This window comes from Paenibacillus sp. J22R160, from assembly GCF_059692135.1.
The window spans coordinates 1-57671 of the sequence record NZ_JCAUAU010000026.1 but is presented as its reverse complement, the minus strand read 5'-3'; the positions used below and the strand labels follow the sequence as shown (position 1 = coordinate 57671).

Annotated in this window: 60 protein-coding genes (1 of these 60 running past the window's edge); 30 read left to right on the top strand and 30 right to left on the bottom strand. The window is 42.6% G+C overall.

The genetic code is table 11. From position 1 onward, the window contains the following. Window positions 1-269 carry the 5' portion of an SRPBCC family protein gene (locus tag AC58UW_RS29955; RefSeq protein WP_497424223.1) on the bottom strand. The gene continues 157 nt to the left of window position 1, outside the view, so the window shows 269 of its 426 coding nt (coding positions 1-269); the start codon lies at window positions 267-269; its stop codon lies off the left edge, out of view. Window positions 270-457: 188 nt separating this feature from the next. Between AC58UW_RS29955 and larA the strand changes: the two genes are divergently transcribed. The 5 genes from larA to AC58UW_RS29930 all read left to right on the top strand — a co-directional run bounded on the left by larA (window position 458) and on the right by AC58UW_RS29930 (window position 4702). After that, window positions 458-1723, top strand: coding sequence for a nickel-dependent lactate racemase (gene larA, locus AC58UW_RS29950; RefSeq protein ID WP_497424222.1), 1266 nt, complete (start codon window positions 458-460; stop codon window positions 1721-1723). Window positions 1724-1879: 156 nt separating this feature from the next. Continuing rightward, complete coding sequence (locus AC58UW_RS29945) at window positions 1880-2341, top strand: MarR family winged helix-turn-helix transcriptional regulator (protein WP_497424221.1); 462 nt, start codon at window positions 1880-1882, stop codon at window positions 2339-2341. A gap of 43 nt (window positions 2342-2384) precedes the next feature. After that, window positions 2385-2756, top strand: a complete 372-nt coding sequence (locus AC58UW_RS29940) for a VOC family protein (protein ID WP_497424220.1) — start codon at window positions 2385-2387, stop codon at window positions 2754-2756. 173 nt (window positions 2757-2929) lie between these two features. Further along, window positions 2930-3373 carry a GyrI-like domain-containing protein gene (locus tag AC58UW_RS29935; protein WP_497424219.1) on the top strand — a complete coding sequence of 148 codons (444 nt, stop codon included), beginning with the start codon at window positions 2930-2932 and terminating at the stop codon, window positions 3371-3373. Window positions 3374-3394: 21 nt separating this feature from the next. Continuing rightward, the gene (locus AC58UW_RS29930; RefSeq protein ID WP_497424218.1) at window positions 3395-4702 is read left to right on the top strand and encodes an ankyrin repeat domain-containing protein; all 1308 of its coding nucleotides are present in this window, start codon (window positions 3395-3397) and stop codon (window positions 4700-4702) included. Window positions 4703-4775: 73 nt separating this feature from the next. Here AC58UW_RS29930 and AC58UW_RS29925 read toward each other — a convergent pair whose 3' ends face one another. Further along, complete coding sequence (locus AC58UW_RS29925) at window positions 4776-5234, bottom strand: cupin domain-containing protein (protein ID WP_497424217.1); 459 nt, start codon at window positions 5232-5234, stop codon at window positions 4776-4778. 175 nt (window positions 5235-5409) lie between these two features. Here AC58UW_RS29925 and AC58UW_RS29920 point away from each other — a divergent pair, with 175 nt between their 5' ends. From AC58UW_RS29920 to AC58UW_RS29900, 5 genes are all read left to right on the top strand, one after another. Continuing rightward, entirely contained in the window at window positions 5410-6282 is an 873-nt protein-coding gene (locus AC58UW_RS29920) for a LysR family transcriptional regulator (protein ID WP_497424216.1), read from the top strand. 112 nt (window positions 6283-6394) lie between these two features. Then, a complete protein-coding gene (locus AC58UW_RS29915) occupies window positions 6395-6973 on the top strand; it encodes a TetR/AcrR family transcriptional regulator (RefSeq protein ID WP_497424215.1) in 579 nt (192 codons plus the stop codon). Window positions 6974-7052: 79 nt separating this feature from the next. After that, window positions 7053-7871 carry an SDR family NAD(P)-dependent oxidoreductase gene (locus AC58UW_RS29910; RefSeq protein ID WP_497424214.1) on the top strand — a complete coding sequence of 273 codons (819 nt, stop codon included), beginning with the start codon at window positions 7053-7055 and terminating at the stop codon, window positions 7869-7871. Window positions 7872-8039: 168 nt separating this feature from the next. Further along, window positions 8040-8279, top strand: coding sequence for a hypothetical protein (locus AC58UW_RS29905; RefSeq protein WP_497424213.1), 240 nt, complete (start codon window positions 8040-8042; stop codon window positions 8277-8279). A gap of 246 nt (window positions 8280-8525) precedes the next feature. Next, window positions 8526-9959, top strand: coding sequence for a DHA2 family efflux MFS transporter permease subunit (locus tag AC58UW_RS29900; protein WP_497424212.1), 1434 nt, complete (start codon window positions 8526-8528; stop codon window positions 9957-9959). Between the two features lie 349 nt (window positions 9960-10308). Here the strand turns inward: AC58UW_RS29900 and AC58UW_RS29895 are convergent, their stop codons facing one another. Next, window positions 10309-10560: a PadR family transcriptional regulator gene (locus AC58UW_RS29895; protein WP_497424211.1), complete on the bottom strand. Its 252-nt coding sequence runs from the start codon at window positions 10558-10560 to the stop codon at window positions 10309-10311. Between the two features lie 195 nt (window positions 10561-10755). On the opposite strand from AC58UW_RS29895, the gene AC58UW_RS29890 reads away from it, so the two are divergent. From AC58UW_RS29890 to AC58UW_RS29880, 3 genes are all read left to right on the top strand, one after another. Next, on the top strand, window positions 10756-12117 hold the full coding sequence (locus AC58UW_RS29890) for an ABC transporter substrate-binding protein (RefSeq protein ID WP_497424210.1): 1362 nt from the start codon (window positions 10756-10758) through the stop codon (window positions 12115-12117). Window positions 12118-12191: 74 nt separating this feature from the next. Then, on the top strand, window positions 12192-13082 hold the full coding sequence (locus AC58UW_RS29885) for a carbohydrate ABC transporter permease (RefSeq protein WP_497424209.1): 891 nt from the start codon (window positions 12192-12194) through the stop codon (window positions 13080-13082). 14 nt (window positions 13083-13096) lie between these two features. Then, complete coding sequence (locus AC58UW_RS29880) at window positions 13097-13924, top strand: carbohydrate ABC transporter permease (RefSeq protein ID WP_497424208.1); 828 nt, start codon at window positions 13097-13099, stop codon at window positions 13922-13924. A gap of 109 nt (window positions 13925-14033) precedes the next feature. On the opposite strand, the gene AC58UW_RS29875 is transcribed toward AC58UW_RS29880, so the two are convergent. The 3 genes from AC58UW_RS29875 to AC58UW_RS29865 form a co-directional block, all read right to left on the bottom strand. After that, window positions 14034-16019, bottom strand: a complete 1986-nt coding sequence (locus AC58UW_RS29875) for a 5'-nucleotidase C-terminal domain-containing protein (protein WP_497424207.1) — start codon at window positions 16017-16019, stop codon at window positions 14034-14036. Window positions 16020-16264: 245 nt separating this feature from the next. Beyond that, window positions 16265-16426, bottom strand: coding sequence for a hypothetical protein (locus AC58UW_RS29870; protein ID WP_497424206.1), 162 nt, complete (start codon window positions 16424-16426; stop codon window positions 16265-16267). A gap of 482 nt (window positions 16427-16908) precedes the next feature. Beyond that, complete coding sequence (locus AC58UW_RS29865) at window positions 16909-17460, bottom strand: TetR/AcrR family transcriptional regulator (protein ID WP_497424205.1); 552 nt, start codon at window positions 17458-17460, stop codon at window positions 16909-16911. 104 nt (window positions 17461-17564) lie between these two features. Between AC58UW_RS29865 and AC58UW_RS29860 the strand changes: the two genes are divergently transcribed. Beyond that, complete coding sequence (locus AC58UW_RS29860) at window positions 17565-18557, top strand: SDR family NAD(P)-dependent oxidoreductase (RefSeq protein WP_497424204.1); 993 nt, start codon at window positions 17565-17567, stop codon at window positions 18555-18557. A 161-nt stretch (window positions 18558-18718) separates the two neighbouring features. On the opposite strand, the gene AC58UW_RS29855 is transcribed toward AC58UW_RS29860, so the two are convergent. Beyond that, the gene (locus AC58UW_RS29855) at window positions 18719-19051 is read right to left on the bottom strand and encodes a nuclear transport factor 2 family protein (protein WP_497424203.1); all 333 of its coding nucleotides are present in this window, start codon (window positions 19049-19051) and stop codon (window positions 18719-18721) included. Window positions 19052-19225: 174 nt separating this feature from the next. Between AC58UW_RS29855 and AC58UW_RS29850 the strand changes: the two genes are divergently transcribed. The 11 genes from AC58UW_RS29850 to AC58UW_RS29800 all read left to right on the top strand — a co-directional run bounded on the left by AC58UW_RS29850 (window position 19226) and on the right by AC58UW_RS29800 (window position 31709). Continuing rightward, window positions 19226-19699 (top strand): SRPBCC family protein, encoded by a 474-nt coding sequence (locus tag AC58UW_RS29850; RefSeq protein ID WP_497424202.1) that lies wholly within the window; start codon window positions 19226-19228, stop codon window positions 19697-19699. A 146-nt stretch (window positions 19700-19845) separates the two neighbouring features. Continuing rightward, the gene (locus AC58UW_RS29845) at window positions 19846-20271 is read left to right on the top strand and encodes a MarR family winged helix-turn-helix transcriptional regulator (RefSeq protein ID WP_497424201.1); all 426 of its coding nucleotides are present in this window, start codon (window positions 19846-19848) and stop codon (window positions 20269-20271) included. 78 nt (window positions 20272-20349) lie between these two features. Then, window positions 20350-20691, top strand: coding sequence for a DoxX family protein (locus AC58UW_RS29840; protein WP_497424253.1), 342 nt, complete (start codon window positions 20350-20352; stop codon window positions 20689-20691). Between the two features lie 98 nt (window positions 20692-20789). Beyond that, a complete protein-coding gene (locus AC58UW_RS29835) occupies window positions 20790-21755 on the top strand; it encodes a right-handed parallel beta-helix repeat-containing protein (protein WP_497424200.1) in 966 nt (321 codons plus the stop codon). A 154-nt stretch (window positions 21756-21909) separates the two neighbouring features. After that, window positions 21910-23472, top strand: a complete 1563-nt coding sequence (locus AC58UW_RS29830; RefSeq protein ID WP_497424199.1) for a response regulator — start codon at window positions 21910-21912, stop codon at window positions 23470-23472. Next, on the top strand, window positions 23469-25190 hold the full coding sequence (locus AC58UW_RS29825) for a sensor histidine kinase (RefSeq protein WP_497424198.1): 1722 nt from the start codon (window positions 23469-23471) through the stop codon (window positions 25188-25190). Before AC58UW_RS29830 ends, AC58UW_RS29825 begins: the two co-directional genes overlap by 4 nt. Window positions 25191-25306: 116 nt before the next feature. Continuing rightward, window positions 25307-26266, top strand: a complete 960-nt coding sequence (locus AC58UW_RS29820; RefSeq protein WP_497424197.1) for an ABC transporter permease — start codon at window positions 25307-25309, stop codon at window positions 26264-26266. Between the two features lie 28 nt (window positions 26267-26294). Continuing rightward, the gene (locus AC58UW_RS29815) at window positions 26295-27182 is read left to right on the top strand and encodes a carbohydrate ABC transporter permease (protein WP_497424196.1); all 888 of its coding nucleotides are present in this window, start codon (window positions 26295-26297) and stop codon (window positions 27180-27182) included. Window positions 27183-27210: 28 nt separating this feature from the next. Beyond that, window positions 27211-28794: a type 2 periplasmic-binding domain-containing protein gene (locus tag AC58UW_RS29810; protein ID WP_497424195.1), complete on the top strand. Its 1584-nt coding sequence runs from the start codon at window positions 27211-27213 to the stop codon at window positions 28792-28794. Between the two features lie 42 nt (window positions 28795-28836). After that, window positions 28837-30672, top strand: coding sequence for a glycoside hydrolase family 97 protein (locus AC58UW_RS29805; RefSeq protein WP_497424194.1), 1836 nt, complete (start codon window positions 28837-28839; stop codon window positions 30670-30672). A gap of 122 nt (window positions 30673-30794) precedes the next feature. After that, the gene (locus tag AC58UW_RS29800; RefSeq protein ID WP_497424193.1) at window positions 30795-31709 is read left to right on the top strand and encodes an aminoglycoside phosphotransferase family protein; all 915 of its coding nucleotides are present in this window, start codon (window positions 30795-30797) and stop codon (window positions 31707-31709) included. A 66-nt stretch (window positions 31710-31775) separates the two neighbouring features. Here the strand turns inward: AC58UW_RS29800 and AC58UW_RS29795 are convergent, their stop codons facing one another. From AC58UW_RS29795 to AC58UW_RS29785, 3 genes are read right to left on the bottom strand one after another with little or no spacing between them, the layout of a single operon-like run. After that, window positions 31776-32204 carry an SRPBCC family protein gene (locus AC58UW_RS29795; RefSeq protein ID WP_497424192.1) on the bottom strand — a complete coding sequence of 143 codons (429 nt, stop codon included), beginning with the start codon at window positions 32202-32204 and terminating at the stop codon, window positions 31776-31778. After that, window positions 32201-32761, bottom strand: coding sequence for an SRPBCC family protein (locus AC58UW_RS29790; protein ID WP_497424191.1), 561 nt, complete (start codon window positions 32759-32761; stop codon window positions 32201-32203). The genes AC58UW_RS29795 and AC58UW_RS29790 overlap by 4 nt, the downstream gene beginning before the upstream one ends. Further along, entirely contained in the window at window positions 32758-33093 is a 336-nt protein-coding gene (locus AC58UW_RS29785; protein ID WP_497424190.1) for an ArsR/SmtB family transcription factor, read from the bottom strand. The genes AC58UW_RS29790 and AC58UW_RS29785 overlap by 4 nt, the downstream gene beginning before the upstream one ends. Before the next feature lie 159 nt (window positions 33094-33252). On the opposite strand from AC58UW_RS29785, the gene AC58UW_RS29780 reads away from it, so the two are divergent. Further along, entirely contained in the window at window positions 33253-33516 is a 264-nt protein-coding gene (locus tag AC58UW_RS29780) for a hypothetical protein (RefSeq protein WP_497424189.1), read from the top strand. 77 nt (window positions 33517-33593) lie between these two features. On the opposite strand, the gene AC58UW_RS29775 is transcribed toward AC58UW_RS29780, so the two are convergent. The 3 genes from AC58UW_RS29775 to AC58UW_RS29765 form a co-directional block, all read right to left on the bottom strand. Beyond that, on the bottom strand, window positions 33594-33797 hold the full coding sequence (locus tag AC58UW_RS29775; protein WP_497424188.1) for a hypothetical protein: 204 nt from the start codon (window positions 33795-33797) through the stop codon (window positions 33594-33596). Window positions 33798-34089: 292 nt separating this feature from the next. Beyond that, on the bottom strand, window positions 34090-35709 hold the full coding sequence (locus AC58UW_RS29770) for a golvesin C-terminal-like domain-containing protein (protein ID WP_497424187.1): 1620 nt from the start codon (window positions 35707-35709) through the stop codon (window positions 34090-34092). Between the two features lie 77 nt (window positions 35710-35786). Beyond that, window positions 35787-35954: a TetR/AcrR family transcriptional regulator gene (locus AC58UW_RS29765; protein ID WP_497424186.1), complete on the bottom strand. Its 168-nt coding sequence runs from the start codon at window positions 35952-35954 to the stop codon at window positions 35787-35789. Between the two features lie 77 nt (window positions 35955-36031). On the opposite strand from AC58UW_RS29765, the gene AC58UW_RS29760 reads away from it, so the two are divergent. The 3 genes from AC58UW_RS29760 (at window position 36032) to AC58UW_RS29750 (ending at window position 37710) form a co-directional block, all read left to right on the top strand. Then, window positions 36032-36448, top strand: a complete 417-nt coding sequence (locus tag AC58UW_RS29760) for a universal stress protein (protein ID WP_497424185.1) — start codon at window positions 36032-36034, stop codon at window positions 36446-36448. A gap of 42 nt (window positions 36449-36490) precedes the next feature. Next, the gene (locus AC58UW_RS29755) at window positions 36491-37210 is read left to right on the top strand and encodes a hypothetical protein (RefSeq protein WP_497424184.1); all 720 of its coding nucleotides are present in this window, start codon (window positions 36491-36493) and stop codon (window positions 37208-37210) included. A 140-nt stretch (window positions 37211-37350) separates the two neighbouring features. Further along, window positions 37351-37710 (top strand): hypothetical protein, encoded by a 360-nt coding sequence (locus AC58UW_RS29750; RefSeq protein ID WP_497424183.1) that lies wholly within the window; start codon window positions 37351-37353, stop codon window positions 37708-37710. A 1133-nt stretch (window positions 37711-38843) separates the two neighbouring features. On the opposite strand, the gene AC58UW_RS29745 is transcribed toward AC58UW_RS29750, so the two are convergent. The 17 genes from AC58UW_RS29745 to AC58UW_RS29665 form a co-directional block, all read right to left on the bottom strand. Beyond that, window positions 38844-39029, bottom strand: a complete 186-nt coding sequence (locus AC58UW_RS29745) for a phosphotransferase (protein WP_497424182.1) — start codon at window positions 39027-39029, stop codon at window positions 38844-38846. After that, the gene (locus tag AC58UW_RS29740) at window positions 38965-39624 is read right to left on the bottom strand and encodes an aminoglycoside phosphotransferase/kinase family protein (RefSeq protein WP_497424181.1); all 660 of its coding nucleotides are present in this window, start codon (window positions 39622-39624) and stop codon (window positions 38965-38967) included. Before AC58UW_RS29740 ends, AC58UW_RS29745 begins: the two co-directional genes overlap by 65 nt. 238 nt (window positions 39625-39862) lie before the next feature. Continuing rightward, window positions 39863-40306 carry a GNAT family N-acetyltransferase gene (locus tag AC58UW_RS29735; RefSeq protein ID WP_497424180.1) on the bottom strand — a complete coding sequence of 148 codons (444 nt, stop codon included), beginning with the start codon at window positions 40304-40306 and terminating at the stop codon, window positions 39863-39865. A gap of 44 nt (window positions 40307-40350) precedes the next feature. Further along, window positions 40351-41229 carry a class I SAM-dependent methyltransferase gene (locus AC58UW_RS29730; RefSeq protein WP_497424179.1) on the bottom strand — a complete coding sequence of 293 codons (879 nt, stop codon included), beginning with the start codon at window positions 41227-41229 and terminating at the stop codon, window positions 40351-40353. A 347-nt stretch (window positions 41230-41576) separates the two neighbouring features. Beyond that, complete coding sequence (locus AC58UW_RS29725) at window positions 41577-42053, bottom strand: hypothetical protein (RefSeq protein ID WP_497424178.1); 477 nt, start codon at window positions 42051-42053, stop codon at window positions 41577-41579. 140 nt (window positions 42054-42193) lie between these two features. Beyond that, window positions 42194-43042, bottom strand: a complete 849-nt coding sequence (locus tag AC58UW_RS29720; protein ID WP_497424177.1) for a site-specific integrase — start codon at window positions 43040-43042, stop codon at window positions 42194-42196. Between the two features lie 213 nt (window positions 43043-43255). Next, window positions 43256-44131, bottom strand: a complete 876-nt coding sequence (locus AC58UW_RS29715) for a hypothetical protein (RefSeq protein ID WP_497424176.1) — start codon at window positions 44129-44131, stop codon at window positions 43256-43258. After that, window positions 44131-45483, bottom strand: coding sequence for a tyrosine-type recombinase/integrase (locus tag AC58UW_RS29710; RefSeq protein ID WP_497424175.1), 1353 nt, complete (start codon window positions 45481-45483; stop codon window positions 44131-44133). The genes AC58UW_RS29715 and AC58UW_RS29710 overlap by 1 nt, the downstream gene beginning before the upstream one ends. Window positions 45484-46083: 600 nt before the next feature. Continuing rightward, window positions 46084-51057 carry a S8 family serine peptidase gene (locus AC58UW_RS29705; RefSeq protein WP_497424174.1) on the bottom strand — a complete coding sequence of 1658 codons (4974 nt, stop codon included), beginning with the start codon at window positions 51055-51057 and terminating at the stop codon, window positions 46084-46086. Between the two features lie 617 nt (window positions 51058-51674). After that, window positions 51675-52022, bottom strand: a complete 348-nt coding sequence (locus AC58UW_RS29700) for a hypothetical protein (protein WP_497424173.1) — start codon at window positions 52020-52022, stop codon at window positions 51675-51677. A 124-nt stretch (window positions 52023-52146) separates the two neighbouring features. Then, window positions 52147-52659 (bottom strand): AAA family ATPase, encoded by a 513-nt coding sequence (locus AC58UW_RS29695; protein ID WP_497424172.1) that lies wholly within the window; start codon window positions 52657-52659, stop codon window positions 52147-52149. Window positions 52660-52806: 147 nt separating this feature from the next. Next, on the bottom strand, window positions 52807-53583 hold the full coding sequence (locus AC58UW_RS29690; protein WP_497424171.1) for a Cof-type HAD-IIB family hydrolase: 777 nt from the start codon (window positions 53581-53583) through the stop codon (window positions 52807-52809). A 155-nt stretch (window positions 53584-53738) separates the two neighbouring features. Next, window positions 53739-54101 (bottom strand): hypothetical protein, encoded by a 363-nt coding sequence (locus AC58UW_RS29685; protein WP_497424170.1) that lies wholly within the window; start codon window positions 54099-54101, stop codon window positions 53739-53741. A gap of 156 nt (window positions 54102-54257) precedes the next feature. After that, window positions 54258-54479, bottom strand: coding sequence for a DUF7677 family protein (locus tag AC58UW_RS29680; protein WP_497424169.1), 222 nt, complete (start codon window positions 54477-54479; stop codon window positions 54258-54260). A 36-nt stretch (window positions 54480-54515) separates the two neighbouring features. Then, window positions 54516-55163 (bottom strand): RNA polymerase sigma factor region1.1 domain-containing protein, encoded by a 648-nt coding sequence (locus AC58UW_RS29675; RefSeq protein WP_497424168.1) that lies wholly within the window; start codon window positions 55161-55163, stop codon window positions 54516-54518. A gap of 265 nt (window positions 55164-55428) precedes the next feature. Next, on the bottom strand, window positions 55429-56247 hold the full coding sequence (locus AC58UW_RS29670; protein ID WP_497424167.1) for an alpha/beta fold hydrolase: 819 nt from the start codon (window positions 56245-56247) through the stop codon (window positions 55429-55431). 220 nt (window positions 56248-56467) lie between these two features. Beyond that, complete coding sequence (locus AC58UW_RS29665; protein ID WP_497424166.1) at window positions 56468-56878, bottom strand: GNAT family N-acetyltransferase; 411 nt, start codon at window positions 56876-56878, stop codon at window positions 56468-56470. Between the two features lie 388 nt (window positions 56879-57266). Between AC58UW_RS29665 and AC58UW_RS29660 the strand changes: the two genes are divergently transcribed. Then, window positions 57267-57671: IS110 family transposase (locus AC58UW_RS29660; protein ID WP_497424165.1), on the top strand; the 405-nt coding region annotated here is incomplete at its 3' end.

Below are 57671 nucleotides of genomic sequence, written 5' to 3'. Positions count from 1 at the left end.
TCTCCCATGGTGTAGGAAATGAATTCATGCGTTCTCACTTCATCGTAAACGCCACCCAAATCAAATCCAAAACTTCCATCTTTGGCTTCCAATCTTGTAATGAATGTGCCGCCAACTCTTAGATCATTTTCGGCTCTTGGTGCATGCCAGTCATCAGAGGCAAAAGACCATTTTGTAATATGTTCTGGTTGTGTCCAATATTCCCACACTTGTTCAACTGGTGCATGTACCGTTGTTTCAACCGTTACTGTTTGTTTAGCTGTTTCCATTACTATTACCGCCTCACTATTAGTATTTTGTTGAACTATGGTAATTATAGCATTAAATATCGGTGAACCATAGCTGTGTTGTAGTGCCGCGGTAGACTGCCGATTGTCTATGTTAAACTGGAGAAGTCTGTTAATAGTTGTCTATGCTATACTTTAATTATTACAATGTTGATGATGGAGGGATAGTTATGCAAACGACCCTGCTGTACGGAAAAGGAACCTTAGCTGTTGAAGTGCCAGACCATTCGATGATCATCGAGCCTTATCATTTGGATGGCATACAAGAAGATAAACAAGCCGTAATAGCGGCTCTCCGTAACCCGATTGGTTTGCCACCTTTGGCCGATATGGTCAAATCTACAGACAAAGTAGCTATTGTCATTAGCGACATTACTCGTCCAACCCCTAATGAGAAACTGGTGCCGTGGATCATTGAGGAACTAGCTCACGTGCCAAAAGAAAAAATTGTCATCATTAACGGTACGGGAACACATCGCGATCAAACGGAGGAAGAATTTGTTCAAATGTTGGGTAAGTCAGTTGTCGACAGTGTACGGGTGATCAATCACCATTGCCACAACAAGGATGAATTGGTGAAGGTAGGTCATAGCCAATTTGGATGTGATGTCTATTTAAATAACGAGTATGTAGATGCTGATTTCAGAATTGTGACAGGTTTTATAGAGCCTCACTTTTTTGCGGGTTTCTCAGGAGGGCCGAAAGGGATCATGCCAGGCATTGCAGGAATTGATACAATATTGACCTTCCATAACGCCCGAATGATCGGAGACCCTTTGGCAACGTGGGGGAATATGGTCAATAATCCTCTGCAAGATATGACCCGCGAAGTAAATCGCTTGTGCAAGCCACATTTTATGCTCAATGTGACACTAAATAAGTCGAAGGAAATCTCGCAAGTTTTTGCCGGCGAGCTGTTTGAAGCCCATGATCAGGGGTGCGCTTTCACTAAACAGCATGCCATGATCCCTGTTGAGGGGCGGTTTGATGTCGTCATTACTTCGAACTCGGGCTATCCGTTGGACCAGAATCTCTATCAAGCGGTCAAAGGGATGAGTGCGGCTCATAAGATTGTTAAAGAGGGCGGAACCATTATCTGTGCCTCTGAATGCTCGGATGGGATTCCGAACCACGGGAATTATGCGGAAATTTTGCAGTTAAGAAAAACACCACATGAGATTCTTGAAATGATTAATGATGGAAGTTTTCAAAAGTTTGATCAATGGCAAGTACAGAAACAGGCCGTCATTCAGGTCTGGGCAGATGTTTATTTGTATTCCTCTTTGGCGGACGAAGATGTCGAAAAAGCGATGCTAAAAACTACCCATGACATCGAAGCTACATTGGAGCAATTGAAAGAGAAGTATGGCGCCAATATGACAGTAGCCGTTCTGCCTTTAGGACCTTTAACAATTCCATACGTTCGTGGAGAATAAAATAGGTTATAGGCTTGATGATCCTAGTGTTTTGACCTGAAATAGGGTTAATTTACATGGGCGTCAAGCCTAAATGCTTTAAATTAGTTGCAATAGCATCCTATATGGCGTATATTGAAATTAGTTGCAATAGCATCCTATTGAAGGAGGAGTAAATTGAGCGATCACTGGAGGCCAACGAACAAGGACACAACGGAATCACACGGCCAATACATCTCAGCCATTTATCGTCACATGCAGATATTGATCTCATCTGAACTGCAACCTTACCGGATTGGAAGTGGTCAGTACATTTTTCTGATGGCGATCGCTTTCAATCAGCCAATCACGCAGAAGGCTTTAAGCGAGAGGCTGCTCATCGATAAGACGACTACCGCCAAGGCGATTGCCAAGTTGGAGGCAGAAGGATATGTTCGGAGGGAAGCCGATCCCGCGGACAACCGCTATCAGCTGCTCTTTTTGACAGAAGCAGGACGAGAGGTGGTGCCGAAGGTGCAAGAAGCTTTGAACCGCGTCAAAGGAAAAACCCGGAAGGGCATTACGGATGAGGAGTATGACTTGTTGATAGTTCTATTGAAGACTGTCCTTAGTAATTTGAGCGAGCAAGAGGAGATGTAGAAGTAATTGTTTCCGAGTTAGAACAAAACTAAGGAGGTTTTAGATGATGATAGCCATTCCTTTTATCGTACTGGAGAACTGCAAAGACGAAATTAAGTACTATCAAAGCATTTTTGGCGGTGAGATTTCCATTTTGCGCATGCAAGGCGAAGAGGTGCTTAACGCGGATCTGCATGTCGGGAAGGCAACGCTTAAGTTTGCCGATGCTCTAGCCGCGAAACCGGCGATGAAAGGCGATTACGTGAGAGTCTTCCTGAGAATCGAGACGGAGGAATCGTTCCGAGCGATTTACGGCGCCTTCGCGTCCGGCGGGACGATTAACACCGAGGTATACGAGGCTCCGTTTAACGGACTGCTCGCCACGGTTACCGACAGGAACGGCGTATGTTGGGTGCTGTCTTTTTATCGAGAGTAAGCGATCAATAACTATCAAGGCAGCTGGCCAAGGGTCGGCTGCTTTTTCTTCTCCACTGTGCAGGATAATGCCAATGATTGGAGAAGAGATTAGGGGAGTGAAAAAGTAAAAAATATACATTTTAATGGGATATAAAATGCGAACACAAATACGAAAGAAGAAGGGTGATAGTCATGGAACCCATCATTATTAATCAAAGAAAAGTAGTTACATTATTTGGTTTTTCTAAAACTCATGATCAAAACAAAAGTTACGGGGATACGATTTTTGAATTGCTGGATAAAGTTTGGAAAGAAGTGCGAGAGAATGGACTCTCACACAAGGGAACTAATCACGTCGTTTATGAAAATGACAACAAGATTTTTGCAGGTATTGAGTTAATTCTTCCACCTAGTGAGGATTCATTATTGGAAAAAACGGATGTTATTTTAGAAAAATACGCGTATTGCAAACATATCGGACCCTATAGTGAACTAGACAGAACTTATGAAAGCATTCGTTCATTGGTTAGGGCTTCAGGTGAGGATCATGAGCTTCCGTTATTAGAGGTATATGGACATTGGACTGAGGACGAATCCAAACTAGAAACGGAGATTTTCTATAATCTTAAGCCATAGCGAAGGAGGAAAGCTACTTACGTGACTGAAACAACTAATAATTCTCATTCAAAAGATGATAGGGACCCCAGAGCCATCCAACAATTCAAAAAGGCAGTTGATGATAACGACCCAGAAGCTGTAAGACATTTACTGCAAAGCTATCCACCGCTTATTACACGGCTAGACGAACCATGTTTTGCTTTTGATACACCTGCGATTGTGATTGCTGCCTATAGAGGTAACCGTGAGATGATTGATGTGCTGCTGGAATGCGGTGCGGACATCAATGCTAAGAGCACCTGGTGGGCAGGAGGATTTGGTGTTCTGCACCATGACCATCATAATTTATCCCGCTACCTTATTGATCGAGGAGCTCAAGTCGATCCACATGCTGCTGCAGCTTTGGGTATGATGGAAGTCCTACAAAAAATGGTGGAGGAAGATCCGTCTGTTGTCAATCAGCGTGGTCCTGATGGACAGGTTCCTCTGCATTATGCCGTTTCACTTGACGTCATCGATTTCCTGCTGGATCACAACGCTGACATTGATAAGCGGGATATTGACCATAACAGTACACCAGCTCAGTATGCGATTAATAATCCGGACAAATGCAGAATTTTGATTCAACGAGGCGCCAAGACGGATATCTTTATGGCCTGTAAGTTAGGGGACATTGAGCTTGTTCGCAGCCTTCTGAATGAGGATCCCAATGCCCTTGAAGCTCAGGTGGGAAAAGGGGACTTTACCTCCGGTGAATCGAATGGAGGGCACATTTATGAGTACAATATCAGCGCAGGGGCGAGGCCGCTTTTTCTTGCGGCACACCTAGGTCATGATGCCATTACCGAGTTGATGCTGTCGTACAGTTCAGTTGAGCAGAAATTCTTGCTTGCTTGTATGCGGGCGGATGCAGCAGCTGTCCATAACATTTTAAGAGAGAATCGGGACATTGTACACTCCATACATTCGGAATACCAGAGTGTAATTACGGATGCAGCATGGAATCATCAGGCAGAAGCAGTGCGACTCATGTTGGACGTTGGTTTTCAGGCCGATGCGCGGCGTAATGAGCATTCGATGACAGCTCTTCATCGCGCGGCGATACGAGGAGACAGCGAAATTGTCCAAATGCTGATCGAACACGGAGCATCAGTGGGTATCCTGAATGAGTTTGGCGGGACCCCGCTCAATAGCTGTATCTGGGGCTCGATCAATTATAAGGATCCTCTAGGGAATTATGCTGGAGTAGCTAAGAGCCTCATAGAAGCAGGCGTCAAACTTCCAGAGCAGGCATCGGGCAGTGAGGTTGTGAAGTCTATTCTAATTCGGCACGGAGTGCCAGAATGAAAATCATAATAAAAAAGGTTATTCCATTTTATTGGAATAACCTTTTTATTATGAGTATAGATAGCGCCAACTCTTAGCCCAGTGTAAGGCCAATGGCGGCATTGTCGCTCGGAGTACCTAGCCAGTAGCCGTAAGATATGGCCACTTCAACAAAATGTTGCAGTGCCGCCGGCTCTGGAGGACCCGGAGGTACGGAATCAGCGGGGCGCCCGATTTCATTGAAAAATTTCCCCATTTTCACCGTTGATGCGATCAGTAAAATAGTTTGTTCATCCGAGGTGTTCCTCCAGGCGTGTTTCTGGTTTCCCGGAATATCTAGTATATCTCCGACCCGGAATACAGTCCATTTATCTCCAGTCCAGGCTTCAATTTCCCCAGAGAGAACAAAGAAGGTTTCGCGATCCTCATGGCTATGAATAGGTACGAAAACGCCAGGACCAACCACACCTTTCATTAGGCAATAGGTCGCATCGTTCGATAACTCCGTTAAGTGCTGAATGCGAGGTCCAAGTACGTCCAAAACTTCTGACATCTCCATATTCTCCTTTTATATCGATTAAATTTTGACACTGCTTCCAATCCTTCCAACTTCTCTATCTGCTGTAGCTATGTTAGGATTGATAAAATTGATCATAACGCGAACAGGATGGTTACGGAACTTCCTCTTCGTTTTATAGTTATAACATTTCGTTATAGGAGGGCTATGGATGCAAGTGGAATGGTACCAAAGTTTTACGGAGGCAGCAAAATGGAAGAGCCTGTCCAAAGCTGCCGAAAAACTTAGCTTGACTCAGCCGGCTATCAGCAAACATATTCGTCAGTTGGAAACTACCTACGGTGTCGAGCTTTTCCGCCGCTCTCACTCAGGTGTCGATTTGACTGACGCTGGCAGATACTTATTGGATAGGATTATTCCTGTCATACAAAATCTTGAGGCAATCGAAGGAGAAATGCGCCAATTTGCGCATGAACCAAGCTACACGCTCGGCAGTCTTCCAAGCGTAGCGACGCAGCTGCTTCCGGGAAGACTCCACGGCTATCATTCCGCTGGCAGCACGATTACGGTGAAAGTTCGGCAAAGATCAACCGAACTGCGAGAAGAACTTCAGGAAGGAGCCCTAGACGCGGCTTTAATGGATGCAACTCTCGTTGGAGGTCGGCTGTGGAGCCGAGAGCTGTTTAGTGAAAGCTATATTGCCGTGCTCCCAGAAGGCCATACGCTAATTGGGCGTATCGCTCTTAGCCCGATAGAGTTGAAAAACGAACCTTTCGTGTTTATGACGCAATGCGATTCACTCAAACGGTTCATGAAGATTGCGGAGAAATACGGTTTCCATCCCGACATTAAGATAGAAACCGACAACAATGACTTTTTGCTGAACGTTATAGCTGTCGGCGCTGGCATAACGGTGCTGCCCGAATTGTTCCGGGCACAGGCAGAACAGCTAGGTTTGCACACTGTACCCATAACTGAACCTGAATTGCGCCGTACAATCGTGCTAGCTTCACGAACTGCAGATATAGGTTCGAAGCTATATAAGTTATTGGATGCTGCGTACATGGCTATTCCTTTCGAATGATCGAATTTAGGACTGTAACCTTATCCCAATATGAGAACGTTCGGTAAAAATTATTCTTTACCGAACGTTCTCGATGTGATATAACTTTAGTTAGAAAGGAGAGGGACGTGAAATGCCTAGAGTCAAGGAATTTGATGAAGATGTGGTGCTGTTGAAGGCAATGAGGTTATTCTGGGAACAAGGCTATGAGAAAACATCTATTAATGATCTAGTCGAATTCTTGGATATCCATCGCAGAAGCTTGTACGATACGTTCGGTGACAAGCATCGATTGTTTCTTAAAGCCATCGATCGTTACAACAAGTACTTGGAAGGGCAATTTCACTCAGGCATCATCCGCGCCGATAGTGCTAAACAGGCTGTGCGTTTTCTGTTTGACTATATGATTGAAGGAAACGATGACAAGCCTCCGGGCTGTCTGCTTGTCAATATGGCTGTGGAACTTGGTCCATGGGATCAGGAAGTGGATGTTAAAGCCATAGAGAGCTTCGATAGGACGGAGCTGCTGCTCGCGGGATTAGTTCAGCAAGGGCAGGAAAGCGGAGAGTTCGCGACAACCCGTGACGCAAATGAGCTCGCGGAAAATATTCATAACACAATGCTGGGCTTGCGAGTACTCGCTCGAACCTCTGCCAACAAAGAGAAGCTTCACCGCATAGCTGATTCTGCTATGGCGATGCTTGATGTCTAATTCGAGCAGGTTTTTTTTGCACATATTAGAATGAATGTTCTTAATTATTTCAAAAACATAATTAAAAGGAGAATGAAACATGAGTAAAGTATGGTTTATTACAGGAACTTCAACAGGATTTGGCCGTCATTTTGTGGAGCAGCTCCTTCAAGCTGGGGATAGAGTAGTCGCTACAGCGCGTAAACTCGAAGCCATTCAAGATTTTAAATTATTAGCACCGGATCGTGTCCATCTTGTTGCCCTGGACGTAACCAAGGTTGATCAAATTCAAGCCGCCGTTCAAGAAGCCGTTCATGTATTCGGAAGAATCGATATTGTCGTGAATAACGCAGGATACGGACTATTTGGCATGCTCGAGGAATATACAAATGAACAAATTAGGAAACAATTCGACGTTAACGTATTTGGTGTATTGGATGTCATTCGGGCGACACTTCCCGTTTTCAAAAGCCAGGGTTCAGGACACTACATTAATTTCTCGTCTTTCTTCGGAGTAGTGTCCTTCCCGCCGTTCAGTCTTTATGCGGCTTCCAAATTTGCACTTGAAGGCTTCTCTGAAGCATTCGCGATGGAATTCGCAAGCTTTGGAATTAAGACGACGATCGTGGAACCTGCCGTTTTCGCAACCGAGTTTCTCGGGCATTCTTTGGAGCAATCCGAGAAAAAGCCGGAGTACATCCCATTTTACGATGCTTATGAAAAAAATCTATCAAACCTCAAGATTGGCGAACCGGCCAAAGCGGTACAATATATTATCTCCGTAATCAAAAACGGTGATGCACCGTTGCGGCTTCCGGTTGGTTCCCAGGCTGCCTATTCGATTCGCGATGCTTACAACAAACGGACGGAAGAACTGAACACCTGGTATGATCGGTCAGCTGAAGCAGATTCGAATTAACTGAAGTCGTTAAACAATATAAGAAGGCAGTACGCTAATTATAGCGAACTGTCTTTTTTACTTTATGGACTAAATATTTTCCAACTTTTCTCTTGACCCTAAAACCAAGGGTAGGGTTTAAAATGAGAGCAATTAAAAAAATCTACTGTAGAGGATGAGGTGTGTTATATGGATATTACTCCACAAGAAGAAAATATGATAAAGGCTCTGCGTGAAGCTGCATTGCCTCCTTTATTTGTGCTTATAAGAATAAGAAATGAAATAATAAATGACACTGTAGATATAGAAGTGAGCCGAAGAGAAGGCGTCATAGAAGCATTAGAAAAATACATCGGCCCACTTTGGGAAGAATATCATGATGCTAAGAACTCACTATCAAGTGACCGAGAGCTTCTTCCGGTCTTTTAAATTTCCACTTGAAGAAATTAGAATAATATGGTGTAATATATACAAACGTACGTTCTCTTTTTTCGTTTTGGCACGTAGAGCTTGGCAAATGAATTCGAAGGACCGTTTTCTTTTTGGGGCAAGGGAGAAATATATTTAAATTGTTTTTGCCCTTGTATAATTGCGCAGTCTGTTGTATTTTAAAGCGGACTATAAAGATAGAGAACTACTCAAAGTAGTTTTCAGGAGAGGGAAGTGGAAAATCTTATGAAGCAATATAATACTAAGGCTATTATGGCGTCGCTGCTCATTTGCGGGTTCGTAGGCATGTTCAGCGAGACAGCGCTCAACATAGCCATTAGTAATTTAATGGAGGTATTCCAGATTTCTGCCGCCACTGCACAGTGGTTAACGACAGGATTCTTGCTGACTCTCGGTATTCTGATGCCGATGACTGGTTTGCTTCTACAATGGTTGACAACTAGACAGCTGTTCGTTGTCTCACTTGCAAGCTCGATCGTGGGGACACTGATCGCAGCGCTTGCTGTCAATTTTGAAATGCTGATGGTCGCTCGTGTCCTTCAGGCAGCCGGCATGGGTTTATTGATTCCACTGATGTTTAATACAATTCTTGTCGTTTATCCCCCGGAGAAGCGCGGAGCAGCGATGGGCTTCGTTGGTCTTGTCATCATGTTCGCACCGGCAACTGGCCCTACTGTAGCGGGGCTTTTAATTGAATATTTAACATGGCACTACATTTTCTGGTTATCTCTTCCATTTCTGATTATTGGACTGCTGATTGGTTTGAGAAACCTAGAAAACGTCACCGAGGTTACAAAACCGCGTATTGATGTAATATCCATTATTTTATCATCCATAGGTTTCGGCGGTGTGGTCTTTGGCTTCAGTAAGGCGGGCGAAGGGGATGGTGGCTGGACTAGCGCAATCGTTCTCTCATCTATCATTATCGGCCTTATCGCTCTTGTGTTGTTCGTGCTTCGCCAGACGTCCATGCGTGAGCCGATGATGAACTTGCGCGTCTTCAAGTACCCAATGTTTATTATCGGACTGCTTCTTGTCTTGTCCTGTATGATGATTATCTTATCAACCATGATTATTTTACCGATGTATCTACAGAACGGGATGAAACTTTCCGCGTTTACGACAGGGCTCATGCTGCTGCCGGGCAGCGCGTTGAATGGCATCTTGTCGCCACGTATGGGACGCTTATTCGATAAGTATGGGCCTAAATGGCTTGTAGTCCCTGGTCTCGCTATTGTGTCTGTGATGTTATGGTTTTTCTCCAGTATAACCGTTGCATCTTCTGTGGCCTTTATCGTGGTTTTGCATATTGGACTCATGGTTGGTATCTCCATGGTATGGATGCCGTCGCAGACAAACGGGCTTAACCAATTACCGCCGGAACTTTATCCGCACGGTACGGCAGTCATGAACACGTTGCAACAGGTTGCAGGTGCGATCGGTACAGCCATTGCAATCAGTATTCTAACTAGCGGCATAGAGAAGTATCTAGGCAACTCTTCGAAGCCAAGTGAACCTGTCGAGGCAGCAAACGCCATGATGCTCGGTTCCCAGAACGTGTTTATGTTCGCTATGATTGTGACACTCATCGGGCTAGCCGTGGCCTTCTTCATCCGCCGTGTCATCGTTAAACATGCGACGATGAATGCAATGCATTAAGTTTAGTAAGGAGCTCGCTTAGGCGGGCTTCTTTTTTTGTTTCACAAATAATCAACTATCGACGTATGTTGAATTATTGATAGGATTGGGAGTAGTGGAATGGGACAAAATGCGAATGACAGTGCCTCAATTGCGGAATCGCGTGTCTAGGGACCCAGCTGCTCGCGTTGACGAGAGATTTCCGCCCGATCGCCAAACGGAAAGCATAAAAAATCCGCCACGCCGATTGGGAAACGGCGGTGCGGTAAGGGGATGTGTCTACGTTTAACAATATATTCTAACTTTGTATTTATGTCGTAAGTCTTTTGCCTAATTTGGATGAGATGAGATTGGTTAAGTTCTTATCATCCTATTTGGAGCCCCTTGTAAATCCTTGCGTCTCATATGTGGCCGCCCTCCCTATAATACGGTCAACTGTGCTGCGAAATAACGTCCATTCCTTCTTTTTTAGTCCAAGCTCATCTTGGTCGTTCTTAGTTATTCGATAATATTTGCGTTTGCGGCCGTCCGTATGCGTTTCCATCTCTTTAGTCATTTCATACCCATACATGTCCTTACGGTTCAAAATCGTTAGAATCAGAATGACCGTACTGCCTTTCATAAGTTCCTTGTTTTATTTTGGCAAATAAAGTTTAAAAAGAAGGAGGAAAGGCTGTTCAAATGAAAATTGTCCGCCAGAAAACAGGTTATTTGTACGTTATAAGGCGTAATCGTACCTTATGGCGAAATCATTTTTCCCCTAAAATCAGTCATGTAAGCGCTACAAAAATTTGAATTTTATTAATTGGGGGTATTTATGGTGAGGGACTGGACGAAATTGAGCAGCATCGCACTCGCATCAATCATGGCAGTTTCGCTTACAGCGTGTGGGACGGAAACGAAGAATGACGCAGGTTCTAAAGGAACGCCAGCAACACCAGCTGCAACAGCTGCGGCAACTCCTTCCGCACCAGCAGCGACAGCTGCAGCAGCACCAGCAGATGCTGTTGTTAAACTAAGTATTTATACCAATCATTTCGATGATGACACATCGAAGCCTTATGATTACGCAGTCGCGGAGCTAAAAAAAGAAATGCCAAACATTGAAGTTACGCTGGTGCCCGGACTGCAAGATAATGGACAAAAAATCAAAACCCAAATGGCTACAGGAGATTTGCCCGATATTATCGACACGAATTGGGATATCATGCAGATCGGCAGCAAGTCGAACAATATCTTGACGCTAGATGCTGCCCCGGAAACGGCGCAATTCAAGAAAGATTTGAACAAAGGCAACGAAGCGAAATTGATTGCACCAGATGGCCACGTGTATGGCTATCCGTATGCCGGCACTGAATTTATCATTTTGTATTATAATAAGAAGCTTTTTGCTGAAGCAGGTGTGCAAGCGCCGATCAAAACCATCGATCAATTGAAGGATGCCGCTAAAAAATTCAATGCGAAGGGAATCATCCCCCTCGCGATCTTCTCCAAAGAAAAATGGATTGGCAACTCATTTTTGCAAGGCTTCATGACGCGTGAGGAATCGAAGGGCTACGGCGCCCTGAACGGCGCGGCAGAGACACCTGATGCTCTGAAGTTGGCTGCTAAGCAAGTGGAGGAGCTGCAAAAGGCAGGTTTATTTGCTAAAAACGCAACTCAGACGAACTACGATCAAGCATCCTCGCTCTTTTACCAAGGCAAGGCTGCCATGTTCGTTAATGGCCAATGGGAAATTCCAAGCTCGCAAAAAAATCTTGGAGACAACGTTGAGTTCATGAACTTCCCTGCAAAAGATGAAGCAACTTATGAAAAAGCTAAGTTCGCTATGAACGGAGCAGGTGGTCCAGGAGGCTTCGCCGTTTCCGCAAAAACGAAAAACAAAGAAGCAGCAATTAAAGTAGCGGCGTTCATGGCTCGCAAATATGCGGAGTACAAGTACACGCAAGTTGGTACGCCGATTGTCTCAATCAAGGTCGACAAGCCTATCACTGCACAAGTGCCTCCGATGCTGTCTCGTCTTGGTAAAGAAGTGATCCCGAATATTACGAGCTTCGCGACCGTGCAAAATGATACCAATGTGAATCTGAGTATTGATGACAACTCACAGAACTTGATAGTTGCAGGATTTACGGCGGATCAATTCATAACGAATCTCAATAAATCGCTGAAGAAATAAATCCTTTCAGTACCTAATGGCTCACATCGACCTGTAAGTCGGTGTGAGTCTTTTTAAAGAAAGGGAGCATAGAGATGAAACAATACTTAGGTAACAAATGGGCTATCTTAATTTTTTTAACACCGGCAATTGTTCTATATAGCGTAATTGTGTTTTATCCCATTCTCCAGACCTTCTATCGCAGTTTTTTTGAATGGGATGGACTTAGCGAAGCGACTTTTATAGGTGTCAGAAATTATATCGAGCTTAGTCAAGATTATTTGTTGACGACATCACTTCGGAATGGCCTTTTATTCGCTCTTGTTCTGGTCATTTTCCAAATCGGACTAGGCACCTTGTTGGCGCTTATTTGCTCGGATCCAACGGTGAAGGGCCGTAAAGTACTGAAGACCGCTTATTTTATTCCCGTTGTGCTGTCGGTCACTGTCGTGTGTCAACTATGGCTCTCCATGTATGACCCGGTTAACGGTATCATCAATAAATTGTTTCAAGTACTTGGGATGGAGTATCGTCAAGACTGGCTGAACTCACCGAGCGTCTCGATTATTGCGATTGCTTTCGTCAATGCTTGGCAATATATGGGTTTCCAGTTTGCCTTGCTCTATGCCGGCGCGAAATCCGTTCCAGAGCATTATACAGAAGCTGCTCGAATCGACGGTGCTGGCAAATGGAGGGCACATTGGCACATCACGCTCCCATTGATGAAGGAGACGTTCAAATTTTGCTTTATTATTGCCATTACAGCAGGGATAGGTGCTTATGTGCAAATGGCTATTATGACGAACGGCGGACCAGGCACGACAAACTATACGATGACGTTCATGATCATTCGGAACGCATTTTCGGGTAATCAATACGGGTATGCTTGTGCCATTTCGGTATTGTTGATTGTGATTAGCCTAATTGCCACCATTATCATCAACAAAGTGTTTGATAGCAGAGAAACCGGATTGGAACAGGGGTAAAGGAGAGTCATAGTATGAACAAAATCGTGGGAGCCGTCCTGCAGTCCTTTTTATGGATTTATTTCGTTATTTCCGTATATCCGTTAGTTTGGATGGTTTTCTATTCATTGAAGAACAATGATGAAATCTTCGTAACCAATCCGTTCGGAATACCGACGCACTTCAGATACGAAAATTACGTGAATGCCTGGAATAAATTCAGTGTCCCTACCTATATCACCAATAGTATGGTTGTTTCTACACTTACGACGATAGGTGTTGTTCTCTTTGCCGTTATGTTTGCCTATGCAATTGCCCGGCTTCAGTGGAAATTCCGAGAAACGGTGCGGATTTACATGATTATCGGGATGTTTATTCCGATTCAAGTCATTATCATTCCCTTGGCGATTATCGTGAAAGATTTTCACTTGACGAATACTTATGGCGCTCTATTGATACCTTATGTGGCATTCGGACTGCCCTTTGCATCGATGGTATTTTACGGTTTCCTGCGAGGAATTCCGCAAGAACTTGAGGAGTCGGCTTGTATGGACGGCGCTTCCATTTATCTCACGTTCTTTCGCATCATGCTGCCGATCCTCACCCCAGCAGTCGCAACTATTGTCATTCTGCAGTTTATGGGAACGTGGAATGAATTCTTCTTAGCATCGATTTTGATAACAAAAGAGGAATTAATGACATTGCCGATTGGACTCATTTATTTTCAAGGACTTCATGCGACCGACTGGGGTGGAATGGGCGCTGTCATGACGATCGCGAGCTTGCCAATGGTCGTGTTATATCTGATCTTCACTGAGCAAGTGGAGAGCGCTTTGACAGTCAGTTCCGCTGTGAAGGGATGAATTGACGAATGAGTAATATTAACAAAATTCGATAAGTTAAAAAGGCAGCCATCCAGATGGATAGACTGCCTTTTGCATTATTAGTAATTTAGCGGAATATTAATAAAAGTCATTGACCAAGAAGCGAAGAGATTACATGAGCGATTTCAGCTCTAGTTGCTCCATCCTTAGGAGCAAAAAGATTTCCAGGCCTGCCACTTAACAGACCCGCCTTAGCCAAGCTGGCTACAGCAGCTTTCGCGCCAGCAGTAATCTGGGCATCATCTGAAAACGGCGATACTTCCGCCGACGCCAGTTGTTTTCCAGTTTTGGATTCATAGATCCACTTCATCGCAACTGCCATTTCTTCCCGAGTAAAGGGACTTTTCGGTTCCAAACCTACCAAGCCAACAGCTTTTTCAACTGTTTTTGGATCAGTTCCAAGAGCTTTAGCGAGGAAATCGATAACCTCACCGCGTGTGACCAATTGACTTGGTGCGAATCGCACTTTGTCTACGCCGCCGATGATTCCCTTGTTGCTCAGTTGATAAATTTCCTGTGCTGCCCAATAATCCGGCGCGATGTCTACAAATCCCTTCACATTGATGCGGCCTTCCGTTTTCGCTTGAATTGTTCCGCTTTTTGTAGCGTATGCCACAAGAAGTTCAACATCGGTAAGAGCTTCATTTGCTCCCACCACGGTTTTAGCGTTGCCGAACATGGTATATTTATCCCCGCCAGTGTACATGTAGTTGGAGAGGGCTAATTTGTAGACCTGCTGCTTGTTTAGAGGCTGACCGTTAATCGTTACATTTTCGACTCGTTGACCTACGGGCTTGGTGGTGTCGTATGTGTAGCTAGTGCCAGATGATACCTGAAGAAAACCGCCTGCAAGCTTATCGACCGCGGAAACACTTGTCTCGAGGGCAGCAGCTACCATATCTCCAGTCACTTCAGCTACTACGATTTTGTTTCCGAATGGCAGAATTGATTTCGCATCCTTAAGAGTAAAATTCCCTTTAGTGGAACTAGCACGGATGCCGCCGCCATTAGCAACTGCGATGTCTGTCTTGTAGTAATCTTTATATGCATCAGCAATCAAGTTGCCAATTGCAGTTTCTTGGTACCGGGACTCATGGTTATCTCCATAGATTAAATCACTATCGGATATGGCGATCGTCTTACTCAATTCTTGGTCGAGCTTGGACTGATAATCCTTAGCCAACACTGCAAGCTGATCATCTTCTTTTACAGTTTCATCTACCTTTAGGAACTCATTGGCGAGAGTCAGTTGTCCGTCAGCTGCTTTACCAATATTTAAACGGATTATAGAACCCATATTGCCTTGAGGTGAGAAGATATATCTTTTCCCTGAACCATCGAAATCGTATACGAACGATTTCTCTTCCGCTTCTTCTTCTGTGAAAATAACACGAATGTCCGGTACCGCCTGTAAAAGCAACTTATCTTCTTGAACAGTCTCTTGGGTAAGAGCGACAATTATATCTGGTTTTTGTTCTTGCTTCAACTTCTCGACAGTGGCTTTGGCGGACTCGATGACATCCGTTTGATGTACACTATCATCCTGTGTCGTAGTATCCATCGCAGAAGTAAGGCTGATGACACCAATACGGATACCCTGCTTCTCATATACCTTATATTGCGGTACATTACCGAACGGCTTACCGTCTTTACCAGTCAGATTGGAAGAGACCCATGTGAACTTAGATGCTTTCACCAACTCAAGTGTATTCGCAGTGCCCGCATCAAAGTCATGCTGTCCGAAGTTAGCGAGGTCAATCGGAATTCGATTGAATGCTTCCACCATTGGAAAACCTTTAAATACACCTCCAAATAATGTCCCGCCGCCGAGATCGCCGCCGAATGCGATGATTTTGTCTCCTTGTATACTGTCGATCATTGTTTTAATCCTTGCGACTCCCCCGCGTGTGCCAAGTTTATCGACAACGGGACTCATTTCATGGCCGTCGTTGAAGTACAGAAACGAAACGTTGCCTGCAGGTAAAGATTCCGCATGGACTGTTCCGCCGCTTCCTTGCGGCATGGCGATGAGGATAGTGGAAAGTAGGATGACAGGAATGATTTGTTTCTTCATGGAGTACCTCTTTCTTTTCTAGTTTATTTTCTAGTAATAAAGGTTATATACCTATTCCGCATGGTTAACTTTAACGCTTCTATGTTTTGGAGATGTCTACCCATTATGAAGAATTAGTAAAAGTGAGCGGGAAAACTGGAAGAACTATGAACTTTAGGGAATTCATAGATGAGCTATAGCTCAAACAGCACGAAAAGAGGCTGCCGGAACAATCGGCAGCCTCTTACATGAACTAGGTAGATTCGTTAAGATTTTTTTATCGTGTAAAATCCATACTGTTCGATTTCATCTAAAGCCTTACGTCCAAAAGACTCAATGAGTTCATCTGCTCGGATTTTGGTTCCTCCAAGTGTTAGCCCGTCCCAACGTACAACTCTACCGTCCTTAACCAAATAATAATCATCCATGTTATAGCCTCCCAAATTAACATTTTGGAAATCTGTGTGTTAGCTAGCATAAGCAGAGTTAATCTGCCTATACGTATTCTAACATTTCTTCAAGAGAAACATAAGAGCCTTCACGGTTCTAGCAACTCTTTTCATGGACTGAGAAGTCTGAGGGAGAAGCGTATTATTATTATAGGGAAGATTCAAGTCTAAGGGGGTTTTTATCATTGAAACTATATTAATAATTTTTATGTTTATTGTCGTAGTTGGCTTAATAAGCATTGACAGGAGCTTAAGGCTCAAATTAGCTAATGATAAAATAATAATTGATAAGCTAAATGAAATAGGGAAAAATACAAAGCAGGAGAGTAGCAAATAATTTAGCAGCTTGTGTTCATTTTGAAGCTAAGTATCTACTTATTGATCTCAAGCTATTCAACCTTACTAAATAAAAAAAAGGTCAACCAATAATCTGGCTGACCTCATACAGTACCGCGTCAACCTTATTTAGCGGAAGATATGATTTGGAGCAAGTCCTGAATCATATGACGAAGCTCATCCGAGTTCTTGGCAACCGTTTTAAATCCTCTCAAAGCGCCTGTAACCAGTTGCGCCAACCTCGATGAAGTTATACCATTTGCGGAGCTAGGGTGTATTTCTAGTAAGGTGGTCAGCAAAGCTTCCAGTTTTCCATAGCTCGTATCGAGTGCCTCACGTGCAAACTGGTAGGAGCTGTCTGTTATTTCTTTATACTCCGGTGAATGTAGTGAATTATCGAAATCACGAATCGACCATACTTCTAGAGCATACAAAATTTTCTCTTCCGTTGTTTCTTGGGACAACAGTCCCTTATTGATCTCCTCTATGAGAATATCTCCGTGGTGAACAATCGCGGCGTTAAATATTTCCTCCTTACTCTTAAAATACAGGTAGAGACCTGCCCGCGAAATACCAGCTGTCTCCGCAATTTCATTCATCGATACTCGTTTATAACCGAACTTGAAGAACACCGCTAACGCCACTGCAACAATTTCCAGCCTCTTTTTATTATCCATAACTCCATTTTATACACTTTACAAACTTTGTCCACTTGTATAGAATAGACATATAGACATTTAATGTTTTATGTCTAATTCCACTTTGAAGGAGCAAACAACCTATGATGACCGAACAAAAACCGTTGCTATCAGGATTCGGACCCGACACAACTGCTCAAGAAGTGCTTGATGGACAAGACCTCAGTGGAAAGGTGGCCATCGTTACAGGCGGACATGGAGGCATTGGGCTAGAAACAACTCGCGCACTGGCAGGAGCAGGTGCAACTGTTATTGTAGGAGCTCGTGATATTAATAAAGCGTTAGAAGTTCTAGCTCCATTGAAAAATATAGAAGTGATCCAGCTCGATCTTGCAGATCCCGCTTCGATCGATGAGTTCTCCGCTACATTCCGAAGCTCCAAACGTGCGCTAGACATTCTGATTCTGAACGCCGGCGTTAGCTATCCTCCGACTATTAAAGACAAGAGGGGATTCGATACCCATTTTGCAACAAATTACCTTGGGCATTTTCAACTGACGATAGGATTATGGGAAGCGCTTAAGCGCTCGGGCAACGCTCGAGTCGTCGCACTTTCGTCAATCGGTCATATGACAGGGCCGATTGATTTTGATGATCTGCATTTCACGAAGAGGCCGTACGATAAGGGCGTTTCCTACGGCGAGTCGAAGACCGCGTTATCGTTGTTTGCTGTTGAGCTCGATAAACGAGGACGCGAGCATGGAGTACGTGCTTTTGCGGTTCATCCAGGTGCTATCCTGTCGGGTTTGGTGAGACACTTGAGTAATGAGGATTTAGCTGCTTGGAGTGTAAAAAGAAATGAAGATGGCACCTATACGTCTTCCGGTGGCTTCAAAACTGCCGAGCAAGGTGCCGCTACATCCGTATGGTGCGCTGTAAGTCCGATGCTGAACGGCAAAGGAGGCGTTTATTGTGAAGACGGCGATATCGCGGAGATCGTACCACCAGATAGCCAGTTGCTTCGAGGTGTTCGTTCATGGGCGATCGATCCGGTGTTTGCCGAAAGGCTGTGGACGGTAAGTGAAGAGCTTCTGAATATTCCTCATGGAATAATTCCTTGGAGTCAGCAATCGTGACCGTGCCGTCATTTTAAATATAGTATCATTATATGAGTCTGGAACGTTCAAGAGGAGCTAGCCATGTTGGCTGCTCCTTTTTTAGGTTGGGCAGATCGTAAAGAAAAAAAATCCATTTCTTACTTAGTGAAAATGGGACGGTTATATTCAGGTCTTTTACGTCAATTCCTAAGAAACCATACCTTAATAATGATATCTTCCTTAATTTCGTACATGGCAACTGCTTCCAAAACAGCACCTTCCAATCTACCGGTTATTTTCTCATGATCGATGACATATTTGCCATGAATAATTCTTTTATCAACCGTTGCAAGCATATTAGGGTAGGTTTCAAATAATTTTTGATAGCGTGTTCTCATAGCCTCTTGGCCTTCCGTGGTAAGCATATCAGGAAAATCATATATTTTCACATCATCACTATAACATGCCATGAACAAATCGATATTTTTATCGTTATAAGCCTGTAATTGTCTTTCTACAACTGAGTTTTCCATGTATCTTTCCTCCAAAATTAATGTCAATGTCAGTACTATAGTATAAACGAATTAGCCATATTGTAGAAGGGTGACCAACTACATAAAAATGGATGTCTCCGCTGGAATTTGCTATGATGGAATTGCTTTGAGAGCTAGGTTTCAACAAGCCATAATCAAATTGGAGGATTGGACATGAACCAGAATAACGAAACGAACATAATCGAGACGCAGGTAGGTGAATGCGAGATTGTGGTCATCCGCGTATTTGATGCTCCACGCAATCTTGTGTTTGAGGCTTGGACGAAAGAGGAGCAGCTGTCGAAGTGGTGGGGGCCTCAAGGTTTTTCAAATACTTTTCAGAAGTTTGAAATGAAACCGGGAGGTACATGGGAGTTTATTATGCATAGTCCTGATGGCGTTGATTTTCCTAACACCAATGAGATTCTCGCAGTCGATAAACCTGAGCGAATCGTACTCAAACACGCCGTGTTTCCTCATTTTATCGCGACAGCAATTTTTGAGGATCTGGATGGGAAAACCAAACTCACATATAGTTCGGTCTTTGAAGAAACGGCCACAGTATTTGACAAGGTGAAAGTATATGCTGTCTCAGGAGCCGAACAGACTATGGATCGCCTTGGTGAGCATCTGGCAAGTTTAACTTAGCGTGCGGTCAAGTTAGGTAACCAGCGGCAGTAGGCAATAACCCAGTAATGTCGCTGGTTTTGCCGTTCCATTTGACAAACAAGCCTATTTAAGATATTTTATATGCTATAGCATATATTAATCTCGTAGAGAAAGGAGCACCTATCATGGAGCTAAATAATCTCACTGGTTTTCTAGTACATCGCACAGATTTAAAAATGACTAATTTTTTCACCAAATTGCTTAAACAATATGAAGTAACGCCAGAACAGTGGGGGATCATCCTTGTACTTGATTCGGAAAGAGCAACAAGCCAGAAAGAGCTTGCTGAAGCCATTGATCGAGATCAAACCACGGTTGTGAGGATGATTTATTCACTGGAAAAGAAAGAAATCGTAAGAAGAATACAGAATGATTCGGATAAACGATCCCATAACCTGTTCCTTAGCGACAAAGGAATGAGTCTCAAAACCAAACTTTTGCCAATTGTAACGGCAGCTCATGATCATATTACCCAATATTTGAGCAACGATGAGATTCAAAAGTTACATGAACTGCTCAGCAAACTATATTCAACTGTAAAAGATGAATAAGTGCCTAGGCACCCCAAATATATGCTATAGCATATAAGTATAAAGGGATTAAAAACCAGAAAGAGAGTGAATACAGGTATGTTAATTATTATTTTACAAGTAATATTGGGGATTTTCTTCATGTTCACAGGAACGAGAATTATCTCTGGCAAAATGGCAAAGGAATTCAGTCGATTTGGTCTTCCGTCTTTTTTCAATTTCCTAACAGGTTTTTTTGAAATCATAGGCGCAATTGGAATGATAGTAGGGATCTGGTATCCAATCGCAGCTTTGTTATCCGGATTACTTCTAGGGGCTACAATGCTGGCTGCAGCCTTTACTCTGGTCGTAATCGCGCGTGATCCATTTACAAAAGCGATACCAGCAGTTGTGTTATGTTTGCTGTCTTTTGCGATTGCGCTTTATCATTTAAACCTGTAAAAATAGTAAATCAACTGGTCTATTGTTCCTTCCTAAGCAGCATCGCTTTGAATTTACTATATAACAGATCATTTATTCTTATCGATTGAGGTGATAGCATGGCGATTATTGAGGTATTTCCCAACAGTCAGACAGCAATTCAAAATGCGGTTACAATGTCGAAGGAAGGCGACGTCATATTGGTACATAGGGGCGTGTACCATGAAAATGTGCAGGTATCAAGTGAGAAAAACAACATTCGTATCATATCCAAGCTTAAGCATGGTGCGACTCTAGACGGAAGTTGTATGCTGCTAGAAGCTTTTGACTTAAATGGTGTTGCTGGAGTCGAAATCTATGGTTTTAGAATTAAAAACTATCTTTCACGCGGGATTCAGCTGATTAACGCGAAATCCAATCATATTCTGAGTAACAAGCTTAGCGATATTGGCGGGGGAGCTAATCCGCTTGGTATTTTTGTCAATAATTCTGTGGGCAATCTGATCATGAAGAATGAAGTTGAACGTATTGGTAGCGCGGGATCGGGATCGGGTATTACTCTTCAAGCTGTCACAGGAAACTGGGTGATCAAAAATAAGCTGAAACACAATTCGGCCCAAGGTATCGAGGTCATAGACGGCAATCATAATGCGATTGTGGGCAATCAGATATCCAATCATACAGGGGATGGGATTCTGGTGAATCGGTTGGATAATAACCTGATATATGATAATAAGATATCTAACAACGGAAATAACGGCGTGAATGCGCAGAGCACAAATACGATCATCTTGGATAGCAAAATAAAAGATAACCACGAAAATGGCCTACTTATCACATTTAATTATAACTTTGCTGGATTCAATGAGATCAAGGATAATAAGCAAGGCGGCATTCAAATTATCTCGGATTTTAATGATATTCAGAATAATAAAATTGAAAAAAATGAAAATAACGGCGTATTTATCCACAATCCTCATACAGCAAATCTGGTATTCGAAAATCAGTTTAAGCGCAATAACCCGCATAACATCAAAGATCAAGGCGAGAACAATCATATTTTGCAGAATACAATCAAGGAATAATTATCATCCAAGAGCAAAACAGGTTGCCGCAGGAATAGTCGCGGCAGCCTGTTTCTCATACAACGAATCGTAAAAAAACACAGACGCATCTAAGTTATCACATGGAGTGTAGGTTTCAATCCATGTATGATCAAAGTAACCGTTATGGGTTAGTATGGATGCGGATGGTGGTTCGATGTATAAAGCATTGATTGTTGATGATGAAAAAATTGAACGCGATGGTATTAAATTTCTAATAGAAACGTTAGGACTATCTCTGAAAACGGTCGAAGCGGAAAACGGTGTTAAAGCATTGGCCTATTTGCAAGCCAACGAAGTGGATGTCCTGTTTACGGATATCCGCATGCCATTTATGGATGGTCTGGTGCTTGCAGCGAAAGCAAAGAAACTCAATCCTAAACTTAAAGTTATAATTGTAAGCGCATTCGGGGATTTTGAGTATGCCAAACAAGCGATCCAAATCCATGTTGTTCACTATTTGCTCAAACCTGTTGAGGTATCCGAGTTTCTGGAGGTTGTGGCGCAGGTTGTTAAGTTATGCGATGAAGATCGTCAGCAAAGTGAAAGAACGTTAAAGCTTCAGCAGGTATACGAAATCGGTAACCGTTATGTACAAGAGCAAACGCTGCTTGATTTATTGCAGGGAACTGAGTCTTCGCGCCATACTCGAGCTGGTGAGAGTGTTTACGGATGGTTGAATGAAAATGCAAATTTTCGAATGATTCTAGTGGATTTGCGGAAGAAATTTTTTGATTCCGTTGATAATGGATTCGAAGCCGACATGAAATTAAGACTTCCTTGGGATTGTACGTATTTGAATCTTAATGAATATCAAAGTGTACTTTTCTTACGCATGGAAGATCGTTGGGACAACATGAGTTTAGAGTCTTATGGCATACAGCTGCAAGAGTTTCTGATTGATAAATACAAGGCTGATCATGTGCTTGTCTTCAGCAGGCTTCTTAAAGGCCTTAAGATGATTTCAGCCGAATTTCAGGAAATGGAGAAAGAACTAGCGTACAAGTTTTTCCTGCCTGCAACGGCCATGATGTTTACCGAAGAATCCTACGCTCCACGGCAGGAAGAACCAGCGGATATCGACTATTTACTCGATGAAATCTCCACCTGCATCAGCTACGGCGAATCTCATTTGATCCGAACCGGAATCGAACGAATGTTTATGGTACTCCAATCCAGCAATAGACTTTCCACTATTTATGTGAAATACATATGCGCGGAAATTGCAAAGAAATATGTCCAGGCCTATAAACGTGAACACCATGCTTCCTTTCAAAGGTTTGTTGAACAAATCTATACGACACAAAACTTGTTACAGCTGAAGGATTTGATGATCGACCTGATTGAAGAGCGGGAGAAATCGTCTGCGGAGTCCCCTAGAAAGGTGATCGGCGAGGTTCTTAAGCTGATTCACCGCGATTATGGGCAGGATATCGGCTTGGATTCTTTGGCAGAGAAGGCGTGCTTGTCCCCGAGCTATTTAAGTCACCTTTTCAAGAAAGAAACCGGTGCCAGCCTTGTGAAATATATAACTTGCTATAGGCTAGACAAAGCGGGTGAACTGCTTCGGAGTACGAATAAGAAAATTTCCGATATCTCCCATGAGGTGGGCTATTCGAGCTTCGCTTATTTCTGTTCCATATTCAAAAATTATTACGGGAAAACGCCAGCCAAATATAGGGAAGGGGACTTTGCATGAGCCGCTGGCTGGACGTGCTTAAAAACATGCGCTTCAAACAGAAGCTTATCCTGTCGTACCTCGTTGTAAGCTTGATTCCTCTAGCTTTGCTAGGAACATATTCCTATAAGCAATCCAAGGTTTTTCTCCAAAAACAAGCGATCCAAGGCTTGCAGAATACGGTTGCAACGTTAGCCAGAGGGATGAACGATAAGACGGAACAGGTTGAGCGGACGGTTGATTCCGTAGTCATGAATACAGGTCTGCAGCGCATTTTTGGTACGGATTATGCAAGTCTTACGCTTCTTTCTGAGGACTTAAGAAATTATGTGAGTCCCTATTTCAGCATGATCAAATATTTGAACACGGACATCCTGCAGCTCACCGTGTATACATCTGGCAGAATGCCCGAGTATGGTGAGTTTATTCTTTCGTTGAACCGGATTAAGGAGGGGAGTCCGTGGTATAAGGAAGCAGCAGAGCAAAAGAAAACGGGTTGGTTTCTTGAAAGCTCTGAACTCGCGGTGTACAGACAATTTCCAACGATTCTTTATAATCAGATGTCCGGCATCCTGTATATGAAGCTGAACAAGGAGCATTTTTTTGATTCGCTGACTTCGGTGACAAAGGCCCAGTCCGCACGTGAGGGGATATTTATCTCCGACCGAAATAATCGTATCGTCTACTCCAAGCACAATGAAGCTGTGACTATACAACGACAGATGTTACAGAATCCGGAACGGTCCAAGGATATGGTTGAAGTCGATGGCCTTCGCTATATCGTGATTGAGGAGCCTCTTCGTCAAGCCAATTGGACGCTGGTTTATTATATACCGGAACAGGATATCTCTATGGATGCGACCAGTATTGTAAAAGCGACGATAGCGCTCATTATTACCTGTATGGTCATATTGGTTGCTCTTATATCTATATTTTCGCATACCATGATCAAACGCATCTATCATCTAAATAAATTGATGAAGCAAGTGCAATTTGGTAATTTGCAAATGGATATTCGCAGCGAGAGCAGGGACGAAATAGGGGAATTAACGAATCGTTTCGGCATCATGCTGCGCCGTATTAATGAGCTGGTGACGGAAGTATACCAAAATAAACTTATTCAAAAGGAAGCGGAGTTCAAAGCACTCCAGGCACAAATTAATCCGCATTTTTTATACAATACGTTGTCAGTCATTAACTGGAAATCATTGAAGATCGGCGCTGCGGATATCAGCCATGTCGTAACTATGCTATCTAGATTTTACCGAACCGCCTTGAACCGTGGTGAAAGTATGACCTCTGTCAAGGATGAGCTTCAGAACACGCAGTCGTTTGTGGAAATTCAGTTAGTGATGCACGATTACAGCTTTGAAGTCAGTTACCAAATCGATGATGAGGTCTATCAGTACGATACGGTGAACCTGTCGATTCAACCGCTTGTCGAGAATGCGATTGTGCATGGGATTGACCAAAGGCAAGAAAGTGGAGGAAAGCTGACGATTACGGCTCTGGTAAACAAGGACGCGATTGAAATTCATGTAACAGACAATGGACCCGGTATCGATAAGAAACTGCTCGGTGAGATTCTGATTAAACAATCCAAAGGATACGGATTAAAAAATGTAAACGAGCGGATTAAATTAGTGTTCGGGAAAGAGTACGGCATTGAGGTTATCAGTGAAAGTGGACAAGGCACTACGATGAAAATGACGATTCCGACCTATAAAAACACAAAATAGCAATAAAACGATAATTTTCAAAAAAATGAGATAATTCAATGAAATTAGGGCTGTGCTATAGTAAATATCAGATGAATGCGCATTCATTTCATATGTATGGGAAAGGAGAGGTTATTTTGCAGGAATCCATTGTGGCTAACCAGAGGACCGAAACCATTTCCAGGACGAGAAGCGAATTCAGACGGAAAATAAAAAGCTATCAAGTGCTTTATTTCATGCTGCTGCCAGGACTGCTTTACTTTCTTATTTTTCACTATATCCCGATCTACGGCGTTGTTCTTGCGTTTAAAAATTTCAAAATCATGCAGGGCATTATAGCCAGCCCATGGGTGGGGTTCGAGCATTTTCAGAAAGTATTTGCTGACCCGAACTTTTATCGTGTTTTAAACAATACCCTCATAATCAGTCTGTATAAAATCGTATTTGCTTTCCCAGTTCCGATTATTTTCGCGCTCCTGTTAAGTGAAATAACGAGAGAACGGTTCAAAAGAATCGTTCAGACGATTTCCTATTTGCCTCATTTTATGTCTTGGGTCATCTTAGCAGGAATTTTCATTAGCATCTTCTCACTGAACGGTCCTGTGAATGCGATTGTCAAGCTATTCGGCGGGGATCCTGTCCTTTTTATGGCCGACGATCGTTACTTTCGCTCAATTCTGGTCATTACAGACATTTACCAAGGATTCGGCTGGGGCTCCATCGTTTATTTTGCGGCGATAGCCGGGATTGACCCGCAGCTTCAGGAAGCCGCTATTATGGATGGTGCGAGCCGTTTTAAACGAATGATCTACATAACGCTTCCGATGCTGTTGCCCGTCATCTCCATCATGCTTATTCTTCGCATGGCTCATGTGCTGGATGCCGGCTTCGATCAGATTTTCAATATGTATAATCCCAAAGTGTACGGGGTATCAGACATTCTCGATACATTCGTGTATAGAAAAGGTTTACTCGAAACGAATTATAGCTACGCGACAGCGGTAGGGCTTTTTAAATCCGTTGTAGCCCTTGTTCTAATCGTGCTCGTCAATAAAGCCGTCCATATGATGGGAGGAAAGGACCATACCCTTTGGTAATCCGGAGATGGATGGAGGAGATCTGCCTATGAATTATACGAAGAAAACTACCGCAGAGAAGATCGGCGGAATATCGCTCTATCTGGTTATGATTGTGATTACGGTTATCACCTTGTACCCTTTTTGGAATCAAGTGGTGACATCAGTTAGCGCAGAAAATACATTATACACGACAGGAATGTTACTTTTTCCGAGCAAGATTTCGTTTGAGAGCTACCATGTTATTTTTCAATATAAAGCGATTTGGACCGGGTATGGCAATACAATAATGCGTACAATTCTGGCCGTTAGTCTTAGTCTGACTTTGACTGCGTTGTTCGCTTATCCGCTATCCAAGAAGGATTTGCCTTTTAACCGAACAGTCACTTCACTTGTTCTGTTCACCATGCTGTTCAGCGGAGGCTTAATTCCCAATTATCTGCTTATTAAGAAGCTGGGCATTTATAACTCCATTTGGGCGCTTGTATTGCCAAGTATGATCAGTGCATTCAATGCCTTAATTATGAGAAATTTCTTCCGATCTATTCCGGACAGCTTGGAAGAGTCTGCACGTGTGGACGGGGCGGGGTACTTCTTTATTTTCCGCAAAATCATTGTGCCTTTATCCAAACCGGTGCTGGCTACTGTCGCCTTGTGGATCGCCGTTCAACATTGGAATGCTTGGTTTGACGCTTTGATTTATATCACCGATCCGAAGAAACAGGTGCTGCAGGTCGTCCTCAGAAAAATCATCGTGGATAACAATATGGATCAATTAAACGCAATGCTGTATCAGTTCGATCAGAAGGATATGTTCTCTACTCGCCAGTTGCAAGCAACGGTCATTATGTTTTCGGTCATTCCTATGTTAGTAATTTACCCATTTGTGCAAAAGTATTTTGTAAAAGGGATCATGATCGGTGCCGTTAAAGGATAAACAATGGGGATAGAAAGGGTGATTGGATTTGAAAAAGGTTATTCCAGTGACATTAAGTGTAGCGTTGTTTGGAGTCGTTCTAGCTGGCTGTTCGACGGAAAAAAGCGTAACTGGGGAGCAAACTGCTGCACCACAGGCTGATAAAAAATATAAATTAAGCTATCTGAATCAAAATTACGATAAAACCGTGAAAGATTCTTATGCTGTTAAATATGTAGAGAAGAAATTCAATGTCGAAATTGAACAACTTCCAAGATCCAAAGACAACTACAAGGAAGAGCTGCTGCTGAAAGTAGCTTCTGGGGAAATCCCGGACGTTTGGGTGGATTTAGGCTTTCCCGAATATGAAAAACTGGTGAATCAGGGTGCCGTTGCCGAAATCCCGCAGGAGCTTATCGAGAAGAATGCACCCAATTACTGGGCTTGGCTGAAGAAACATCTGGGTGATGATCCTTTGAAGTTTTACAAGAGAGACGGGAAGAATTATTCCATGCCGATCATCCAGACATTGGGTCCAGACCGTACGGTCGTTGGTTTGCGTAAGGATTGGCTAGATAGTGTTGGCATCACGAAAAACCCTGAAACTTTGGAAGAGTTTGAAGATGCTTTGCGCAAATTCCGCAATAACGATCCTGATAAAAACGGCAAAAAGGATACCTACGGTTGGACAGGTCAAGCAGTAGGCGTGAAAGATATATTCAGCCCGGTATTTGGAGCATTTGGCGTATTTCCAGGTACATTCACCGATAAGGACGGTAAAATCGTTCGCGGAGAGATTGAGCCGGGAGCGAAGCAAGCGCTAACCCTGCTTAACAAATGGTACAAGGAGGAGCTACTCGATCCCGAATTCGTTCTGAACAAAGGTCAGAATGTGGACGATAAGATCATCTCCAGCAAAGCTGGAATTGTAACCGCTTCCTGGTATCAATTTATTACGAAGGCCGCTTTTTTTGACGGAAAATATTATGAAAAGCTTCGTGCCAATGTGCCAAACGCCAACTGGGTATTAACAGCTGGCCCTAAGGGTCCTGACGGACAACAGGGCACCGTCCAATTAAACCCGATCGCTAGTTCAGGCGGCCAATTCGGCAAGCATATGGAAAAAGACAAGGAGAAAATGGCCAAATATTTGCAGGTTGCGGATGCTACAGCTTTCGATGCAGAGACTTTTGAAAATATTGTTTATGGGGAAAAAGGAAAAACCTACAATAAGGGCGAGAAAGGGGATTATAAGTATCTCCCTCCGTTCGATAAAGAAGAAGAACAGATCAAGTTCGGTATTGGACAGCAGTATACGTTCCTGGGCAAATCATTTAACGATTATGACTTCCAGACTCCCTATATGACCCTTAACGAGCTAATGTCCTTGCGTAAGGCCTCCGAGCATATCGGCAAAGGTAAATATGATATTATGCAGCCAATTACAATTGCGGCCTATAACGAAAACGTCGATGCGCTCGATCAAATGACACTAAAATATTATATCGATATCATTACGGGACAACGTCCTGTAAGCGATTTCGATAAGTATGTGGAAGAGTGGAAAAAAGCAGGCGGTTCCAAAGTAATGGCCGAAGCCCAGAAGAAATATGAAGAAAATTTCAAAAAGTAAACTAGCAGGACGATATCGATAAAATGAAGGATGGTGTTGGCAATGAACGAGGCAGTTCAATCTATATGTAAGCAGATCTGGCATCTAGCATCTCCGGATGGCAGGCTGCAGGCCAGCGTGATGATCGATGATCGAGGAAGCTTGTCCTACCAAGTGGAAAAAAACGGTATCGAGCTGGTGTCGACTTCTCCACTCGGGATTGTTACGGACCGCATTGCTTTTACAGAAGGCTTACAGTTTGTCGGCATAGCCACTATAGATATTAATGAAAGCTATTCGATGCCACATGGGAAAATGAAACATTGTATCAATCAAGCCAATGAGTTAGCTCTTCATTTTACTAAGAATGGTCATACCTTGCAGGTGATTTTCCGAGCTTACGACGATGCGATTGCATTCCGTTATCAATTGCCTGAAGAAGGTGTTATTCAGATACTCTCGGAGCCATCGGGATTTGCGCTTCCGCAGGATCGCCTAATCAACGTGTGGGCGCAGAAATTCATGGAGTGCTATGAGCGCACGTATGATCATAGCATGCTTGAGCTGATGGAAGAGGACGGCTACGCGATGCCTATGCTTTTCCAGATCGGCAACGACGGCTGGATGCTTCTCAGTGAAGCGGCAGTTTACGGCAGCTACTGTGCCTCTCATGTGAAAGTAAGCAAGAAACAGCCGCGTAAGCTGGAGCTTGCTTTTGCGCCTGACCAGGAGGGACCGAATGTTGCGGAAGGCCCTTTCGCTACCCCTTGGAGGGTGGCAATCATCGGTGACGAACTATCGACAATTGTCGAATCCATGGTGATCTTTCATTTGAACCCGCCGAGCGTGATCGAGGACATGTCCTGGATTCGACCTGGCCGCTCCGCCTGGTCATGGTATTCAGACAGTGCTTCCTGCAGAGATCAGGAGAAACAGCTCCGGTTTATTGACTTCGCAGCTGACATGGGATGGGAATATTCCCTTGTCGATGGCGGCTGGGACAGAGAGGAGAGCACGGTCCATGTACCTGAGTTGATCCAGTACGCTGAAACCAAAGGTGTTGGTATCTGGTTATGGAGTCATTTCAAAGGGCTTAAAGAGGAAGAAGCCTGTCGGAGCAAAATGGCACTGTGGTCTGGTTGGGGTGTGAAAGGCGTCAAAGTGGACTTCTTCGATAGTGATTCTCAAGAACGGATCCAAGTGTATGACATGATAGCTGAAGTGGCGCTTGAGCATAAACTAATGATCAATTACCATGGAGCTACTAAGCCGTCTGGCGAACAGCGGCAGTGGCCGCATGTGATGACCAGGGAGGGTATCTTTGGAGCGGAGTATTGGAAAAATCCGTTGAACGAAGGGCCGAATGCGGTTCATAACTGTACAGTGCCGTTTACCCGGAATGTAGTCGGCTCCATGGACTATACACCTGTTACGTTCACCAATCTAACCCGCACCGGTCATTGTCATCAACTTGCGTTAGCCGTATTGTTTGAATCTGCGGTGCAAAACTATGCAGACTCCATCGAAGCTTACGAGGAGAGCGCAGGTAAGCCGTTACTGCAGCAAGTACCTGCAACTTGGGATCAAACGCTGCTGCTGGAAGGTTTCCCGGGGCGGTACGTCACGATGGCCCGTCGCAGTGGTTCGGATTGGTTCGTAGGCGCAATCTGTGCGGCTAGCGGAAGATCGGCTCGTGTGAACCTCGATTTTCTCGAGGATGGAGTATCCTACACAGCGGACATCTACGAAGAAGTGTTCGATAAGCTGGATCATTATCGGTTTAAACATTCCACCGAAATGACAGTTCGGCAAGTAACGGTCACCAAGAAGGATTCCCTTCTTCTGAAACTGAGAGTGAACGGTGGCAGCGTGCTCCGAATTGTAAAAACTGCAAATTAAAATCAGATACACCTATGTTTATGTCATGAGTTAGCGACACTAATATAGGTGTATTGTTTTTTCGTGGTATAATTCACATGAAATCATTTCTATATTTTTAATTATCACAAAGGAGCATATCCATGAACTTATCTGATATTAGAAAACACATCCCCACGATGTCGCATATATCCGATATTTCGTTGATTACCAAGGGATTTTCTTACGATGCTAAGTATTTCTTATATGAGGAAAGTGGATTGCCTAACTATGTATTACGCACTTCACCTAGGCAACAGATGGAGCAAAAAATGCAAGAGTACGAAGTAATTAGTCAGACTTATGAATTCGGCGTCAAGACCTCAAAACCGATTGAATTCGGTTCGATCGAAGCATTAGACATTTGTTATATGATCCTTAGTTATGTTGAAGGGGATGATGCCTCTGAAATACTTCCCTCCTTAACCTATGACGAACAATACCAGATTGGTAGTGAGGCTGGGCAAGAACTAAGGAAAATGCACGAATTAGCTGCTCCTAGCTTAGAAAGTTGGTATGAACAAAGAGTATCAAAACATAATCGTCAGTATGAAAGCTATCGAAACTGCGGGGTTAAGCTGCCAGAGGAGGATGTCATTTTATCTTTTATCAACAAGAATTTAATACATATGACCGATCGACCCAATCGATTCCAACATGATGACTTCCATCCCAGCAACCTGATTGTACATAATTGCAGTTATTCGGGGGTAATCGATTTTAACCGATATGATTGGGGAGATCCCTACCATGATTTTCTGAAAATCGCATATTTCAGCAGAGAAGTAAGCGTCCCGTTCTGCATTGGGCAAATAAATGGTTATTTTGATGGCGTAGTTCCGCAAGAATTCTGGAGGTTGTACGCTTTATATACGGCTATGATTATCTTTCCAACAATTACTTGGACTCTTAAAGTTGTACCCGAGCAGCTAGATTCCATGTTAGCTAGAATTCGTGTTGTGTTGGAAGATCATCAGAATTTTGAGGAGATTGTACCTCTCTGGTATAGAGAAAGCTAATAAAAAAGGAAAGCAGGAGGCATCATGATATGACCGCCGCGCCGCTTTCCTTTTCATTTTAACCAGCTAATGCACTATCGCAGCACGTAATGTTGTGATTCCGTGCTCCAAATAACCTTTGAGACAGGTCAACATGTATACCCAACCTTCTTTGTTGCCTACTAGCATCGGAATAGAATCCTTGTCATCTGCAAAGCCTTCCTCGTTCACTTCGACAAGCGTGTTCATTTCGTCCGTTAGCGTGAAAGTTAAGGTGACGAGGTGCACTGTGCCATAATCCCATTCGAATGCAATTTTCTTGTCTTTCACGATTTCTATGACTTTAATTTCGCCATCCGCATTGTATTCATCGTAACGCAGCTTGATCGCCTTGCCAGATGCCCATCGCTCGGAGCTGGAGGAGAACCAAAAGTTTCCTATCTTCTCAGGATCAACGAATGCTTCGAACACCTCATTAGCCGGTTTTGCAATTAGCATCTTTGTTAAATTATTCATTCGTCACCCTCGCTTTTCTTTGTCAGCACACTCGTTGCGTTACTTTCGAAAAATTTCTTATACTTGTCATGAAGCTCTTGCCAACCATAATGAACAGCGTTGCTTCCGGCCATTGAAGGCATCTGTTTACCATCGAGTATGCCAGTTAAGCCTTTCAGGCATAACGTCCACCCCGCTGCAAGGGAAGGAGCCATCTGATAATCCGTGAAACGATGGCTCAGAATAAGAACGGTGTTGTTATCGCTCGAATTTAATTCCCAGCGTAAAATGTCGTTTCCCCATTTGAAAATAAGCAGGCGAGGGGCTTCCACATCAAGAACTTCGCCTTGTCGATTTACATTTTCCTCTGCATAATTCACATGGGAAAGCACGACCGTTCCTGTTGATACTAGATCCCGATCTGTTGCAAATGGACCCCAAGCGGGCAGTTGCTCCGATTCGGTCAGAGCAGCCCAAACATCCTCAATCGGATGCTTTAGCGTTCGTTTAAGAATTAACTCCCATTCATCATCCATTCGGTTAAGGATAGGACCAAGTTCTTCGTCTAGTGGTTTCATTTGAGTTTCTCCTCTTTGATTCGTTTTTGGCGAGCGAGATGTTCTTCCAGCTTATCGACGTGTCGATTCCATTGCTCGCGATAGTTGCTCAACCAATCATCCACACCGGCAAGTGGACTTGCATCTAAGGAATAAATACGACGCTGGGCATCTGCTTGGACACGTACGAGGCCGCTTTCGCGCAATAATCGCAGATGGCTGGAAATAAGCGGCTGAGACAATCCGAGTTCTTCAGTCAAATCTTTGACAGTTGAGTCCGAACGCAGCAAACAGTCCAGGATTCGACGCCGAGAAGGCTCGGCAATAATGGCATAAATGTCGTGCAGGATCATCACCTCTTATCTGCCTTTAAGTATAAATGATTGTTTATATAAATACAAATTCATATAAGGTGCAGAATTTTCCTGTTTTCCGGATAATTTAGAGGAAATTAATGGTCTTTGACGAATTTTAAAGACAGAACAAGGTTGCAAAATATAGGAGGTCTCACATTGACAGAATATGAACCTAAGATTGATCGAATGGTACCGCGAATTCTAATCGATGCTGATGATCAAGATGAAGTGGATCCACTGATTAATGATGTAATGAGTGATCAAGCAGAGAATGGTTATTTCATCGAGGCAATGAAACGAGCGGGAGTAGAGCGAGAGAAAATCGCTGAGACTCTTGTTCAGCTTACTAAGGTTTATTCCATGCCTCCCCAAGAGGCAACCAAGATTTATTACGAATTTAAAGAGCAAAATGAAGAATAAATTGGATTTACAGTACACGACGTCGATCGAAAAGCTATGGAACGCTATTACTGATTCAAGCAAGCTAATGGTGATGCTTATGGGGAAGCTCGCAAAATTTCTATGATTATCGATGTTAAACCGCCTTTTAGTGTTCCTTCTGCTACGTGCTGGCCAACCGCATTCAGGTTGAAGATAAAGAAGCCAAACACGATCATCACATAGGTCATGGCAAACACCTTCATGCGCAAAGTAAGCTTCCATGCAAGTACGCTGTAACCAGCTAAAGCGAGGGCTGACATGAGAATGAGCAGCTTTCGGAACAATTGTTCCCGAATTGATTTCGGCTTTAGATTTATTTAAGGATGTTAAGGATAATACTTCAAAATACCGAGATTGACGGTTTATATCTAAATAATAATGAATTAGTCAGAAAAACGATGAAAATATTATTTCTGTGGAAATATTACGAAACTCATAAGCCTCTGGGTGTTAGCAAAAATGATCCGCAGCGCTTGCTGAATGTCAAAACGCGGCAGCTCTGAGGTGCTCGCGAGCTGCCGCTTATGTACTATTGTTATAGGTATTCTAAGTTCACTCCACTCCTAAATAAACGAACTTAGCCGCATCAGCTATGGTAAAGCCAGCCTGCGAGGCCTTTATAGTCACACTATTCGTATCGGCAGGGTCGAACGTATAGGTCCCGATCTCCACCCATGAATCGTTATTTACTTGCTGGTTAACCGTTTTGGATAGGTCGATTCCAAACTTATGTTTAATTTCCAATGGTGCTGCATTAGGTCGATTGGAGCCTGCGGTCCATCGCAAATAGATTTTATATAGACCTGCCCTCGTGATTGAAGGTGTCCAGGTGGCCGATTTGCCACTATCTGCAATTGACGAATTATCCGTCAGGTAGTCAATTCCATAAAAGCCCTTAGACGACCAAGTCGGAGAATAAGCGTTCGTTGCAGTCCAACTGCCCGTAGTGCTGAAGCCGCTGGAATCGTTATCGACAATAATTGTGGAATTCAATTTAATAAACCGGACAGCGTCCGCTCTTGCAATGCCGTTTTGAATCGTATTACGCACAAAACCATGTGTGCCTGAGCGGAAGGCATATACTCCAAGATCATACCAACCGGATGTACCACTTGTATAATCGACAGAAACGATCTTGCTACCGTCGTTCGAATGGATAGTGATTTGAGCGGCTTTGTCACCGGAAAACGGATCGGTAGGGTTTACAACCTTATAGATGGCTACACGGTACATGCCTTCCGTCAGAGTAGGTTGCCACTGCGCATAAGCGGGGGCGGAAGTATTGGTGGAGTAGCGTGTGCTGCTGCCGATATAGCCCGGCAAAGTGCTGTTTGACCACAATCCGGATTCTATGTATCCAGTGCTTCCATTGTCAACGACAACTTCCGCCGCAGTACCGGCATACTTATACACACGAACGTAATCAATCTCCATCGTTTCCCCATTCAGCATATCGGTAACAGCTCCAGCGCTTGGCCAATCGACAACTGCGGTGCTAAATTTCAGATCTGTCGAGACATTGGCGACTTGATGTTGTAATTCATACACCCGATCACCGTCCAAATACCAGGTAAGCTTATCCTCAGTCCAAAGTAGTCCGTACGTATGGAAGCTTGTGCTAAGGTCAAGATCGTTCTCTGTCCGTTGAAGCCCTTCCGCCCACTTAGGGTTTGCTGACCAATTATGCAGCGCCATATTGCTCTTATTCGGATATTTTCCTTCTGTAATGTCAATTTCAATTTGATTTCCGCTCAAAATGGGATTGGTCATCCAGAAGGCATTGTTTTGTCCGGTAGTTCCAGCAATCTTGATGCGGGCTTCAAAGTAACCGTACTTTTGAGTCAAATAATTTGCTTTGGTCTTTACATAACCGGAGCTCCACGTTTTGTTGGTGCCAGCAGGGTAGTCTTTCCTAGTTTCTAACACCAGCTTCCCATTGACTGCGCTTACATTATTAGGTGTACGTGCGGATAGCAGTCCATCGGGGTTGTCCGTTACGATATCCCATACGTTTGTCGTGTCTAGTGTATTAAATTCGTCCTCAAACGTCTTGACCCAGCCTGAGCCCGCAACACTGACATCCGGTGCATCCTCTGCTTGGGCGGTGTAATCTGTGAACCACAGTAGGAACGCAGCCCAACACAGGCAAATCATCATTTTTTTTGAAGTCAATTCATCATCTCCTCATACTTAAAATAGGATTACACTAGAGTGTAATCCCGTATACATCGTTAAACCCGTTCAATTTTTCACAAAAACTTTAAATATTTCTGAAAAGAAAATGTGAAAACAAATATTTTTTCGAAAAGGTTATTTTGCTTTGAGTGATACACTTCTACGAATAAATATTCTTTAGAAGGGAAATATTTGTATAGCGACCCTTTTGCGATTTGGCAATCGGCGACTAAATTTTTCAATGATTCTATTAAATTTGTTTACTGCGATAATCGTTAGATCCTTTCATGGATTGATGGATAGGAGAGAGATTGTTAACATGTATAAACGTTTTTTAGTTCCGGTTGACGGTTCCGAACAATCCAAACATGCTTTGAAATCGGCGCAGTGGCAGGCAGAAAATGCCGGGTTAAACGCCCGAATTACACTACTTCATATCATTCCTCTGAACAATTCAGTTGCGTACGGGGTGGATCTTGAACAATTGCAAAAAGAAGAAGCTAAGAGAATTTTAGAAGATTCCGTACAAGTCCTTTCAGGATCATCCATACAATTTGATATCGATTACCATATTGGGGATCCTGCAGAGATGATATGTAAGAAAGCGAAAGAAGGAGAATATGATCTTATCGTAATGGGCAGCAGGGGACTTGGCCTTATTTCAGAACTGTTCGTGGGAAGCGTTAGCCATAAAGTAATCCAACACGCTCATTGTGCTGTAATGATTGTAAAATAACTCATGCTTGAAACACATAAACGCCCATGAGGAGGTACCCACTTGAATAATCTTTTGACAAATGTGATAGACGCTCACGGAGGAATTGACCGTTGGAATAAATTCAGTTCATTGACTGCCACAATCGTCACAAGCGGCGGACTATGGGCATTGAAAGGACTTATACAAGACTCCAATCCTCGGGAGATGACAGTCGCGCTCCATTCGGAAATCGCCTCTCTTTCTCCCTTTGGGCAACCGGATTGGCGAACTGCTTTCACGCCTGATCGCATAGCGATTGAGACCCTTTCTGGGGAAATCATCCGCGAGCGACATAATCCTAGAGTCACTTACGCTAACCACGCGATGAACACACCGTGGGAACCGTTAGATCGAGCATATTTCAATGGATACGCAATGTGGACATACTTGACAACGCCTTTTTTCATGACCATGCCAGGATTCGAGGTCAACGAAATTCCGCCTTGGCAAGAGGGCAATGAACAATGGCCCGGTTTACGTGTTAAGTTCCCCGACCACATAGCGAGTCACAACATGGAGCAAGATTTCTACTTTGGCGATGATTTTCTGCTACGCAGGCACGATTACCATGTCGAGATCTCAGGCAACTTTCCAGCGGCGCAATATGTCTACGACTTTATTGAGATCGAAGGGCTTCGTTTCCCAACAAAACGCCGCGCATATCTACGCGGACCTAATCTTGAGGCAGTAAAGGATATGCTTTTCGTCTCGATTGATCTCAGCAACTTCCGGTTCAGTTGAACTCTTGCCTCTGCATGAATGTACAATTGAGTCATTCTTTCTAATGGATTGTAGCCCTTTTTTTAGAGTATCTACAAAAACCCTCCCCTAAGAGAACATATTGAATATGTTAAAGTACAAGTATCTTGGAGGTGAGGACGTTGATTCAACTGAACGGAATCGTAGGTGGCAATGCTCAAATTGCAGTAAGAGCGCGAAAGACACGCCTGCTTCAGCAAATCGTGATTCGGGTAAAAAAGCGTCAAAAGCTCATTTTAAAAGACCTGAACTTTCTACTCAATAACGAAGCCTTTGCTATCAAAATCAAGGCTGAGCCTTCTCCAGGAGTTTATATCGCAAGTGGTGGGGCTGGCGATCTAAGCCCTAACAAAGTTCTGGTTAACAATACAACCGGGTCGGAAGTGACGATTTTCCTCCTTATTAGCGCAGTTAATACCGCCAAAAACACTAGATTTTTAAGTCGTTCCGACAGCTGGCGCTTGCTGTTACAGCGTAAGTAATGCAGGGGAGTTAGTTGAAGAAAGCTATATTATTGCAAACTAAAGCGCGATAGATATCGGCCATTAAACTAAAGAACGAACGATAGCGTAATAAACCAAACCCAGCCTAAACACTTTATTTCAGTGTTTGACTGGGTTTTTGTTATTTAAATGCGTATAATCTAATTGTACGTCATATGAAATCAAGCTGTCGTAAGCCTTATGAATCAAGGGTTAAAAATGGAGCGAAACTGTACATAAGCACAATTCTGCGGAGAATCGCACGTTAAGTACATAAGACCATGGAAAACAAACTGCCTGTCACATATGCTAATAGCATTCCAATGGAAATGGGGTTTGTGGTCCATGTCGTGTTCATGTGGTTGTGGTAAATGCAGCGGGAGAAAGATGAAGTTGAAGGGGAGAAACGTCCCAAGGTCATCCGATTTTGTTTTTATTTTTTGGGAAAAGAACCCTTTGCGTCCTGCGTCATTACGGAGAATTCGAAAAGTTAGTATTGTGGGAAGTGCTGCCCCGTGCAGAAGCAACCTCGTTATTGGGAGAACATTAGTCGATGCGGTGAGATGTCTACGCAGAAACGGTTTTGTTACCGTTAGCAGTCAGACACCAAACGGTGTAAGTGGATTCATGGTATTTAGACGAAGTTTGAGAGGTCAACCAAACTCATGTTGCTCTGATTCTCATCTAAGAGCACCAGGAATTAAAAGGAGATCCCAAGGCGTATACTTTGCTGATGCTAATTTAATTTGCTCAGGGTTATGTACAGGGAGAGATATTGATATAATTTACGTGTGGAGATTAACTCCTACGGATACAAGGAATCCAGGCAATCTTAGAATTGTAGGAAGTTCACGTAAAGTAGGTAATAACACAGTTGAGGTCGCTGGAACGGGTACATTTGATTTAACTGTATCTGTTACATTCAAATGTACGGCTGGTTCACTTGTTACTGCACTTTGTAGAAGTGATGCAACAGTTAGATTCAATCAGTAATAACGACAAGAACGAACACACATTAAAGGCTGCGTAAAATCGCGGCTTTTTTGTGCTATGTGACCAGATCACCGATTACATAATCACAAAACCCGTATTTTATACATATGTCTGTAATTATGTTTGAGCCCTTGGTATGCCTAATTCTTCTGTTTGCTTTCCATAATCGTAGATGCGCTGCCGATATCGAATAAGTAATGACCATAGCCGCATAGGCAAAAATCGATAAAACAAGGCTCACAGTTTTCAGTGATGATGATATTACCCCGCTGAATATCTGTATGGATCAACCCCCAAGCTCCATCGTGAGAGTCCAGTTCCCTCATTATTCCCTTCACCTGTGTCAGCACTTCGATCATTGATCCCGTAATGTTCCATACTATAAATGTCTACTTCAACACCATGCCTAAGTTTCTCAAGCGTATTATCGATTTTTTCCACTCCGTATACTGGTCTATTTAATTTCTTTAAGGCCGCACTAGCTCGAGTGAAGAGATGAAATCGTGCAAGCGTGACTCCAATTGCGTACACGATTTCATCCAAATTCTCTTCATTATGAGTAAAAGTATCCCTATCAATCCACTCGAGCAGCGTTGCATAAATATCCGCGTCCATATCCTCCAGGCGACATACCGTTACATACTTCCCGAATCTATTCGCAACAGGCATTTGTACCCTCAACACTCCATTGAGCCCCAACTCCTGCAGCAGTACCGTCTCGGATTCCAACCCATCCAGCGTATGTTGAATGCCGTAAAACCCTTCTGTAACGGACGTATGGATCCGCAGTAAGAAGGAGCAGCTATTGCCACGGTCGGTTACTTTATATGTTATATTTTCGTTGTGCCTCAAGAACTCAAATACTGGATCTATAAACGAGTAGCTCTCGAGCACTTTTCGGGCTAAACATTCGTAATTCACCTTGTTCACTCTCCCACCATAATATGAATCAACAAGATACAATACATTAGATAACGCTTTTGTAAGGAAAGGGTTTACAATATTTAAAACCCGCAGTTTGGCGGTTTATTACTTACTGAGAGCTATACTGAACTATAGTTGAGCTGATCGCCCAGAAAAGAAAACTGGCGATGGATCGGTTCCATCGCCACGCTATAGTTCTCCAATAGCTTAACATAAAAATGGCGATGGATATTTACTAGTTAAGTTTAATAGTCTTATCAAAGCAGAATGAATCTTTGTCATAGCCATTATGCTCATAGAAAGCATGAGCACCTGTTCGCTTCATTCCGGTACATAGAATAATACTGGGTATACCTCTGTTTTTTGCATAATTTTCAGTGTATCGTAACAGTTCAGTGCCTACCCTGTGACGCTGAAAATCTTTTTTAACAGCAAGGCCGGTTATATGGAGATAACCATTCGCAGACCCTACTGCTAATCCATGAACGATTGATATGAAACCAACAATATGATTCTCAAGTAGTGCTACAAACGTTTTGTAATTGCCGGCTTTGGTCATCTGTTCCATAGATACTTGAAAGTTCTCATCTGTGACCGTGCGCACTCCAAGTACATCATTCCATAAGACAACAACTTCATTATAATCATCTGCTGCGATTTCCCGGATTTTAGTTTCCATCCGCTACCCCCGTTAATAAAAATATTCGCAAACAGTGGTTAATACTATCGTTCAATAATCCCGGTAGTAATCTTCATATTTGGGGCATAAGTGAGGAATACATCCTTACTGAAAACTTTTGACAAGAAAGATTCCAGCATTAATTCTTTCTGCGCTTCATCAAAAGTAGCCCCTCGATTCAACAAATTTGTAATGAACAACTTTTCTTCCCCGGGATCCGCACCGAAGCCATCTTCCTTAAGAGAGTTATATAGTTCATTGTTCTTTTCAGCGGCACAATTGGGATCTAAAAAATTTACCCTGTCGCTGACTCGGCACTCGATTTGCCTGACTCCAAGTTGACTTAAATAAATAGGCACTTTTATACCTACATTACCATCTTTCCCATTTCGTTGCGTATCTCTTTCAAATAACTCTTGAAGAAATCCTAATTGTACCATATCTGATGGATTGATCCCGTCTAGATAATAGCTTGCCATATTTGAGATCCAGTGTGTTTCAAAGCAAATAATCCTGCCTCGATCCACCAAACAATCTGTCATCTTTTGAAGAATCTCCCTCGGATTTTCAACATGCAGTAAGAAGGCGTGGCAAACTACGATGTCATACTGCTGATTAAAATCCATTTCTTGAATATCACCGAGGATAAATTCAGTTTTGAAAGGAGCTTGTTGAAATATCTCCTTTGCGTGTTCAATTAACTTGCCACCAGCGTCAACACCTGTATAAGTGGATCCTTCAGGGAGCAACGGCATTAGTTTGGTTCCTAAATATCCGTAACCACACCCAAAATCGATGATTCGGACAGGGGATGTGATTTTCCAAACGTTAGTTAGTAGGAAATTTAAATAATCATCATTGTAATACAACCATCTAGTCTTGCTTAAATAATCAAATTTGCTGTCCCAATAGTAACCGTCCATTTGAATAACCCCTTCAGCGCAAAATTAAATCTAATAATCATAACACACCACTTTTGTGGCTTAAACGATCCATATCATTTATATTTTGCGCCGCGGTCGCATAACTACAATACAATATATTCCAAAAAAACAATAGACTTATGTTGATTTTTTTTGTATAGTAGTATTTATCCATGGCATTTTTAGGGTTGTCAAAACCGGCACTATTGAGTGCCGGTTTATTTGCATTAAACTACCAATAATAGGAGGAACATCGAACTAAACTAACTACCAGTTAGCTTAAAACCATCCCCAGGTTGCTTTATTTTCTTTGAACATTAGCTGTAATTATTATGCGCATCCCAGTGCTATTCGCTCTTGAAGCTTTCGAATTGATTTTTCAACCAGCGCTGATTTTGATTAGCAATGTATTGTTCCATTTGAATCAATTGGTCAACTAATTCGTTCTTTGTTAGTTGCATATACCGTTGTTTGACGCGATTTATGTCCCTATCCTGCTTTATTTGCTTAAACGAATCCAGATCACTTGCAATGGGAACCCGATAGCTCTTACGCGGCTTATAAAGCTTTGCTGATATGTGTTTTGAAAAGTATGCGTGCAACTCTTTATTCTTACGAATAGTGTTTGGATGGATGCCGATTCCTTCAGCGTCGATTTTTTTCGATTTATCTGAGACAGTGCGATACGAAACAGAAGAACCTTCTTTGACTAGTAAGTCAATCGCCTTCACGCCAAGTTCAAATGAACGCTTCTTCTTTTCATCGTACAATGACTGAAGCCATTCTCGTTCATTTGTTTGAGGAGATACGGATTTTTGGAACATATAACTCATCCTTTTGTGATTTTTCTATCAATTGAATTTCCTTCAACTCGATTTTAGCTCGATTTTTTACAATCTTCATCTTTTTTGCTTCTATAGGCAGACTCAGTTTCTCAAACCGCTTTTCACTTTCATCAGCCCAACTATAAAAAAGATTCTATTTCGTCTTTAAATTCTGGTCTAGGTACCTTTGCACCGCAACCAATACAAGCCATTTTTGTTGGGCAAATAGAGTCGACTGTGCATATTCCTCCTACAACTTTAGATAAAGTGCCTACTTTCTCACGATAATCTTCATACAAATCTTTAAGCTCATCAGGCCCTCTTAGAATGCCTTTTTGAATATCGACATATGAGATCCAGTTTTCATGAAGTGAGTTTATGGATTCCGAGACTTGTTGTGGAGTCGGAGCTGAGTAGTAAGAAGTGACCTCAATATCTTTTTGATGCAACAGGTTCTTCACAATGTCGACCGGGATTTTCTCTGTTTGAACTGCATGTGTCGCAAATGCATGCCGTAAAAGATGAGCCTTTAATACCACTTGGCCACCCTCGGAAGATTGAATTACCATTCCGTGTAAAAGAAAGCGAATGATCGCATTAATTGAGAACACGTTGATATGTCTGGATTGGTACTGAAAGATGTATTTTTTCTCTGACATCAAATGTCTTCTTGTTTCTACATCGTACTGCACCTCAGGTATTGTTTCGGATTTATATGACTCTCTAAGCATTTTCAAAATTTCGCTCATAAATTTGAAGATTTCTTCCGGCATATAATAGTTCTCAGGTTCTTCCCTTCCTTTCGGGATCAGACGGAAGATATAGTTTTTCCTCGGAGGACTAACACTTTTATCAACTGTCACCACACAACAGTCTTTATCATAACTGATCTGTAACAATTCATTTATTCTGGCACCAGATGATGTAATGATATCTAGAGCGAATCGGGCAAACATACATGCCACATAAATGGGCTCAATGTTAATCAAGGTTTTTTTTGTTCTGCTTACGGCACGAGTGGTTTCAAATCCCTGAATTAATAACCCAGGATTTCTAGGCGAGAAAGGTGCATTCTTTCCTCCAACCTCTATCTCATATCCCCATTGATTAAGATAATTAACGGCTTTTTCACGATTCTCGTCAGAGATTTGACCAATTATTCTAAGCCGTAGAAGCTCTAGGAACCATGGGCCTTCTCCTTCTCATCCGTCCTCTAACTTTTCTGCTCTGACGAACTCGAGAATGCAATCTTCACTATTAAAATTTGAATTTATCTTTTTCTCGTCTTGCATCTTACTCAAAGTTTTTAGATCTCTAAGGATGAAATACCATCTCTCTCCTACATATTCAGATTCATCATAATAAAATTCTAATGGGAGCGTTATACCCTGTTCTTGAGCCTCTGCAAGTTGCTTTCTGAAAGCTTCTCGTAGCCTGCTAACCTGATTCCACCTCAGATGCGCCTCTGCTCTTATTTCAGGCAATAAGGGCGTTACTGCCGATGAATCCTCTTTCCTCTTGGTTTTTGCATTTGTAATGGCCTTTGTGCGAGCATTAAAATCTCGATTGTCGTATGGGAGACTCGGAAGCATATACGAGGAAAGTGCAGCCTGTTTATCATCGCTGAACTTCGTACCCATCCACTTTTTCAGGTTAAACATAAAAGTGTTGTAGCCGGTCAAAATAGATTGTCGTTGTCGATCGGAATGATCCGGAAGAATTTGTCCGGTTACATACTGTTCCACATGCGATGGCAAGAGTTCTTCCATGACTGACAACTTAAAATGGCTGAATAGATCCTTAAATCGGGCATTCAATACACATGTAATATTAAATATTGATTGTGGAGTCAAATTACGGTCCGATAGGCACATCAGCGCTAAAGCAAAGTGATTTGCCCATGGATGTCCGGCGCATTGACGGACAAAATACTTAATGCTCTTCTCATTAACTTTTTCCCAGTAGTAATCACCGTTCGGATCCGTAAGTAACAACAGGTCCTCTGGTATTTGACCATAAAGTAGTGATCCCCAGGGTTTGTCTTGTATTTCTTCTAGTAGATTCTTGGTTGTCAACACTACTGTTCCATCCCTTCATAAAAATCATTTAACCAGTCTTCTTTGCCCTCGGAGCTCAGTAGATCAATTGCTGTCTGCAGTGCTGGCTTAGCAGCCTGTGAGCGCGTCTTGGGTGATTTGAAGTATTCCTTTTCTCGCATCATGTAACTCTCCTGAAGCTTTTCATGTAAGTCTCTGAACTTCTCCTCGTCATAGTAATGCTCATACACGTTTAAAGTGTCTGGGTCTCGCCATTTCATATACTCAATAAGCTGCTTCTTTTTATCTTCGATTTGTGCGGCTGTCTTCGATTGTTCATAGATACCACGAAGCATAGAAGTAACAAACCAGTGTCTTGCTTTATGAGGGTTTAGTTTAACTCCAGCGTGCTTTGTAATCGTAGTCCAGTTCGAATAGAACGCTGAGTATGCGTAAGGGGTACCTCTCATCGATAAAAATAGTGGTTCAGTATCAGGTAGCTCGTTGAACTTCACTTGTGTCTGAGCAAATTGACGTCGCTCTGAGTTCACATATTTGATTAATAATTTCAATGTTTCTGGAGAAATACGAATAAATTTGATGCGCCGTTTAAAGCTGCCTTTATTGGTGGCAGCTAATTCATGAATATCAGATCGTTTTCGATAGTCACCTACAGTTAATTCCAATATTTCAGAAATCCTTGCTCCTGTTTCAAACAAGAAACGAGAAATCACTTCATCACGTAAACGCCATCTATAGGCATCGCCAACTTGATATATGCGATATGGTAGATCCCAATCTCCGATGATCTCTGGTACCCATTCTTCATTGATGATCTTAAAGTAAGAATCCGTTATCTTTCTAAAAGAGAGAGGTTCCTCTGTCCCAGCTGCCTTAGGCATTCTAGGTCTTCCTTCTCTATCTCCAGGTAGATCAATTAGAGTGTCCTTGACCTCCAAATCTATAAGTGGATTGGCATGTCGATATCTCTTTAAGCGAATCATAGCTTTGTAAAAACCTTTAATGGCTGATAAAAAGAGCTGAACAGTTTTGGAACTTTTACTTGTTAAGTAGACGCCTTCATGAGCGTCTCTACCTCGGATTTTACAATGCATTTGGTTTAACAAGTACTGCCGCACGGCTTCCTTAACAGCTTCAGGTTCGTTGTCCCACCAGACTGTTCGGCTCTTGTAGTTACTTTTATGCTTAAGCCAATAAAAGAAAGGTTCTAGGGTGTGTAGATATGAAATTACGGAGCTCTCATTGATCCTTTTAATCTGATCATGATAAAACTCTGTCAAGGGAATGAAAGCCTCTTTTGCATCATCAAATACAATCAGGCGATACTTGCTCTCAACTCCCTCTGGACAGTAAATATGAAAGAATGAAGCCATTTTCTCCTCCTATATATTCACAAAAAAAATAGACTATTCCGTATCTCAAAACGGATGTCCATATATGGTGTGTAACACTATAAGAAAATACAGTAGATTCATAGGTTCGTCAACAGAACTTAGCATTTAGTATTACATTGTATTTTATACATATGTCTGTTTACTTTGGTGTTAGATAATTTTCCCAAGTCTTTACCTTTTGTTATCTCTTTTAAAACTAGTGATTGATTTGAATATTCACCATCAATTTATTTAATCCATCCATTAAGACATATAAGTACGGAACAGTTAAGTTGAAGAAAAAACATTGTATGCTCAGCGTGCTACTGTTACCCGTACGCTTTGCTTGATGCAGAACAGCTCCACGAACATCTTCTTTCATTTTTCCATCTTTTCCTCTATTTCATTTTTCCAAATGTAAACAGAATTTAAATCGGCAGCTTTTTTTCTTTCTTTCTTTTTTTCTTCTTCTTCGTCCACTTCTTCTGGCACACAAACCGAAAAGCGCGGTGGAAATTAAAAATACGACCACCCTCGGAGAAAATCCGAAAAGTCGCCGTATTTTACTAAACAAGTAATTGTTGAATTATTCCCAAACACTTATTGTTTAGGATCAAGGACGCGCCGCAAAATGGTTGCGAATTCGGCCCGAGTTGCTGTATCCTTCGGACGGAACGCCCCGGTGAGATCACCATACACCCATTTTTTCTTACTAACTACGGCAACTGCTTGTTTTGCCCAATCAGGAATTTGTTCTTGATCCGTATAGCGGGAACTGGAAGTCTCATCTAACGCTGGATCTGCAACATCTTCCCCTGACAGGATAGTCATTACGCGAGCAAGCATAACTGCCATTTCCATACGACTAAGATACTTAGCCGGATTGTAGAGACCGTCGGCAGACTGCGTAACTATACCCGCCTCGTATAGTGCTTGAACACTAGAAGCATACCAATCCTCATCGCCTACATCGCGAAATACACTGTTGTTTGCAGGCTTAGGAAGCTGGAGGGCTCTTGCCATGATCACCGCAACTTGTCCACGTGTAACGCTTTGATTCGGAAAGTAGGAATTACTCGCAACGCCGTTAACAATCAATCGCTGTGCAAGCCATTCGATGTCCTTTTTCGCCCAATGACCTACAATGTCTGTAAAGAATGGCTTGAAGACCATTACTGTAAAGAAAGAAGGGGCCTGTCCTTCGTAAAAATAGGTTTTGTCTCCATCGTTATTCACTTCTGCTGCTTTGCCTCCCAAGAAGCTCCATTCCGCTGTAGAGGGATGGAAGCCATAAACAGCAATATGTTCGACATCAGCCTCTGCAGCTGAGTAAGGCAATTTTATGCCAAAAACATCTTTGAATTCAGCGGGCTTACCATCCACCATGAATTCCAAATGAAAGAGTGAAGTCAAAGGTTTCATACCGTCAGGCGTTTTGTCCACAGGCAGTACTTCTAGCTTTAAGCGAAATGAAACAGAGTTCACTATCGCAGAGGATTTCATAAGATCCGCTGGCAGGGTAAATTCTCCCCATACGGTATTGATTACCAAATCTCTACCAGCCCTGATCACTGTCTCAGAAATACCGAGATCGAGCAGATCATACCTCTCCTCATTAGCCGAAATAATTTCATATATAAAGCAACCATCTGAGCCTGTAGTCCGCTTGACTCTATCCAGGTCAGCAGTGATGGCACCGTTAACGACGGGCAGAACTGTACGTTCTGGCTGCTTTATAGGAGGACCGACAGGAGAATCGCCTCCATCGCTAGCATCCGGTGCGGCACTTCTATTCACTGTCACGGAATAAATATTCGATGGACTGCCTTCGGGCAGTAGCACTTCAACTCTAATGGTGTTATTCCCGACGCCAAGAGCAATCTCATTACTCGGAACACCGCTCTGTGCAGGTAATCCATTGATGCGTATCATAGCATTGTCATACACATTGTGGTACACAGATGCGGTTACTGACATGTGTTCAATATCATATGGAACGATGGCGTTGTAACTCGTCGTTTCAGGAGAGAAAAGAGGTGACAAAATCCCTTGCGATAGAGTCAGGTTCGTTAATTGAGCAGGGCTGCTTCCGTCTCCTGCACCTATGGTGAAAGATTCAGGCGATGTAGTGACAGAATAACCTGTCTCATCTGTAGCAGTAGCCGTTACTGTGTATGCTCCTGCAGGTAGTCCTGGTTCCGGTATCCAATCTTCATGCACCTCAGGCTGCTCCGGAATTTGAAGCTGACTGACAACCTGACCGATGTCGTCTCTAAAGGTGAAAGTCCAATTTACGGTCTTCATTCCAAATGCATGGATCTCAAGAGGATTGTTTGCTTTGACATTCTCTCCAGATACGAACCACCATGAGATCAGCGTCTCTGGATTAATAAATGTGGGGTCACCATCCACGGCATAACCAATATTCATCGCCCAGTCGATAGCCATAACTACTATTCCCTTTGGCTCTTCGGATACGATAGTGGATGTCTGTCCTTGTGGGACCGAGAGATAAGAGCCGTTTACATAAAGCATCGCTCCCCGATAGCCGCTGCCTCCTTCCGAATCGGTTGCTGTCCATGAAATTTCATAGTTACCTCCATCTAGAGGTTTAACATCAATGTCGGGAACAACCGGAGCAACAGAATCCACTTTGACGGGAAGCTTAACCTTCTGCGGCTGTGATTCCTTATACTCCAGAGTTGATTCAAGAACATAATAGTATTGCCCGTCCTTTACTGTCTGTCCCTCATTATTTTTGATATCCCATGGATACCCATTGAAATAAAGATCACCGTATTGAAGGATATTTTTACTAAAACGCCAAGGCTCTCCCTCCGGATCATATTCACTGAAATTTCCCAGGTACCGGATCTGCTCCCCTGCTGCATTTTCTATAGATATCTTCATTTCGTTAAGATTTCGAAGCGCAGTGAATGTTGCGTAGGCTTCCTGATCTATGGAGCGTGGCGAAATGGCAATACGATTCAAATCGAACTCCCCAATGTGGCCTTTATATCCTAACGGCACTTCCTGTGATTGGTTCCACAAAGCGGTGTATCCAAGGAAAGCATCTTTATCCCAAGCCGGAAGGTCAATGTGGCTCGGAATGCCCCAATCGCCATAGAAGCCTAGATAAGGCATAGTAAGTTGAGGAAGAGGAACATTCTCCTGACCTTTAGGGATGAGGTGAATAAATCCTTCAATAAACGTCTGCGACTGCAACTGATCTGGAAGAACGATAGATACCTGAATAGGAGATAATAGGGCGTCATCCGCTTTGATGATAACAGGATTCGCCTTGCTAGCCTCCTCACCGTTGACCTTTACTAACGCTCCTTCGACTTTAATGGTATTCATTGTAAGAACGTCTCTTGTGATATCAGGAATCTCATCCCAATCGCGATCTAAATCCCTTTTCTCCTTCTCGTCTGTCAAAACGTCAACATACACCTCGTAATTTATCCCGGACAAGTCGGCGGTGTCGTCCAGACGAGCTAATTCTAAAGGTAGAGATAAGGTCTTACCGCTGAACTCCCCAAGTGAAATCGAGCCTTTATCTGTCTCAGAGGTTGAGAGAGCATTCTTCAGCAGCACTGGTGTTGAAATAGCATTAGCCACCTGCATCAGTCCTGCACCCTGAAGGCGAGGAGAATAAGGAACACTGGAGTTCGGCTGTTCTAAAACCTTGGAGGTATTCATAAGAGATGTCTTGATATTCCAAATGTCTATTTGATCTGTATTAGATTTCTGTCTCCACTTTTGCAAAAGTAGGGCTGCTCCCCCTGCAACGTGAGGGGTAGCCATGGATGTACCGCTCATCGTTTCGTACTGGTTATTCAAGACAGTCGAGTGAATATGACCTCCTGGAGCCGTGATTTCAGGCTTGAATTCAAGGGATGCGGGGGTTCCCCATGAGGTGAAGACCGACATAGTTCCCGACTCAGGATTGGCAGCAAACGTGTCTGTCCCTGTTTCTGCTTCCAACTCGTTACCTCCTGTTGTTAATGCGGTTACGAGTTGATTCCCATCCATCTGGCTGATCGTCACTGCAGGGATGCTGTATGGTGAAAATTCGACTTGCGCATAATCCGGAATGTCTGGAGTAGGGACTAAGATTACTCCGACCGCTCCTGCGCGCTCTGCATTCAACTGAATAGAATACTCGGTTTTCGTAGTGGATGGCCTTGCCACAATGATCTTGCCACCGACATCCAGATTAGCAATATCCTGTTCAGAGCCCTCTCCTGCGAACAGAAGTTCCTTCTTACCGGTCTCGGCAAAAAGAGATGATAGCGGAGCAGAGCTTCGCTGAACTTGGTAAGCAAAGGATTTTCCGTCTCCGAGTTTCAATGTCGGCAATTGCAATTTCGTATTCTCGTACGAGGCTACCGAAAGAGCATAAGGACTGACAGCCGGAGTTCCAACGATGCCGATATCAGGATTGTCTGCGTAAGGAAGCATGGAAGAAGGGATTATTTGATTCTTAGAACTGTAAAAGGCGTTTCCTGCTGCAACGACTACAAGTACACCTTTATCGGCTGCTGCATGAACTGCCTTCTGAATCGGATCGGTTTCATCGCCTACAAATCCGGCATCCGATCCCAGGCTTAGATTGATTACGTCAGCCTTCCATTCGACGGCATGCTGGATGCCAGCAATAATATCATCCTCATAAGCATCGTAAGCGTAATCGGAGAATACCTTCTCTGCAATGATTTGTGCATGAGGCGCCATCCCTTTGACTCCTCCCGCCTCCTCGTCGCCGTCTGCTCCGATGATTCCTGCGACATGAGTACCATGTGCTTGGTTCAAAGGTTTGATATCTTGATCGCGATCAGCCCAGTCGTAGCCGGCGGGTATTTTGGAAGAGAAGGACTTCTCGTCAACCGCAGTCTCGACAAGCTTTTCCGCGATATCGGCTTCCTTCCATTTAGCCTGTTGCTCCGCCTCCGGAGAGAGCTTGAAATCCTGGTGCGTATAATCCACCCCTGAATCTATTACCGCGATTACCATACCGTCTCCAAAATAACCTAGATTGTTCCATGCTTGTTCGGCTTGCACGAGTTGTTTGCTGGAATGGAGCATCGGCTGATACTTTTTTGCAATATGTACTGACTTCACGCCGGGCATTTTCTCGATCTGCCACACAGATTTATAGGGTGCTTCCAGACTAAATCCGCTAAAGCCTAGTGTATTCTGTGAATAATAATTCCGCTTTGTTATTGACTTATCGCTTACGGTCAATTGATGAATAAGATCATTCTGTGCTTGAAGTCCAAACTTCAGACTATTCTCTTCCAATTCGACGATAAGACGGACGGGCTCGTCAGGCGAGTACTTTCCAGCAATGCGTGCTGGGGTCTGCACTGCCGCATGGCGTGCATTGTCTCCCAAATAGGAAGTTTGCTTCTGTTCTTCTTGTAATAATTGTGCGCCTTTCGCGACAATCTGTTCTACAGTAGATTGATTCTCTGCTGCAAGCACACTACCGCCGTGAAATATAGTTGATGACCCTAGCATTGCTGAAATCAGTAGAGTTGATAGAATACGATAACTTTTTCGATAAAACATAGAGTTCACTCCCGATAACTCAAATGATTTGTCAGTAATAATTACAATGATCTACTCTAGTGATTTTTTGTCAATAAATTAATAGAAACTTTGAGAGAGAACGCCGAAATAGCGCTGGATGCTCGCTTTACACCCGAATGATTCTGAGAGAACAAAATTACGATATCAGGATTATCGGTTTTTTTCCCCTTCCCCCTATAATTGACCAAACCGATCGGACTGGATCGGCTCATAGGGCTTAGAACCACGACTGCACCTTCGCAAGTACAAATATCGCAAAATTTAGGACCGCCAAATGAAATCACTTTCTCCCAATCACGCTCCTGTCAGGATTGATGTGCTGCTCAATTTCGTCCAGTCTTTACTTTTAATTCTCAAATAAATTTCATTTTTTGAAGCGCTTACAAAATTAATTTTAGAGGAAAATCTATTTTGCCGTAAGGTACGTTTACTCCTTATTACGTACAAGTCCCCGTTTTTCATGGGGGCAACTTTCATATGATAGACCATTCCTCCCTTCTAACTAACCAGCCAGGTAGTTGAACAGGCAGTCCAAGATGCCGGCTACCTGTTCGTCATTCAACTATCGTTTCCGTTAGCTCAATAAACCGAGCGTATTACAGTCTAGATTTACTTACCTCATTCAATAAAAATTCAATTTTTTCGATAATCTCTTTAGTTTTTCTCGACTCAAAGAAATAAATAGGATTTTCCCAGTCAGGCTGTTCTTTGTTCGTTGAGTCTATTAGCCGAAGCTTATATTTACCTTCGGGATTGTATTCGGGATACCAACCTAAATCCAGCGTTCGTTTCTCTTCATACTCAAGCTGTAGGATGTCCTCTTTAAACTCCCACAAATGCTCATGATCATCATCGACAAAAGAGTCAGAATCTGTCTCAGTAAATTCATTAAATCTTACTTTCCAACCACTTGGAACACAGAACGGCACAAGCTTAATACTCATGTAAAGCCCCCTTGCTGTCGAGCAATTTAATGAACTCTCGTTCGACGTTACCGCAGTGGATGGTTCTATTCGTATCCTGGTGCATTGATGTATTATGCTGTCCTTGAGCGCCCGTAAGTTACTGTCATTGGCGCTCATTTGCTTCGATTTGATGGAGGATTTCGTCAACGACGTGCGCGATCGGTACGGTGGCGTCGATTATAATCCCGTTTTTGGGAACGCCTTCTTTCGTTTGATGCAAGCGCCGAATGATTTCCAGTTCCTCTGGTCTGTCACCCCAGTCAGTTGGGTCCAGTGCCACTCGCTCATCAATCCGCCGGAGACAGGTTTGCAGGTCGACCTCAAGGACAAACACGCTGTCGAAGAGATCAATGAATTTGGGAAAATTCCGCGATCCACCGCATAAAAATGTTACCGCCTCATCTTGATTGGCGACCAAAGCTTTTACTTTATCTACATGCCAAATGTGGTGTTCGGGTTTAAAGCCATCCGTCGGGGTACCAGTTTCCGGGTCGCCTTGATAAGCCAATTCACGGTCACCATGAATGGCATGGTAGCCGCGCCGCTGCAATTCGTTGCAGACCGTAGTTTTGCCGGCGCCGGAAACGCCTTCAATCAGATAATTCCTAATGCCCATGACAGATCCTCCATTCAACTGGATAAGCACAATAAATTAGATGTTTCTATATTGTCGATAAACTACCAGAGAGCAGCTGCCACGTTGGAAATTGCTCCCTGGTTATTGCGCTATCGTTCTGCTTTAGTTGAACGATGGATGGCTGATTTATATTATTCCGAACTGGGTCAGAGCATAGTGTATACCATCTTCGCTTGCTTTTTTGGTAACGAAATCTGCTTTTTGCTTAAGCTTTTCATCACCGTTTCCCATGGCAATCCCCAAACCAACAAACTCTAACATATCCAAATCGTTTCCACCATCTCCAAATGCAATTGAATTACAAACGTCAATTTTGTAATAATCCAGCACTCTCTTAATTGCTTGCGATTTAGATATAATATGAGTTTCGAGGACGTTCATTACATAACCGTGGAAACGTACAAACTGAAGTTGCGGAAAGTTATCTATAAATTTCTCAGCTTCACTCTCATCAGCGTACAAACATATACAGTAAATCTCCTCTGAAAGTGAGTTTAATTTGCTAGGATAATCGACAATACCAAGGGTCTCTGTTAGAGCATTTCTAACACGTTTCTCTTCTACTCCGATGCCGTTCATTGAAATTGAATCCGTAAAGTAGGAAATACCGTGTCCATGTAACTCGGCAAAACGCGACAGTTCATGAACAGTCTTTTGAGAAATTACGGACTTATAAATAACTTCGCTTTGATTTTTCACAAGAGCTCCATTAGATGAGATTAATGTATCAATACCTAGTGAAACTAGTTCTTTACATAAATTATGCGGTCTACCTGTTGCAACTACGACCTTAATGCCTTCTTCATGAAGTCTCTTGATCGCCACTTTTGTACTTTTAGGAATTGCTCTATCCACTTCACTGTACAACGTGCCATCAATGTCAAAAAACACTATTTCGTACATTCTGCACGAATCCCCCTATTTAAGAAAGCAGTTTATATTACAATAAATACTTTACGTTACGCCCTAATGTAATTCCACGTCTTGTTGAACTATCCTGCCCGTAATGGAGGCTGCCGATCATGCCTACAGCCTCCATTTGTGTTACCTCGGACCAGTTAAATAAGATTACCTTCCCAATCAACAAAAATCAGTTGGTCTTTTGGAAGCAGACACCATTCAATAATTGTCCTAACAAGCCCAGGTGTGATAATACGATCATCCCAAATTGGAGTTTGTACTCTAACCCAACCTTGACGATAATGATTTTCTAAGCCCACAAACTCATTACCCTGTATTACAATATGTGGTGTCTTATCATGGTTTGATTGCGCTACATGATATGAAACAATTAATTTCTTATCTTCTGAAACAATACTAAGATTAATTTTTCCATAATCTTCGTCATCTTCTTTGACATTCCAGTAATACTTCTTACCGCTGAACTCTAACTTCCGTCTTCCTTTTGAGTTTACTCCCAAAGGCTTGTTCCTCTCCTATATAGTCGTATTCACTTTACTTGTTTGTTTATTCGAGGCAGCATCGAAGTATCTGCACGTTAACATAATGAAACTATTTATTGTGCCAGCAACTTCGCCATTCAACTATAGTTCCTCGTTAGTGCAATAATTCCCCCACTAATATAATGAAGTTTTCCAATCTTTAAACTCTGGCTCAACACGATAACTGCTGTCAACATAACTTCGAATATACTGTGCAGCTCTCCTTTCTGCATATTTAGCATTTAGAACCGTTCCTTTATCATCCATCTGGTTCAAATTTGCAAAGATCGCATAGCACAGCCTTTTATTTATAATTTTACGGAGATTGAAAATTTTCGCTAAAGGTATCGAAAGCACAGATAACCAAAGAGATGGTTGTTATCTGTACGTCCATTAGAAATTATGGGGTGGAGTAGCGGAATAGCATCCACAATCATGATAATCAGCTTCCCCGCACACAACACAGTGTAAGCAATGAGGACAGGAGCAATCTGAGCAAAATCCGAATCGCTTACGTGCTTCGGAGCATTCGGCACAATCACAATTCGGGCACCTATTTCCGAGACTTATATATTTATTTTTAATATGTAATAAAAAACGCATAGTAGTTGTCCAGTCATAGTCTCCTTTTAATTTTATTAACTCTTGATATATATCTCTATCCGTTATTGATATGTGCAATGAATTAGAGCCTTTCCCCTGATCAGAATCTTCTATACACACAGGTTCTTCTATGCTTTCATTAAGGAGGTCAATAAGGTAATCATAAAAATCATTACTATTATCCTCGCCTAAATTGGAAAAAACAGACGGTTCTAATAAAGCTCCCATTATCTCTTCATTATTCGAGTCATTCATTACATCAATGCCGAAGTCACTGACGTGCTCAAAGAAAACATCCACTTCTTCAGGATCTAAATTATAAGGGTTCAAGTGTTTCATAATATATCCGTAAGTCAAAAATGAGTATGTTTTTCCTATATTGATCAATTGTGCAAATACATGTACTACTTCTAGGTCATTGCATTTATCGTTAGTCAAAAGAATCCTCCCCTGATAGATATACTGATTATTACCTCTTAGAATAGTATCGGATGACTATGAAAATATTGCAAATAATATCTGATGTATAATGGTTGTCGACTTCTACATTAGTCAACTTGGTGAGCTTAAGACTCCTTTGGGATTATGAAATGAAGTTGTCTCATTTTAACCATAATGGAATTTTCCTGCCCGTTAGCACAACGCGGCTGCCAATCTATGCCAGCAGCCGCGTCCTAGTTGTTTATTACGCTATAGTTCTGCGTTAGCGTAATGAACCATTTCTTTTGACGAACCCCTTAATCGTTTCAGCATATAATTCAGGCTCCTCATGACGTGGCATGTGAGCTGAGTTTTTAAACACTTCCACAATTCCATTAGGTACATACTTAATAAATTCCTTTGTTTGATACTCACTACATATTGGATCATATTTACCCTTAATCAGTAGTACAGGACAGATGATATCTTTAAGCTTATCGAGATTAGATTGCAGTGAATTAGGGAAATTCAACTTCTGTTGAAAGACCATTTGTTTTTGCCAATCATTTTGTGTGATTCCTGAATGTTCTACAATGTCGTTAAAAAATTTTGGATGTAAAGACCGAACGTATACCTGGTCACGTTTATCTGAAATGACATTAAAAAATACATCATCTAACTCTAATTGTGAATAGTAATATGCATTTTTACAACGATCAGCAATTTCTTGTTGACCATCTTGCCTATAAAGCTTTTCAGCCTGCAATACAACAGATCGTAATGATTCGGTTATATCGAATGTTGGACACTCTAATATCATATGTTCGATAACTTCTGGATATTTAAATGCATACTCAATAGCCAGATACCCTCCAAAAGAATGGCCGATTAATCCCCATTTATCGATATCAAAGTAATTACGGATCGCCTCGAAATCATCTATAAGATTCTGAAAACTAAAATCCTCATCTTCTTCAAGAGCATCGGAGCGTAGGCAACCTCTTTGATCAATAGAGATTAATCGAATAAATTGGGACAGTCGGTGAGCTTGGGTGTGATTAAAATCATAAGAACCGACCCCAGGACCTCCATGTAGATACAAGAATGTTGGAAGATTGTTTTCTCCATAAATCTCATAATAAATATTTTTGTTTTGTAACTTCAGAAAACTGCTAATGCTACCACCCCCTCATCATTATCTTACATATATATTTTATGCTCATAGAAGATATTTCTTTTGTGTCTAAATAAAAGTAGTCTGCCGCGGCAAACTGCTTCTTGTTGAACTAACGTTCCTCGTTAGCACAATAAGTCAAACATTTCTAAAAATTCATGTAATGATAAGTTACTTTTGTAAAAGGATGCCACCCATTGTGATTCCAAAATGAAAGAGCGTTATTATCCTCGGTGTTTACAAATAAAAATCCATTGTAAATTCCTTCTTCCTTTAAACAGTTAATACTTCGATCGATCATTTTTTTTGCTAAACCTTTACCTCTATGAGCCTCTGAAACCATAACGTGATACAACGATCCACGTCTTCCATCATGCCCGCATAAAACCGTACCAACAACCGCATTATTTATAATTGCAACACTGCTTAATCCAGGGTTCCTTCTAAGATAAGAATCGATTCTGTTTTTATTATCAAATTCCAATGATACCCCATTTTCACCCCATAGCCTTGATGAACCTTCGTATTCCTCTATTGTCATACATCTGATTTCATACATTGACATCCCCCCCACCAATTTTTCCTTTATATATTCATGGTCATTGTTACGTTATCTTATCTGCCCGTTAACGTAATAAAGCTGCCGATCGTGTCGGCAGCTTCGTCATTCAACTATAGTTTCTCGTTAGCCACACATGCAGCGCAAGCGCCGCATCACAGATGATGAAAATGGGACGAAAAATCTGTCAATACTGCTACCATGGCTGGGAGAGGAAGGTCGATCCGCTATGGTGCTTTAGAGCCCAACCGTTAGTCTGACTCCAACGATCACGGTGCATCACAGATTGTCGCTCCCTTACGGGAAGCACTCATGGGAGATTAATCCTACTCTGATTGTTGCACCAGCCTCTTACCTAATTTAGCCGCAGAGAGGGCGCATTTTAAAGATGGAAGTTGTCATTGAACGGGCATGTGGTATGGACATTCATAAGGATAACATTACTGCATGCATTCTAACTTCTAAGAGAAAGGAGATTCAAACGTTTTCGACTAAAACGGTGCATCTATTACAACTCATTGATTGGATTAAACAACATGAATGTACTCACGTTGCTATGGAAAGCACAGGAGTATTTTGGAAGCCCATTGTCAACCTGCTTGAAGCTGAAGGAATTGAATTTTTAGTGGTGAATGCGCAGCATATGAAGGCATTGCCTGGACGTAAAACAGATGTCAAAGATTCGGAATGGATCGCCAAACTTCTCCGTCATGGACTACTTAAAGCAAGCTTCATTCCAAACCGAAATCAACGAGAACTTCGAGAACTTGTTCGGTATCGCCGTAGCATCATT

Bases quoted from the DNA above. Each gene is read 5' to 3' on its own strand.
- AC58UW_RS29900 (WP_497424212.1), top strand. From the start codon at position 8,526: ATGAAGCAATATAATACTAAGGCTATTATGGCGTCGCTGCTCATTTGC.
- AC58UW_RS29725 (WP_497424178.1), bottom strand. From the start codon at position 42,053: ATGTTCCAAAAATCCGTATCTCCTCAAACAAATGAACGAGAATGGCTT.
- AC58UW_RS29870 (WP_497424206.1), bottom strand. From the start codon at position 16,426: ATGGATGATTATTATTTGGTTAAGGACGGTAGAGTTGTACGTTGGGAC.
- AC58UW_RS29840 (WP_497424253.1), top strand. From the start codon at position 20,350: ATGTTAATTATTATTTTACAAGTAATATTGGGGATTTTCTTCATGTTC.
- AC58UW_RS29850 (WP_497424202.1), top strand. From the start codon at position 19,226: ATGAACCAGAATAACGAAACGAACATAATCGAGACGCAGGTAGGTGAA.
- AC58UW_RS29885 (WP_497424209.1), top strand. From the start codon at position 12,192: ATGAAACAATACTTAGGTAACAAATGGGCTATCTTAATTTTTTTAACA.
- AC58UW_RS29860 (WP_497424204.1), top strand. From the start codon at position 17,565: ATGATGACCGAACAAAAACCGTTGCTATCAGGATTCGGACCCGACACA.
- AC58UW_RS29795 (WP_497424192.1), bottom strand. From the start codon at position 32,204: ATGAATAATTTAACAAAGATGCTAATTGCAAAACCGGCTAATGAGGTG.
- AC58UW_RS29830 (WP_497424199.1), top strand. From the start codon at position 21,910: ATGGATGCGGATGGTGGTTCGATGTATAAAGCATTGATTGTTGATGAT.
- AC58UW_RS29815 (WP_497424196.1), top strand. From the start codon at position 26,295: ATGAATTATACGAAGAAAACTACCGCAGAGAAGATCGGCGGAATATCG.
- AC58UW_RS29880 (WP_497424208.1), top strand. From the start codon at position 13,097: ATGAACAAAATCGTGGGAGCCGTCCTGCAGTCCTTTTTATGGATTTAT.
- AC58UW_RS29705 (WP_497424174.1), bottom strand. From the start codon at position 51,057: ATGTTTTATCGAAAAAGTTATCGTATTCTATCAACTCTACTGATTTCA.
- AC58UW_RS29700 (WP_497424173.1), bottom strand. From the start codon at position 52,022: ATGAGTATTAAGCTTGTGCCGTTCTGTGTTCCAAGTGGTTGGAAAGTA.
- AC58UW_RS29690 (WP_497424171.1), bottom strand. From the start codon at position 53,583: ATGTACGAAATAGTGTTTTTTGACATTGATGGCACGTTGTACAGTGAA.
- AC58UW_RS29920 (WP_497424216.1), top strand. From the start codon at position 5,410: ATGCAAGTGGAATGGTACCAAAGTTTTACGGAGGCAGCAAAATGGAAG.
- AC58UW_RS29790 (WP_497424191.1), bottom strand. From the start codon at position 32,761: ATGAAACCACTAGACGAAGAACTTGGTCCTATCCTTAACCGAATGGAT.
- AC58UW_RS29940 (WP_497424220.1), top strand. From the start codon at position 2,385: ATGATGATAGCCATTCCTTTTATCGTACTGGAGAACTGCAAAGACGAA.
- AC58UW_RS29775 (WP_497424188.1), bottom strand. From the start codon at position 33,797: ATGTCAGCCCTCGCTTTAGCTGGTTACAGCGTACTTGCATGGAAGCTT.
- AC58UW_RS29875 (WP_497424207.1), bottom strand. From the start codon at position 16,019: ATGAAGAAACAAATCATTCCTGTCATCCTACTTTCCACTATCCTCATC.
- AC58UW_RS29695 (WP_497424172.1), bottom strand. From the start codon at position 52,659: ATGGGCATTAGGAATTATCTGATTGAAGGCGTTTCCGGCGCCGGCAAA.
- AC58UW_RS29895 (WP_497424211.1), bottom strand. From the start codon at position 10,560: ATGAAAGGCAGTACGGTCATTCTGATTCTAACGATTTTGAACCGTAAG.
- AC58UW_RS29800 (WP_497424193.1), top strand. From the start codon at position 30,795: ATGAACTTATCTGATATTAGAAAACACATCCCCACGATGTCGCATATA.
- AC58UW_RS29760 (WP_497424185.1), top strand. From the start codon at position 36,032: ATGTATAAACGTTTTTTAGTTCCGGTTGACGGTTCCGAACAATCCAAA.
- AC58UW_RS29785 (WP_497424190.1), bottom strand. From the start codon at position 33,093: ATGATCCTGCACGACATTTATGCCATTATTGCCGAGCCTTCTCGGCGT.
- AC58UW_RS29665 (WP_497424166.1), bottom strand. From the start codon at position 56,878: ATGTATGAAATCAGATGTATGACAATAGAGGAATACGAAGGTTCATCA.
- AC58UW_RS29710 (WP_497424175.1), bottom strand. From the start codon at position 45,483: ATGGCTTCATTCTTTCATATTTACTGTCCAGAGGGAGTTGAGAGCAAG.
- AC58UW_RS29905 (WP_497424213.1), top strand. From the start codon at position 8,040: ATGGATATTACTCCACAAGAAGAAAATATGATAAAGGCTCTGCGTGAA.
- AC58UW_RS29825 (WP_497424198.1), top strand. From the start codon at position 23,469: ATGAGCCGCTGGCTGGACGTGCTTAAAAACATGCGCTTCAAACAGAAG.
- AC58UW_RS29865 (WP_497424205.1), bottom strand. From the start codon at position 17,460: ATGGATAATAAAAAGAGGCTGGAAATTGTTGCAGTGGCGTTAGCGGTG.
- AC58UW_RS29735 (WP_497424180.1), bottom strand. From the start codon at position 40,306: ATGGAAACTAAAATCCGGGAAATCGCAGCAGATGATTATAATGAAGTT.
- AC58UW_RS29835 (WP_497424200.1), top strand. From the start codon at position 20,790: ATGGCGATTATTGAGGTATTTCCCAACAGTCAGACAGCAATTCAAAAT.
- AC58UW_RS29890 (WP_497424210.1), top strand. From the start codon at position 10,756: ATGGTGAGGGACTGGACGAAATTGAGCAGCATCGCACTCGCATCAATC.
- AC58UW_RS29730 (WP_497424179.1), bottom strand. From the start codon at position 41,229: ATGGACGGTTACTATTGGGACAGCAAATTTGATTATTTAAGCAAGACT.
- AC58UW_RS29855 (WP_497424203.1), bottom strand. From the start codon at position 19,051: ATGGAAAACTCAGTTGTAGAAAGACAATTACAGGCTTATAACGATAAA.
- larA (WP_497424222.1), top strand. From the start codon at position 458: ATGCAAACGACCCTGCTGTACGGAAAAGGAACCTTAGCTGTTGAAGTG.
- AC58UW_RS29935 (WP_497424219.1), top strand. From the start codon at position 2,930: ATGGAACCCATCATTATTAATCAAAGAAAAGTAGTTACATTATTTGGT.
- AC58UW_RS29845 (WP_497424201.1), top strand. From the start codon at position 19,846: ATGGAGCTAAATAATCTCACTGGTTTTCTAGTACATCGCACAGATTTA.
- AC58UW_RS29910 (WP_497424214.1), top strand. From the start codon at position 7,053: ATGAGTAAAGTATGGTTTATTACAGGAACTTCAACAGGATTTGGCCGT.
- AC58UW_RS29745 (WP_497424182.1), bottom strand. From the start codon at position 39,029: ATGAGGGAACTGGACTCTCACGATGGAGCTTGGGGGTTGATCCATACA.
- AC58UW_RS29805 (WP_497424194.1), top strand. From the start codon at position 28,837: ATGAACGAGGCAGTTCAATCTATATGTAAGCAGATCTGGCATCTAGCA.
- AC58UW_RS29915 (WP_497424215.1), top strand. From the start codon at position 6,395: ATGCCTAGAGTCAAGGAATTTGATGAAGATGTGGTGCTGTTGAAGGCA.
- AC58UW_RS29925 (WP_497424217.1), bottom strand. From the start codon at position 5,234: ATGTCAGAAGTTTTGGACGTACTTGGACCTCGCATTCAGCACTTAACG.